Origin of the sequence: Phenylobacterium sp. (assembly GCF_024508875.1) — a bacterium.
Lineage (GTDB): Bacteria > Pseudomonadota > Alphaproteobacteria > Caulobacterales > Caulobacteraceae > Phenylobacterium.
This window is the reverse complement of record NZ_JANINU010000001.1, coordinates 1-55,741: the sequence shown is the minus strand read 5'-3', so window position 1 is coordinate 55,741 and position 55,741 is coordinate 1. Positions and strand designations below refer to the sequence as shown.

The window sequence follows — 55,741 nt, the reverse complement described above, 5'->3', positions numbered from 1 at the left end:
GGCGCGGGAACCCCGCTCGCCCGGACCTATCCCCAGGGCTCGGCGCTGGCGCGGCTGCTGGAGCTGCCGGTGGTGGCGGGCGCGATCCGCAGCCTAGTGGGTGAAGACCCCACCTTCGATCACCACTTCCTGCACGTGACCTTCCCGCCCGCCTACCACGAGGCCGGCGGCGGAGAGAACGTCAGCCAGCACACGCACCAGGACTCGACGATCGACCCACGCCAGGCCTTCGACGTGCAGATCATGTACTACCCGCACGCGGTGACGCGGGAGATGGGCGGCACGCGCTTCGTCCCAGGGACCCACCTGCGCAAGGTCAGCGAGGCGGCGCTCGGCCGCTACCAGAACATCCGCGGCCAGCAGCACATGGTCTGCGAGGCCGGGACGTTGCTCTTCCTCCACTCGGGCGTCTGGCACGGCGGCGGCGTGAACCTTTCGGACCGCACGCGGACGATGTTCAAGATCCGCATGAACCCCAGCCGATCCCAGGTGCGGATGTTCGACGTCTCCACCCTGGAAAGCCCGGCCGGCCAGCGGCCGATCTTCTACCTCAAGGGGCCCCAGCCGCGCAGCGTCGAGCAGATCCTGATGACGCCCGAGCCCTGGTTCGAGGACGACACCGGCCGCCTCGAACTGCTCAACCGCGTGAAGCTCTGGCGCTACCTGACCGGTGACCCGAGCTACGACGCCGACTACTGGCTGACCCGCGTAGAGAACCTGGCCGAGGCTTGACGCCTACTCTGCCGGCTGCTCTCCGCCCTCGGCTTTCAGCGCCTCGCACTCCTGCGGCTTCCACAGGCGGTCCGAGATGAAGCGGCACATGACGTAGAAGGCCGGAGTGAACAACAGGCCGAAAGCTGTCACGCCGATCATCCCGAAGAACACCGCGGTCCCGAGCGCCTGACGCATCTCCGCGCCCGGCCCGCTCGCGATCACCAGGGGCAGCACGCCCAGGATGAAGGCGAACGAGGTCATGAGGATCGGGCGCAGGCGGGTGTGCGCCGCCTCCACCGCCGCGTCCCAGCGGCTGAGCCCCCGCTCCTCCGCCTGCTTGGCGAACTCGACGATCAGGATGGCGTTCTTGGCCGCCAGCCCGATCAGCACCACCAGCCCGATCTGAGTCAGAATGTTGTTGTCGAACCCGCGCAGGTTCACGCCCAGGATCGCCGCCAGCAGGCACATGGGCACGATCAGGATGATCGCCAGCGGCAGGGTCACGCTCTCGTACTGCGCCGCGAGCAGCAGGAAGACGAACACCACGGCCAGGCCGAACGCGATCGCCCCGGTGTTGCCCGCCGTCTTCTGCTGGTAGGCCAGTTCGGTCCACTCGTAGCCGAAGCCCTCGGGCAGCCGCGCCTTCGCCAGGTCCTCGACCCGGTCCAGCGCCTGCCCCGACGAGAACTCGGGCTTCGTGTCGCCCTGCAGTTCGGCCGCGGGATAAAGGTTGTAGCGCACCACCCGATACGGCCCGCTGTCGTCGCGGATCGTCGCTACCGACCCCAGCGGCACCATCTGGCCGGACAGGGAACGGGTCTGCAGCCGCGCGATGTCCGAGGCCTCGTCGCGGTACGGCGCGTCCGCCTGCGCCGTCACCCGATAGGTCCGACCCAGGTAGTTGAAGTCGTTCACGAACGCCGAGCCGAGATAGACGCTCAGCGTCTCGAACACGCGCTCGGGCGGCACGCCGGCCATCTGGGCCTTATCGCGGTCGATCTCGGCCCACAGCCTCGGTGTCGAGGTGTTGAACAGGGTGAAGACCGAGGTCAGCTCCTGCTGCTGGTTGCCCTGCATCATCATGTCGACCGTGGCCTGCTCCAGCGCGCGGTAGCCCTTGCCCTGCCGGTCCTCGATCATCAGCTTCCAGCCGCCGCCGGTGCCGATCCCCGCAACGGGGGGCGGCTGGATCACCAGCACGTTCGCGCCCTGGAGGTGCCCCAGCTTGCCGCGCAGGTCGTCCAGCACCGCCTGGGCCTTGATCCCCGCCTTGCCACGCTCGTGGAAGGGCGTCAGCGGCAGGAAGATCGTCCCCGCGTTGGGGGCGTTGGTGAAGGTCGTGCCGTCCAGGCCGACGAAGGCCGCGGCGTGCTCCACCCCCTTGGTGGCCATGGCGGTGTCCACCACCCTCTTCACCACCGCGTCGGTCCGCGCCAGCGACGAGCCCGGCGGCAGTTGCACCACCGCGATGAAGTAGCCCTGGTCCTGGGCCGGAATGAAGCCGGTCGGCGTGGCCGAGAAGCGCCAGCCCGTGACCGCCAGCAGCACGGCGTAGATGGCCAGCATGATCGCCCCGCGCCGCACGGTGACCGCCGTGAGCCGGCCGTAGCGCTCGCTGAGGACGGCGAACACCTCGTTGAACTTCTGTCCGAAGAGCTGGAACGGCCGCCGCCAGCCCTTGGCCGGCTCGGGGTGCTCGGGATGCCGGCGCAGCACCAGTGCCGCCATAGCCGGCGAGAGCGTCAGCGAGACCAGGCACGAAATCACCGTCGCGCTGGCGATGGTCAGGGCGAACTGCTTGTAGAACTGGCCCGAGATGCCGCTGATGAACGCGGTCGGCACGAACACCGCCACCAGAACGAGGGCGATGGCGATCAGCGCGCCGCCCACCTCCTCCATGGTCCGGTATGCCGCCTCTCTCGGGCTCATGCCCGCCGCGAGGTTCCGCTCGACGTTCTCGACCACGACGATGGCGTCGTCGACCACGATCCCGATGGCCAGCACCAGCCCGAACAGCGACAGGTTGTTCAGCGAGGCGCCGAAGCCCGCCATGACCGCGAAGGCGCCGATCAGCGAGACCGGGATGGCCAGCACCGGGATGATCGCCGCCCGCCAGGTTTGCAGGAAGACGATGACCACCAGCACCACCAGAACCACCGCCTCGAACAGGGTCTTGCGGACCTCCTTGATCGACTCGGCGACGTATTCGGTGGGGTTGTAGATGACCGTGTACTTCAGGCCGGGCGGGAAGTTGGGCCCGAGTTCCTGCATGGTCTTCAGCACGCTGTCGGCGGTCGCCAGCGCATTCGAGCCAGGGCGCTGGCTGATGCCGATGGCCACCGCCTTCTGGCCGCGGTCGAGGTAGGCGTTGACCCGATAGTCCTGCGCGCCCAGCTCCACCCGCGCCACGTCGCTGACCCGCACGATGCGGCCGCCTGCGTCGTTCTTAAGGACGATGTTCGAGAACTGCGCCGGGTCGGTGAGCCGGCCCTGCGTGTTGACGTTGAGCTCGAAGGCCGAGCCGGCGGCGCTGAACGGCGCCTGGCCCACCGCCCCGGCCGCCACCTGCACGTTCTGGGCCCGCAGGGTCGAGACGATCTCGCCCGCGGTAAGCTGGTGGGCCGCCGCCTTGTCGGGGTCGATCCAGATCCGCATCGCATAGTCGCGCGCGCCGAAGATCCGCGCGTCGCCCACCCCCTCAAGGCGCGCGAGCCGGTCGCGCACCTGCAGCAGGGCGTAGTTCGAGATGTAGTCGGGGCTGCGCGAACCGTCCGGCGAATAGAGGTGGATCACCATCAGGAGGTCGGGCGAGGCCTTGCGCGTCACCACGCCCAGGCGGCGCACCTCCTCGGGCAGCCGGGGCTCGGCCGAGGCCACCCGGTTCTGCACCAGCACCTGGGCGTTGTTCAGATCGGTGCCCAGCTTGAAGGTCAGGGTGACCGTCAACAGCCCGTCCGACGTTGACGACGAGGACATGTAGAGCATGTCCTCGACGCCGTTGATCTCCTGCTCCAGCGGCGTGGCCACCGTGTCGGCGATCACCTCGGCCGAGGCGCCGGGATAGGTCGCGGTCACCGTGATCGTCGGCGGCGCGATCTCCGGATACTGCGCGATCGGCAGCGCCGGATAGGCGAAAGCGCCCACCAGGATGATGATGACCGAGATCACCGCCGCGAAGACGGGCCGGTCGATGAAGAAGCGCGAGAACCGCATGGCTACTGCGCGCCGCCGGCGTTCGTGGCCTGGGCCGAGGGCTGCTCCAGCACCCGCGGCTGCGGCGCGGTGGGCGCGGCGCTGACGATGCGGCCGGCCTTGGGCGCGACCTTCATGCCGGGGCGCACGCGCGCCTGGCCGTCGATGATCACCCGGTCGCCCGCCTGCAGGCCCGAGCGCACCACCCGGAGGCCGTCGACGATGGGGCCCAGCGTCACCCGTCGCGGCTGGACCGTGTCGTCCTTGCCGGCGACCAGCACCACCTTGTCCGACTGGTCGGCGAGCACCGCGGCGTCAGGCACGAGGAGGGCCGTGTAGGCTCCCGAGCCCAGCAGCCGCATGCGCCCGTACATCCCGGGCGTCAGCAGCAGGTCCGGATTGGCCACCACCGCCCGGCCGCGGATCGTCCCCGAGCCGATGTCCAGGGCGTTGTCCACGAAGTCCATCCGGCCGTGCCAGTTGTAGCCGGTCTCGTCCTGGAGCTGGATGTCCACGGGGTTCGAGGCGTAGCGCGAGCTGGTCCGAGTGCCGGCCTCGTTGGCCCGCTGATACTTCAGATAGACCGCCTCCGAGCCCGTGAAGGTGAAGTGGATCGGGTCCAAGGAGACCACGGTGGTCAGCAGCGTGGCCTCGGTCCCGGCGGCGGCGACCAGGTTTCCGACGTCGACCCGATGGTCAGAGACCCGGCCCGAGATCGGCGAAGTGATGCGGGTGAAGCCGACATCCAGTTGGCGGGCCTGGACCTGCGCCTTGGCCGCGGTGACGGCGGCGTCGGCCGAGCGCTGCGTGGCCAGCCGCGCGTCATAGGCCGACTTGGAGAGGAACCCCTTGTCGAGCAGCGTCCTGGCCCGCTCCAGCTCAACGCGTGCGTTGGCCGCCTGGGCCTCGGCGCTGGCCTGGTCGGCGCGCGCCTGCGCCAGCGCCGCCTCGTACGGCCGCGGATCGATCACGAAGAGCAACTGGCCCTTCTTCACGAGGTCGCCGTCGCGGAACGCCACCTGCTGGACGTAGCCGGAGACGCGCGGGCGCACCTCGACCTGCTGGATCGCCTCGAAGCGCCCCACGAACTCGTCCCAGTCGATGATCTGGCGCGTCAGGGGCGCCGACACCGTGACCGGCGTCGCCGGCGGCGGCCCATCGGCCGTCTTCGCGCCGCAAGACACCAGCAGGGGAAGAACGAGGGCCCCCACGGCCCACCGGACCGCTCCCGACATGCCCAACTCCTTGTCGCAGATACGGCGCGCAGCCCTCGCGCCGGGCCGCCCCATCAGCGGCCGTCGCGACTTAGCTGGTGACGCTGCGGCAACTTGTCCAGCCCCACGCCCCGCGACGACGGGATCCGAGCCGCATTGTCCACATCTTTGGCGACGACTCAGGCGGTGGGCGCCAAGCCCAGGCGCATCCCACGGCGCAGGTCGTCGTTCGCGCTGGCCGCCGCCGCGGGACGCTCGCCGTTCAGCCGCCGCCAGATGTCGCCGAACAGCGCCCGCACCTCCTGCGCCGCCGCGCCGCCGGAATCGATTTCCAGCACCGAGCGGGCCCGGGCGAACGCCGTCTGGTAGACCAGCCGCGAGCGGATCGCCGTCGGCGCGACAGGCAGGTTCGCGAAACGCAGCGCCTCAAACGCCTTGACGACCGCGGGCGGCTCCACGCCCGCCCGTGTCGGAGGGCACTGGTTCAGCGCGATCAGCCCCTCTCGGCCCAGGCGCTGGATCACCGCCACCGAAAGCACCGCGGCCGCAAGGTCCAGGTAGGTGGGCCGCGCAACGGCGACGCAGAGGTCGGCCACCTTCACGGCCTCGGCCACGTCGGCCTCCGGCGCCGCCGGCGTATCGATCACCAGAAGGTCCACGCCGGAGCGCCGGCACGCCTCGGTCAGGGCGAACAGCTTCGACGCGCTGGTCTCGAACAACAGGCCCGGCGCCTCGTCCCGCCCCTTGAGCACTTCGCAGGCGCTGCGCATCGGGTCGGCGTCTGCCAGGACCGCCCGCACGCCCATGGCCCGCGCGGCAAGCGTCAGGTTGACCGCCACGGTGGTCTTGCCCGCCCCGCCCTTGCGGGACATCACGGCCAGAGTCTTCACGGGCGCCCCCGCGCGATGACGGGCGCGCGGCTCGCCCGCCCTCCAGCCGTCAACTAATGCACAACTTATCCACAGCCGGAAGAGCCGTGCTGTGGACGAAATGCCGCTACTTGGGCGCGGGCATGTTGGTCTGGGCCTTGTCCAGCTCGTCGCGTGCGCTGGTGCGGCGGGCGTCCCAGTCGGCCTGGGTCATGCAGACCCGCTGCTTCATCCGGCTACCCAGAACCGACTCCCGCTTGCAGACCGTGTCGCCAGGCTCCGGCTTCGCCTTCTTCGCGGGCGCCACGGCGACCGCCGGCGCAACGGTGGTCGGTTCGGCGGGCGGCGCCGCCGCGGCCAGGACAGCAGTCGCCAGAAGGTTTGTGGAAAGAAGGGCGGCGATCATGGCAAGGCTCCCCGTCTGCCCCAATCCTTCGCGGCGGGCGCCGGCGACGTCAGTTGCTCTGCAACGGGCGGTTTCGCTGGGCCGCGTCGAGGTCGTCACGGGCCGAAGCCTTGCGCTGGTCCCACTCGGCCTGGGTCATGCAGATGCGCTGCTTCATCCGGCTGCCCAGCACGGGCTCCTTCTTGCAGACCATGCCGTCGGGCGCGGCGCCCGACTTGGCTTCCTTGGCCGGCGGCGCGGCGTTCGTCGCGGCGGGCGCGGCAGGATCGGCGGCGGCGGCCAGCACGGCGACTGCGAACACGGCGGAAATCATTCGGCGCACTCCTTGCGAGCCGTGGAAATCAAGTGACCTATAGTTGTTACGCTACCTCCACCTCCCGGACATTGTCGATGCCCGCTCGTCGCAACGCGGCGACCAGTTCGGCGACGACCGCCGTGAGTTGCTCGGGGTCCCGGCCCCGGATCACCAAGTTCGAGCCGTAGCCGTCCGCGTTGAAGAACGGATAGCTGCCCAGCGACATGTCGGGGTGGGCCTTGGCCACGGCCTCCAGCGGCTCGGCGATCACGCCCTCGCCCGAGCCCTCCACCCGCACCGTCCGCGACACCGTCGGCCGCCCGCCTCGCATCCGCGGCCCGACGTCCTCCAGCATCCCGCGCATGATCTGCGGCACCCCGGCCAGGGTGAAGACGTTGCCGATCGTGAAGCCGGGCGGTCCCTGCACCGGGTTCTTCACCAGGTCGCCGCCCACCGGCACGCGGGCCATCCGGCGGCGCGCGGCGTTGAGCTGGTCGCCCCAGCGGGCCTCCATCATGGCGATGATCTCGGGGTGCTCTCGGATTTCCACCCCGAAGGCGGCGGCCACCGCGTCTGCGGTGATGTCGTCGTGCGTTGGGCCGATCCCGCCCGTGGTGATGACATAGTCGTACCGGCTCCGCAGCGCGTTCAGCGCGTCCACGATCTCCTGCTGCACGTCCGGCACCGTCCGCGCCTCGGCCAGGTCGACGCCAATAACATTGAGGTAGCGGGCGATGTCGCGCAGGTTCGTGTCCTGGGTGCGCCCCGAGAGGATCTCGTCCCCGATGATCAGCACCGCGCAGGTGACCCGATCGTCCTCGCCGCTCGCCATCCGCCGGTCCCTCGCCTACATCAGCCTGCCTTCGCCACCGGACTAAAGCCTTCCATGGACTTCCCGCAACCACTGGAGCGCGGAACGCTCGTCAGCCGCTACAAGCGCTTCTTCGCCGACGTTGTGATGGACGACGGGCGCGAGATCACCGCCCACTGCCCCAATCCGGGCGCGATGCTGGGTTTGAACACGCCCGGGCTGCCGGCCTGGCTGTCGAAGTCGGACGATCCGAAGCGCAAGCTCGCGCACACCCTGGAACTGGTCGAGGCCGACGGCGGCCTCGTCGGCATCAACACCTTGCATCCCAACCGCATCGCCGCAGAGGCGCTGGCCGCCGACGCCATCCCCGAACTCACCGGCTACGCCACCCACCGCCGCGAGGTCCGCTACGGCGAGAACAGCCGGGTCGACTTCCTCCTCGAGCATCCCGACCGCCCGCCCTGCTGGCTTGAGATCAAGAACTGCCACCTGCGCCGCGCCGGGACCCTCGCCGAGTTCCCGGACTGCGTGGCCGCCCGCTCGCTCAAACATCTGCGCGAGCTCTCGGCCATGGTCCGGGCCGGCGAGCGGGCCGTAATGCTGTTCGTGATCCAGCGGACCGACTGTGACGCCTTCTCGGCCTGCGCCGAACTGGACCCCGCCTACGCCCGCGGCCTCGACGACGCGGCCGCCGCGGGGGTCGAGGTCCTGGCCTACCGCTGCGTGATCACGCCCCGGCAGGTCACCTTGGCCGACCGCGTGTCGTGGACCGGAGCGAACCTCGCAACCGCGGCTTGACCACAACCCGGACGGGCGCGACATGCCGTCGCAACCGCTTGCCGCATCTCGGAATTTCAACCGGCCGTAACCCCGTCCGGCACAATCCTGCGGCATGACAGGAGCGCAGGCGATGGCTAGTCTCGCCCCAACTCGGGGTAGTGATTTGTCAGAATTCACGGTTAACGATCCCGCACCCCGCGCGGGGAACTGGCGGTTCGAGCGCCTCTCGCGCGCCGTGAAGGACCTGAGCGCGGCCCGCACCCACGGCGCGATCATCGACATCACCCGCCGGGCGGCCCGCGAGATCGCCGGCTCGCTGGGCGTGGCCATCGTGCTGCGCGATGGCGACCGCTGCCACTACATCGCCGAGGACAGCGAGGTCCCGCTGTGGATGGGCCAGCGCTTCCCGCTGGAATCCTGCGTCTCGGGCTGGGCGATGCTCAACCGCAGCCAGCTCGTGATTCCCGACATCTACGTCGACGACCGCGTCCCGCACGAAGCCTATAGGCCGACCGGCGTGCATAGCCTGATCATGACGCCGGTGGGCGAGCCCGAGCCGTTCGGCGCGCTCGGCGCCTACTGGCGGGAGGTGCGCACGGCGTCGGCCGACGAGATCTCCAGCATGGCGGCACTGGCCAGTTGCATGGCGACGGCGCTGCAGAACATCGACCTGATGGGCTCGCTGCAGGCCGAGCTCGACCACCGCCAACTCCTGGTCAACGAGCTGAACCATCGCGTGAAGAACACGATGGCCATCGTCCAGAGCCTGTCGGCCCAGACGCTGCGCGCCGACCGCGCCACCGCCGACGCGCGCGAGGATTTCGACGGCCGGCTGATGGCCCTGGCCGGCGCCCACGTGCTGATGACCGAGGCGGAATGGCGCTCGGTCGACCTGCGCGAACTGGTCGAGCGCACCATCCGGCCCTTCGCCCAGGGCGCCGGGGCGGCGCGCTTCCGCGTGAGCGGCCCGGCCACGACCATGCCGCCCAAGTCGGCCGTGGCTTTCGCCCTCGCCGTCCACGAACTCTGCACCAACGCCGCCAAGTACGGGGCGCTGAAGGCTGAAACCGGGCATGTGGCGGTCGACTGGACCCTGGAAGCCAGCGCCGAGGGCCCGCGGCTGCGTCTTACCTGGCGCGAAAGCGGTGGCCCGGAGGTGGCCGAGCCCGCCCGGCGCGGCTTCGGCTCGCGCCTGCTGGAACGCGGGCTCTCCGCCGAACTCAAGGGCCAGGTGCGCCTGAGCTTCCCGTCCCAGGGCCTGGTGTGCACGATCGACGCGCCAGCGCCCGTGGACGACCCGGAAGCGCTGTTCCCGTTGCCGAACTAGCTCCGCGCCTGCGGCCGGACGTCCATCGCCATTGAACTTCGTTGCTATGATTGCGACATAGGCGGCCGGAGCATCCCATGACCGACACACTCGACGGCGAATACCGCACCGGCCAGATCAAGCTGCACGACGCCGCGGGCTTCGAAGGCATGCGCAAGGCCGGCCGCCTGGCCGCCGAATGCCTCGACATGCTGACGCCGCACGTCGTCCCGGGCGTGGTCACCGACCACCTCGACACCCTGGCCCGCGAGTTCATCCTCGACAACGGCGCCCTGCCCGCCTGCCTGGGCTATCGCGGCTACACCAAGACGGTCTGCATCAGCCCGAACCACATCGTCTGCCACGGCATCCCCGGCGAGCGCGTCCTGCGCGAGGGCGACATCGTCAATATCGACGTCACCGTCATCGTCGACGGCTGGCACGGGGACACCTCGCGGATGTACGGCGTCGGCGCCGTCGCCCCGCGCGCCAAGCGGCTGGTCGACGTCACCTACGAGGCGCTCGAAAAGGGCTTGGCCCAAGTGAAACCCGGCCAGCGCACCGGCGACATCGGCGCGGCCATCCAACAGTACGTCGAGAGCATGCGCTGCTCGGTCGTCCGCGACTTCTGCGGCCACGGCCTGGGCAAGGTGTTTCACGACGCGCCCAACATCCTGCACTTCGGGCAGAAGGGCTCGGGCGAGGTTCTGAAGCCCGGCATGTTCTTCACGATCGAGCCGATGGTGAACCTCGGGAAGCACCCGGTGAAGCTGCTGTCCGACGGCTGGACGGCGGTCACCCGCGACAAGTCGCTGTCGGCCCAATGCGAGCACTCGTGCGGCGTCACCGAGGACGGCGTGGAGATCTTCACGCTCTCGCCGACCGGCCAGTTCAAGCCCCCGATCCAGAGCGCTTAGAAGCCTCAGCGTCTGGACGTTCGCGACGGGCGGGGCGATGCTCCGCGCCATGAAGCTCGTCCTTGCCCTCAGCACGGCCATGCTGGCCGCCACGCCCTCCGCCATCGGCGGCGACGCCAGCCTGCTGGGGGTGGGCTTCATCTGCGGCGCGGAGACCGCAGCCACACCTACCGCGGGCGCCGCCGCGGGGGTCATGCTGCCGGGCTTCGGTCCGGCCACCTTCAAGGTCGACGGCAATCCCGAGGCCGCAGCCTGGTTCAACCAGGGCCTGCGCCTCTACCACGCCTTCTCGCACGACGAGGCGAAGGCTGCGTTCGCGCGCGCCTGGGCCGCCGACCAGACGTGCAGCCTCTGCGCCTCGGGCGTCGCGCTCTCGCTGGGTCCGACGCTCAACACCGGCATCACGCCGGCAGAGACGGTCGATGCGCTGAAGCTGGCCAAGCGCGCCGAGGAGCTGGCCAAGCCGGGCGACGTCCGCGCCAAGGGCCTCGCCCAGGCCCTGCAGCTCCGCTACGGCCCTGAGGCGCCCAAGGAGGGCCGCGAGCAGGCGTTCGGCCACGCCCTCGACGCAATGGTCCGCGCAGATCCCAGGGACGACATGCTGGCCAACCTGGCCGCCCACGTCCTCATCATCCCGGCCCGCCAGGACGACTATTCCGGCGTGCCGCGATCCATCGAGATCGCGGAGATGGTGCTGGCGCGCAATCCCGACGACAGCGCCGCCATCCACTACTACATCCACGCCACCGAGTTCGCGGGGAAGGCGGGCCTCGCCCTACCCTACGCCGAGCGGCTCGCCGACCTGTCGCCCGGCGCGGGCCATCTCGTCCACATGGGCACCCACACCATGATGCGGGTCGGCCACTACGAGGACGTCGCGCTCAACAACGCCCGCGCGCTGAAGGTCGACGCCGAGACCCAGGTCGGCATGGCCCAGACCGGCGCCCTGGCCCAGCGGTACTACTTGCACAACTACCTGTTCGGCCTCAGCGGCGCCCTGATGGCGGGCGACGGGCCCCTGGCGCTGAAATACGCCGAGCATGCCGAGCGCACCTTCCCCAAGGCCGCGCCCGACCGGAACCGCACGCTGTCCCGGGCCCGCAGCCTGGTGGCCCTCGCCCGCTTCGATCCCGACCGCGCGCTGGCGGTCGGCGCGCTCAAGGACGAGCCGCGCATGCTGGCGATCTATCGCCACTACGCCCGCGGCGAGGCCCTGGCGGCCCGACGCGACGCCACGGGGGTCCGGCGCGAGGCGGCCGCGATCGCGGCGATCCGCGCCGAGGGCGCCATGCCTGCCGACCTGGGCGGGGAGATGGATGTGGCCGAGATCGCGCACGGCGTCCTGCTGGGGCGCGCCGCCATGGCAGAGCGCCGGCCGGCCGAGGCGGCGGCCCACTTCGAGCGCGCCGCCCTGGCCCAAGAGAAGGCCTTCCCGGTCCCGAAGAACTTCGACCCGCCGCCGTGGTGGTACCCGGTCCGGCGCAGCCTGGCCGCCGCCTACCTCAAGGCCGGCAAGCCCACGGAGGCCGTGGCGGCGGCCCGCGCCAGTCTCGCGGAATGGCCGCACGACGCCCTGGCCCTGCGCATCCTGGCCCAGGCCGACAAGGCGAAGGCCGCCGAGTACCGGGCCGAAGCGCGCAAATCCTGGCAGGGCGACTTGGCGAAGGTCCCGCTCGACCTCACTTAGAAGGAATGATCCTGCGCAGATGGACCGGCCGCATCCGTACGGCCGACGAGCCGGGGTACCGCGACTATATCGCGGCCACGGGCGGCGCCGACTATCGCTCTACGCCCGGCAACCTCGGCTGGCAGATGCTGTTCCGCGCGCTCGGCGACGGGACCAGTGAGGTCACGACCTTGTCCTGGTGGCGCGACCTGGAGGTGATCCGGGCCTTTGCCGGCGAGGACTACCAGCGGGCCCGCTACTATCCCGAGGACGACCGGTTCCTGCTGGACCGTCCCGCGAGCGTCGACCATTTCAGCGTCGCTGAGGGCTCGCTGTTCACGGACTAGTCGGCTCTCGTCAGGACGCCCGTGGCGCCGGAATAGGTCGCCGTGTAGGCCAGCGCCCCCTCGGGCGTCTCGCGAAACACCTCGCCCGCGCCCGGCTCACACGCCGCCGCGCTGCCCGGCTTGAAGCGCTCGACGCGGAACTCGGCGCCCTCCGGCCGCACGTCCGCCAGGGTGATCTCGCCGGTGCAGGGGACGTGGGGCACACGGATCGTCCCGCAGGCTTTCCCCTTGGCGCATCCTGGCGTCACGGAGAGCTCGATCCGCCGCCGCTGCCCATCTTCGTCGAAGGCGCCGCTCCATGCCCCCGCCCAGCGAGCCGGGTCGGCCAATCCAGGCGCCGGCGCCGCCTCTGGATCTGTGGCTGCCGCCACCGCCGCGGCCGGACGCGCCTCGGCCTTCGGCGGCGAGCGCTGCCACCAGTTCGTCGTCAGCGTCACCACCGCGCCGATCGCGGCGACGGCGATCGCGCTGATCGCCCCCCAGGCGGCAGGGCTCATGCCGCTGCGCGGCGCATCGGCGGACGGATCGGGCATGGCCAGCCTCCTCGTGGCCGAAGACGACCATGATCCCCGCCGCCCTGCAACGCCAAGTCGCACGGGTGCGCGCGACACGGCGCCTGCGGCCGCCGACGGTCAAACCGGAGTCAGGACCCGTCGCGAACGCGCCGAAATGTTACGTAACCCCGTCACCGCGCTTCGTTACACATCCCTCACTTGCCGCCCGCTCCCGCGCGGGGCAGCTTCGCCTGAGGGACGGGGGTGGAAGTCAGAGGGTCATGCTTTCCATCAAGGGTTTGACGCACGTCTATCCGAACGGGACGCGCGCGCTGGACGGAGTCGATCTGGAGATCGGCAAGGGCATGTTCGGGCTTTTGGGCCCCAACGGCGCCGGCAAGTCGACGCTGATGCGCACCATCGCCACGCTGCAGACGCCCACCGGCGGCGAAATCCGGTTCGGCGACATCGACGTGATTGCCGAGCCAGAGAAGCTGCGCCGCACCCTGGGCTACCTGCCGCAGGATTTCGGCGTCTACCCCCGCGTCTCCGCGCTGGACCTGCTCGACCACATGGCCGTCCTCAAGGGCGTCGCCCACAAGGCCGAGCGCAAGGATACGGTCGAGACCCTGCTGCAGCAGGTGAACCTGTGGGACGTGCGCAAGAAGGCGGTGGCCGGCTATTCGGGCGGCATGCGCCAGCGCTTCGGGATCGCCCAGGCGCTGATTGGCCGCCCCGGCCTCATCATCGTCGACGAGCCCACCGCCGGACTCGACCCCGAGGAGCGGAACCGCTTCCTCAACCTGCTGGCCGAGATCGGCGAGAACGTCGTGGTGATCCTGTCCACCCACATCGTCGACGACGTGGCGGACCTCTGCCCGCGCATGGCCGTCCTCGCGGGCGGGCGGATCCTGCGGGAAGGCGCGCCGGCCGAGCTCATCAAGGGCCTCTCGGGCCGTGTCTGGAAGAAGGTGATCGACCGCGCCGAGCTCGACGAGGAGCGCGCCCGCAACCAGGTGATCTCCACGAGGCTCGCCGGCGGGCGCACCGTGATCCACGTACTGGCCGACACGGCCCCCGGCGCCGGCTTCGAGCCGGTCCAGGGCGGGCTGGAGGACGTCTACTTCTCCACCCTCGCCGCCTCGCGCCGCGCGGCCTGACGGCGAGGACCCGCTCATGTTCGGCCAGATCGCGGCCTTCGAGCTGCGCTACCAGCTTCGCCAGCCGATCTTCTGGATCAGCGCGTTCATCTTCTTCCTGATGCCCTTCGTGGCGGTGGTCACCGACAATCTGAACATCGGGGCGGCCGGCAACATCCATCGCAACTCGCCCGTCGCCATCGCCCAGATGCTGTCGACCATGGCGACGATCTTCATGTTCGCCTCCACGGCCTTCGTCGCCAACGCGATCACCCGCGACGTCGAGACCGGCCTGGGCCCGATCGTCACCGCCACCCGGGTCAACAAGTTCGACTACCTCTTCGGGCGCTTCACCGGCGCCTTCGGCGCCATCGCGCTGCTGTTCCTGGTCTCGCCGCTGGGCATCCTGGTCGGCTCGCAGATGTGGTGGGTGGACGCCGAGAAGCTGGGCCCCACCATGCTGGGCGCCTACGCCTACGGCTACCTATGGGTCGCGCTGCCGTCGATCTTCCTAGTCTCGGCGCTGTTCTTCGCCCTGGCCACCGTCACCCGCTCGATGATGGGCGCCTACCTCGGCGCTATCGCCTTCCTGGCGGCCAACCTGGTCGCCGGCGTCGCTCTGGCCGACCCCGACAAGCTGAGGCTCGCATCGCTGGTCGATCCCTTCGGCGCGGCGGCGTTCCAGCTCGCGACCCGCTACTACACGGCCACCGACGCCAACACCCTGATCCCCTCGCTTGGCGGCCCAATGCTGGTCAACCGGCTGCTGTGGATGCCGGTCGGCCTCACAGCGCTGGCCGTCGCCTACTTCGCCTTCCGCTTCGAGGTCCGGCCCGCCCGCCGGCCGCGGGAGGACGTGGCCGCCCCCGCCGAGGCGCTGTCGCGCCCAGCCCCCCGGCCCCTGCCACGGCCGCAGTTCAACGCCTTCACCGCCGTCACGCAGCTTGTCGTCCGCACGCGGTTCGAGGTGGTCCAGGTCTTCAAGAGCCCGGCGTTCATCGTCCTGCTGCTGCTGGGCGTCTTCAACGCCCTGGGCAACCTGCTTCTGGGCGCCGAACTCCAGGGCGCCGCCCTCTATCCTGTGACCCGCTGGGTGATCGGCGTGCTGCAGGGCAGCTTCGTGATCCTGGTCTGGGTCGTGGCGATCTACTACGCCGGCGACCTCGTCTGGCGCGAGCGGGAGCGGCGCACCCAGGAGATCATCGACGCCACCGCCCTGCCAGACTGGGCGTTCCTCGTCCCCAAGGCCATCGCCATCTGCCTCGTGCTGTTGGCCATGCTCACGGTCGCGGCCCTCACCGGCATGGCGGTCCAGGTGGCGCAGGGCTTCTTCGACCTGCAGCCGCAGCACTACCTCTTCTGGTACATCGTCCCCAGCGCCATCGACTGGTCGCTGCTGGCGATCCTGGCCGTCTTCATCCAGGCGGTGTCCCCCAACAAGTTCGCCGGCTGGGGCGTGCTCATCCTGCTGCTGGTGGCCACGCTGGTGCTCCCGAGGCTGGGTTTCGAGCACAACCTCTACCTCTACAGCGGCCACCCCCGCACGCCGCTGTCCGACATGAACGGCGAAGGGGCCTACGCCGCCATCGCCGGCTGGTTCCGCGCCTACTGGGCCGCCTTCGCGGTGGTCCTGGTCGTGCTGGGCTACGCGCTCTGGCCGCGTGGGACCGACATGCGCCTGGCCGCCCGCCTGCGCCGGCTGCCGCGACGCCTCGCCAGCCCGGCCGGCGTCATCGGCGCGCTCGCCCTGGCCGCCTGGGTTGGGATGGGCGTCCACATCTTCCAGAACACCAACGTCGAGAACGAATACCGGACCCGCATCGCCGACGAGAAGTGGCTGGCCGATCTTGAGAAGGGCTTCCTCAAGTACGAGACGCTGCCACAGCCGTCGGTCACCGACGTCGAGCTCGACCTCGACCTGCACCCCGGCGAACCTAAGCTCGTCACCGAAGGCGTCTTCCACCTAATCAATGACAGCGGCGTGCCCATCCGCGAGTTGCACGTCCGCCTCGACCGCGACACCAAGGCCCTGCAGATGTCGGTGAACGGCGCCTCGAAGGTCCGCGCTTTCGACCGTTTCAACTACCGCATCTTCACCTTCGACCGCCCGCTGATGCCGGGCGACCGCACCGCGCTCTCGTTCCAGACGGTCATGGGCCAGTGGGGCTTCAAGAACTCCGGCAACATGACGCGGATCGTCGAGAACGGCACGTTCGTGAACAACTTCGAGTTCGGCCCGGTGATCGGCATGGACCGCTCCCGCCTGCTCCAGGACCGGGCCAAGCGGCGCAAGTACGGCCTGCCGCCGCAACTGCGTCCACCCAAGCTCGAGGACCGCTCGGCCCAGGCCCGCAACTACCTCGCCAACGCCGACTGGGTGAACGCCGACATCAGCGTCACCACCGACGCCGACCAGACGCCGGTCGCGCCCGGTTACCGCATCTCGGACGTCACCCGGAAGGGCCGGCGCACCATCCGCTTCCGCACTGACGCTCCGGTGTTGAACTTCTTCTCGGTGCAGTCGGCCCGCTACGCCATCAAGCGCGACGTCTACAAAGGCGTGGAACTGGCGATCTATTACGATCCCCAGCACCCCTGGAACGTGGACCGCATGATCGGGTCGCTGAAGACCGGCCTCGACTACTACCAGGCCAATTTCAGCCCGTACCAGTTCCACCAGGCGCGGATCGTCGAGTTCCCCGACTACGAACGGTTCGCCCAGGCCTTCGCGAACACCATGCCCTACTCCGAGGGCATCGGCTTCGTTACCGACAACACCAAGCCCGACAAGATCGACTACGTCACCTACGTCACCGCCCACGAGCTGGCCCACCAGTGGTGGGCGCACCAGATCATCGGCGCCGACATGCAGGGCGCCACGGCGCTGTCCGAGACCCTGGCGCAGTACTCGGCCCTGATCGTCATGGAGAAGACCTACGGCCAGGACGGCATTCGCAAGTTCCTGAAGTACGAGCTGGACCGTTACCTGCGTTCGCGGGGCGGCGAGCTGGTCGAGGAACTGCCGCTCGTCCGCGTCGAGAACCAGCCCTACATCCACTACCGCAAGGGCTCGCTCGTCATGTACCTGCTGCGCGACCGGATGGGCGAGGCCAAGGTCAACGCCGCGCTGCGCCGGCTCCTCGCGCAATACGCCTTCAAAGGCGCCCCATACCCGCGCTCGCAGGACCTCGTCGACGCCCTGCGCGCCGAGGCCGGGGCCGATCCCGCGACCCAGCAGTTGATCACCGACCTCTTCGAGAAGATCACGCTGTACGACCTGTCGACCCGGCGGGCGACCGTGAAGAAGCGCGCCGACGGCCGCTACGACGTCACCCTGACCATCGACGCCAAGAAGGCCTACGCGGCCGGGAACGGGAAGGAGACGCCGGTCGCGATCCCCGCCGGCGAGATCTTCGACGTGGGGGTATTCGACGCCGAACCCGGCAAGCCCGGCTTCGGCCGCCGCAACGTCCTGGCCTTCCGCACCGTGGCGCTGAGGTCCGGGCCCCAGACCGTGACCCTCACGGTCGACAAGCCGCCAAGGTTCGCCGGCGTCGACCCCTACAACAAGCAGATCGACCGCAACTCCGACGACAACGCCATCGGCGTCACCGACTGATCGGCGGGAAAAAGAAGGGGCCCGGCGCCTGGGGACGCCGGGCCCCGGACCGCGACAGGGGGTGCGGGTGTCAGGTCGCGGTCATGCCCTCGTGGCCGGCGCGCAGCACGACGCCCAGGCCCATCAACCCAGCCAGCGTCAGTAGCCAAGCGGACGGTTCGGGACGGGCGGGACGCGGGGCCGCCGGCTGCGCGGCGGGCGCCTCGACGACGATGGCGGCGCGCGGCGGCTCACGGTCGGCCGCGCGGGCCGGCGCCGAGATCATGATCGCGGCCACGGCCGCCGCCGCGCCCAGCACGCCGATGATGGTGCCCAGTTTCATCGGAACAGCCCCGCTCCTCACCCTGACCCCGATCGTGCCTTCCGGGCCGCGACCTGCCCTCCCCCGATTGGGGGCGCCATAGCTTGGCCTTGCCAGATCGGAACAATTAATGAACATTGCCATCTCATGGCCCGATCCTTTGCCGTCGAAGACGTCTCCGCCCAGCCCGACCTGTGGCGCGCCAAGCCGGCCCCGGCGCCCAAGCCGCACTACGCCGGCCATCGCGAGCGCCTGCGCGAGCGCGCCGCGGCCGGCGGTCTTCCCCCCCTGCCCGATTACGAGGTGCTGGAGCTCTTCCTGTTCCGCTCGGTCCCGCGCGGCGACGTCAAGCCGTTGGCCAAGCAGCTCCTCGCCCGCTTCGGATCGCTGGGCGGCGTGCTGGGCGCCACGACCGACGAGCTGAGGACTGTGGCCGGCGTCGGCGAGGCGGTGGCCCTGGACCTCAAGCTGCTGCACGAGGCCAGCCTGCGCGTCGCGAAGGAACAGGTCGCCCGCCGCCCGGTGATCTCTTCCTGGAACGCCCTGCTCGCCTATGTGAAGACCGCTATGGCGCACGAGGCGCGCGAGCAGTTCCGCGTCCTTTTCCTCGACAAGAAGAACCAGTTGATCGCCGACGAGGTGATGAACCGCGGCACCGTCGACCACGCGCCGGTCTATCCCCGCGAGGTCGTCCGCCGCGCCCTCGAACTGTCGTCCAGCGCCGTCATCCTCGTGCACAACCACCCCTCGGGCGATCCGACGCCCTCGTCCGCCGACGTCGACATGACCCGCCAGATCGTCGAGGCCGCCCGCCCCATGCGCATCGCCGTCCACGACCACCTCGTCGTCGGCCGCGACGGCACGGCCAGCTTCAAGGCCCTCGGCCTGATGTGAGGCGGCAGGAGGGCGACGAAACCTCCCCCATTTATGGGGGAGGGGGACCACGAAGTGGTGGAGGGGGCGGCGATACACCATGAGAGCCGACGGCAACATCACCATCCGCGCACGGCGGCTTCGGAAGCACATGTCACTGCCGGAGGTGATGCTGTGGCGCTGCCTGCGCGGCCGGGGAGACGGAAAGCCGGTGTTCCGGCGACAGCATCCTTTCGGCCCCTACGTCCTGGACTTCTTCTGCCCCAGCGCGGCCCTGTGCATCGAGGTGGACAGCGAGGTTCACAGCCTGGGCAATCACCCCCTGCGCGACGCGCGACGGGATGCGTATCTGAGGCGTCACGGCATTGATACGATGCGGCTCTCAGCGTCGGAAGTCATCACCGATGCTCAATTCATCGCCGATGGCTTAATTGCTGAAGCGCGCGCGCGAGCCCACCGCCCCCTCCACCCTTCGGGTCCCCCTCCCCCGTGAACGGGGGAGGTTTTCCAATCCTCCACGCGCCCCGTTTCATCGTCACAAGCTGGCCCCTTCTCCCGACCCCACACTTGCGCAGAGCCTCCCCTTGGGTTGACCCTTCCCCAAAAGCAGGAGCGCCGCCGATGACCTCGACGCCGATCACCGCCGCCGCCTGCGACCGGGTGCTGGTGCTGCAGGGCGGCGGTGCGCTGGGGTCCTACCAGGCTGGGGTGGCCCAGGGCTTGGCCGAGGCCGACCTGCGGCCCGGCTGGGTGGCGGGCATCTCCATCGGGGCGATCAACGCCGCCATCATCGCCGGCAACCCGCCCGGACTTCGCCAGCAGAAGCTCCGCGCCTTCTGGGACCTGGCGTCCTCGGCCGCGCCGGTCGCCCACGCGCCCTCCAACGACCAGCTCCGGGCCTGGTGGAACGAGCTGGCCGCCGGCTGGATCGCCGCATTCGGCGTGCCCGGCTTCTTCACGCCACGCGTGCCGCCCGCCTTCCTCTATCCGCCGGGCGCGCCCCAGGCCATCAGCCTCTACGACACCGCCCCGCTGCGAAGGACGCTGGAGGAACTGGTCGACTTCGAGCGCCTGAACTCCGGTGAGATACGCTTCAGCGTCGGCGCCGTGAACGTGCGCACCGGCAACTTCGCCTATTTCGACAACACCAAGCAGACCATCCGCCCCGAGCACATCATGGCCTCCGGCGCCCTGCCGCCGGGCTTCCCGCCGGTGGAAATCGACGGCGAGACCTACTGGGACGGCGGCATCGTCTCGAACACGCCGCTGCAATACGTCCTGGACGAGGCGGGCGAGCGCAACCTGCTGATCTTCCAGGTGGACCTGTTCAGCGCCCGCGGCGATCTCCCCAAAACCCTGCTGGAAGCGGCCGAGCGCGAAAAGGACATCCGCTTCTCCAGCCGCACGCGTCTCAACACCGACGTCTACAAGCGGCTGCAGGACGCCCGCGCCGCCCTGCAGGCGGTGATCGCGCGCCTGCCGGCCGACTTCGACGGCGGGGAAGATCTACAGGTCCTGCGCCAGTTCGCCGAGGAGAGCTCGATCGCCATCGTCCAGCTCATCTACCGGGCCAAGCTCTACGAGGGGAACTCCAAGGACTACGAGTTCTCCCGCGTCACCATGGAGGAGCACTGGAAGGCGGGCCTCTCCGACGTGCGCCGCACGCTGCGCCACCGCGAATGGCTGACCCTGCCGATGAAGCCCGGCGTGACCACCTACGACCTGACCGGAGATGGACGGATCGACGTAAATCCGCCATGAGGCGATGGTGCACTGCACAATAGCATCACCGGAGCTTCCCCCATGTCCCTGAAAGGCAAGACCGCCGTCGTCACCGGCTCGACCAGCGGCATCGGCCTGGCCATCGCACGGGCCCTCGCCGAGCAGGGTGCGAACGTGGTCATCAATGGCTTCGGCGACGCCGCCGCCATCGAGGCCGAACGGGCGAAGATCGAGGCCGACTTCGGGGTCAAGGCCGCCTACGACGGCGCCGACATGACCGACGGCGACGCCATCGCCGCGATGATCGCCAAGGCCGAGAAGGCGTTCGGCTCGGTCGATATCCTGGTCAACAACGCCGGCATCCAGCACGTCTCGCCGATCGACGAGTTCCCCGTCGAGAAGTGGAACCAGATCCTGGCCATCAACCTCTCGTCAGCGTTCCATGGGATGCGGGCGGCGATCCCCGGCATGAAGGCCCGCAAGTGGGGCCGGATCATCTCCACCGCCTCGGCCCACAGCCTGGTCGCCTCGCCCTTCAAGTCGGCCTATGTGGCCGCCAAGCACGGGATCGCCGGCCTGACCAAGACCGCCGCGCTGGAAGTCGCCACCCACGGCGTCACCGTGAACTGCATCAGCCCGGGCTACGTCTGGACGCCCCTGGTCGAGAAGCAGATCCCGGACACCATGGCGGCCCGCGGGCTGACCAAGGAGCAAGTGATCAGCGACGTTCTGCTGGAGGCCCAGCCGACCAAGCAGTTCGTCACCGTCGACCAGGTGGCCTCGCTGGCGGTCTATCTCTGCTCGGACGCCGCCAGCCAGATCACCGGCGCCAACCTCTCCATCGACGGCGGCTGGACGGCGGAGTAGCCGCCTACTCCACCGTGAACGTCAGCCCTGCGTGGCCCTGCAGCCGGTCGACCAGCCGGCCCTGCAGCGCCGCGCCCGGCGTCCAGATCCCGCCCTTCACGTCCGGCGCGTTTACCAGCGCGATCGCCGTCTCGGCCAGCATCTTCGACGTCGAGCCGTAGCCGGGATCCTTGTCGCCCTTCACAGAGGTGCGCACCTTCCGCCCGTCGGCGGCGATCCCCACGAATAGGACGTCGTAGTAGCCGTTCTCGCGCTCTTCCTTGGTCGGCCCCTCGCCCGGCTTCGGCCCGCCGCCCGGCAGGCTGCCGAGGTCGGTGAAGCCCGGCCCGCCCGAGCCCGGCGCGCCCATCACCATCTCGTCGTAGACGAAGTCCTTGCCATAGGCGTGGCCCATCAGGGCGTTCGAGCGGTGGACGTTCTTGGTGTTGATCACCGCCATCATGAACGGCGCCACGGGCCCGACGTCGGGGTCTTCCTCCGCCACCTGACCGGTCGGCTGGGCGGGGCCCTCGAAGCCCGGGGTCAGGCCGAACGGGCTCATCATGATCGCCAGGATCGATGGGTCCTTCTGGATCGCCGCCATGGTGGCCGCGCCGCTGGCCGCCGTGCCGCCCGACAGGCCGCCGCGCATGTCGCGCACCCGGCCCTTCACCCGCGGGACCGGCCCGCCCAGCTTCGCCTTGGCGGTCTCCTGATTGAAGTACACCCCCAGCTCGAACGGGATCGAATCGAAGCCGCAGGAGAACAGGATGCGCGCGCCCGACGCCTTGGCCGCCGCGTCGTGCGCGTCGATCATCTGCCGCATCCAGTTCGGCTCGCCGCACAGGTCCAGGTAGTCGGTCCCCGCCGCCGCGCAGGCCGCGACCAGGTCCGAGCCGTAGAGCTGGTAGGGCCCGACCGTCGTGATGATCGCCTTCGCGCGCCCCACCATCGCCTTGAGCTGCGCCGGGTCGCTCGCGTCGGCCACCACCAGCGGGGTGTCCCTCGGCGCGCCGATCTCGTCGCGCACCGCGGCCAGCTTGTCCGCCGACCGCCCGGCCATGGCCCACTTCACCGCGCCGCCGACGCCATAGGTCTTGGCCAGGTGCTCGGCCACCAGCCGGCCGGTGTAGCCGGTGGCGCCATAGACGATGATGTCGAACTCGGCGTTGGGGTTCATCTGGGCGTCCTCGATTTCGTTGCGGCGGACCTTTACGAATTTACATCGTTATCGCAACCCACCGGGTTTATCAGGAGACCATGACACCCGAGCTCGGCATCATCGAGGGCTTCTTCGGCCGCCCCTATTCCTGGGACGAGCGGGCCGACATGGTCCGCGCCTTGGCCCCCGCCGGCTATGGCTTCTACCTCTATGCGCCCAAGGCCGACGGCCACCTGCGCCGCCGCTGGCGCGAGCCCTATTCCGACGCCGACCTCCAGGCCTTGGCCGGCTTCGCCCAGAGCTGCCGCGACGCGGGCGTGCGGTTCGGCGTCGGCCTTTCGCCCTACGAGCTCTTCCTGGGCTTCGACGCGCCGGCCAGGGACGCGCTCGCGGCCAAGCTGGCGCAGTTGGACTCCCTGGGCCTCGACGACCTCGGCGTGTTCTTCGACGACATGAAGGGCGACCTGCCCGAGCTCGCCGAACGCCAGGTGGAGATCGTCCACTGGATCGCCGGGCGCACCTCGGCCAGCCGCCTGATCGCCTGCCCCAGCTACTACACCGACGATCCTGTGCTGGACCGCGTCTTCGGCCAGCGCCCCGCAAACTACCTCGAAGACCTGGGCGCGGGCCTGGACCCGAAGATCGAGCTGATGTGGACCGGCGAGGAGGTCTGCGCGCGCGAGTTCTCGCCCGGACACCTGGCCCGCGTGGCCGAACAGATGCGCCGCAAACCGTTCCTCTGGGACAACTACCCGGTCAACGACGGCCCGCGCATGAGCCGCCACCTGCACCTTCGCGCCTTCACCGGCCGCCCGGCCTCCATAGCCCCGCACATCGCCGCGCACGGCATCAACACCGCCTCGCAGGCCGTACTCTCGCGCATCCCGGCGCTCAGCCTCGCGGAAAGCTATCGCGACGGGGAGGCCTACCAGTACCTCGCCGCCTTCCGCCGCGCGGCCCGGACCGTCCTGGGCCCCGATCTCGCCGACGGGGTCGAGCGCACCCTGCTCCTGCTCGAAGACACCGGCCGCGACGGCCTCAGCAACGAGCAGAAGGCGCGCCTGCGCACCCGCTTCGAAGCCTTCGACCATCCGGGGGCCCGCGAGATCCTCGCTTGGCTGGACGGCCTCTTCGCCACCGGCGAGGAGCTCCAGACCCAGTGACAACCCGCCGTGCGCTGCTGGTGCGTCTGGGCCTGCTGGCGACGGCCGGCGGGGCGCTCTTCATGGTTCGCGACCGCCTGCCCTGGCCTCCGGTCGAGCCCCGGTTCGCCGACGGCCGTCAGACCCCATGGCTGCCCCTGCCCGAGCATGGAGGCCTGATCGACGTCGCCGCGTCGGTGAACGGTGTTGCGATCCGGGCGGTGGTGGATTCGGGTGCGCAGTTCTCCGCCATCGACCGCGACCTGGCCCAGCGGCTCGAACTGCCGCGCACGGTCGCCGCCCCGATCCTCGCTTACGGCGTCAGCGGTCGGCCCAGCCTTACCCATACGGTCCGCCTCGACCTGGCCCTGCCCGGCCTTGCCGTCCAGGGCCTGAGGGCCGCCGCCCTTGGCCTCTCGGCCATCTCCTCCGCCGCGGGGCGCGACTTCCAGCTTCTGATCGGCCGCGACGTGCTGCGCCAGGTGGTGCTCGAGGCGGACTTCCCCCGCGCTCGCGCCCGCTTCCTCGCCCGCGAGGCCTTCCGCCCCTCGCGCGACGCCCTGCACATTCCGCTCAAGCGCAAGGGCGGCGCGCCCATGGTCCCGGTGCAGGTGGAAGGCGCTCCGCCGCTGGACGTGCTGGTCGACACCGGCGCGAGCGGCCTCCTCGCCCTGTCCCAGACTGCCGCGCGGGAGGCGGGCCTGCTATCGCCCGGCCGGCGGGTCGACTCCGCCCATTCCGTCAGCCTGGGCGGCCTCAGCCTCAACCGCATCGTCCGCGCCAGCTCGGTCCAGGTGGGCGGCCTGACGCTGCGCGATGCCGAGGTCCAAGTCTACGCGCCGGCGGCAAACGCGCCCGCCCCGTCCGGCCTGCTCGGCGCCGGCCTCTTCCACCGTTACCGCATCGCCCTCGACCTCGGCGGGGATCGGCTCTTCCTCACGCGGTCGGGCCTTATCATTGTGCCCATGTCGGAACTCTCCCGCTGACAGGCCGTTAGGCCGCCCACAGCCTCAGGGAGAGCCCCATGAAACGCGCCTCTATGTTCGCCGCGGCCGCCGTCGCCGCCCTTTCGATGGCCGCCTGCCAGAAGAAGGACGAGGTCGCCAACTCGGCCGATCCGGGCACGACGAACTCCGCCGTCAACGCGGCGCAGGATGCCACCTCGGCCGCCGTCGGCGCCACCTCGGCGGCCACGATGGGCCAGATGTCCACCGAGGACTTCGTCACCAACGCGGCCATCAGCGACATGTACGAGATCCAGGCCGGCCAGATCGCTCAGAAGAAGGGTCAGTCCCAGGGCGTGAAGGACTTCGGCAAGATGATGGTCACCGACCACACGGCCCTGTCCAACGAGATGAAGCCGCTGATCACGGCCGCCGGCAAGACGGCCCCCACCGGTCTCGACGAGCGCCGCAAGGGGATGATCGACAACCTCAACGCCGCCGCGCCGGCCGACTTCGACAAGACCTACCTCGCGCAGCAGGAAGCCGCGCACAATGAGGCGCTCACCCTCATGCAGGGCTACGCCGACAAGGGCGACGACGCGGGCCTGAAGGCCGCCGCCGCCAAGGCCGCGCCCAAGGTGCAGGCCCACCTCGACCACGTGAAGCAACTGCAGTCGGCGCCCGCGGCTGCTCCGGCCAAGAAGTAGCAGCTCGGCCTGAAGCGTGAAGGAACGCCCGCCCTCGGTGGCGGGCGTTCTGCTTTTCGGCGCAGCCCTCGTCTCCGCGCTTTCACGAAGAAGGACAGCCGGTCTCGCAGAGGTCGACGCGGCCGCGATTTGGCGCCTATCCTCGGCAGCCAGAGTTCGAAGAACCGGTTTGCTGGAGGAAACGACGATGACCCGCACCCTCGCGGCTGCGCTCGCCTGCACGGCGCTCACCGCCTTCGCGGCCCTGCCGGTCGCCGTCCAGGCCCAGACCAGCGCGGCGGCCATCGCCAAGGGCTACAAGGCTCCGCGCAACCACTGGGGCCAGCCCGACCTCTCCGGTGCCTGGACCAACGCCACCATCACGCCCTTCGAACGCGACCCGAAGCTGGGCGACCGTCTGGTCCTCACGCCGCAGGAGGCGGCAGCTCTCGAAGGCGCGAACGCCCAGCTCAACGCCGAGGGCGCCAAGCCCACCGACCCGAGCCTCAAAGTCACCGACCTGCCATACGAGTGCGGCCGCGGCTTCAAGGGCGTCGACTGCGGCTACAACAACTTCTGGGTCGACCCCGGGACCAAGATCATCCGCATGAACGGCGAACCGCGCGCGTCGGTGATCGTCGAGCCGAAGAACGGGCGCATGCCGCCGCTTACGGCGGAGGCGATGAAGGCGATCCGGGCCCGGGCCGGCAACGCCCGCGTCGGCAACTTCGACGGCCCCGAGCGCCGGCCGCTGGGTGAGCGCTGCATTATGTCGTTCGGCTCGTCCGCGGGCCCGCCGATGCTGCCCAGCCTCTACAACAACAACTACGCGATCATGCAGACCGGCGACACGGTGATGATCCAGGTCGAAATGGTGCACGACACGCGCCTGATCCGCCTGAACGCCGAGCACGACAGGTCCGGCGTCCGGAGATGGATGGGCGACAGTGTCGGCCACTGGGAGGGCGAGACCCTGGTCGTCGACACGATCAACATGCGGCCGGAACAGACCCTGCGCGGCGGCGGCTCGGCGGCCGGCTTGCATGTGGTGGAGCGGTTCACGCGGATCTCACCGCAGCAGATCCTCTACCAGTTCGAACTGGACGACCCGGCGACCTATACAGCCCCCATCAAGGGCGAGGTGGCGTTCAACACCACCAAGGGGCCGATCTACGAATACGCCTGCCACGAGGGCAACTACGCCCTCCCCGGCATCCTCGCCGGCGCGCGCGCTGAGGAGAAGGCGGGCCGCGAGATGGAAGGCAACCGCGGCGAGATCAAAGAAGAGGGCGAGGAAGCCGCCAAGCCCGCGCCCTGAGCGGACGCAGGCCTGGGGGCCTCGGCTCACGTTATTGAGCTCAGTGCGCCGGGCGGCCTTCTAGCTCGTCCTTGACGGTCTTGGCGCCGGCTTCGGCGATTGCCGAGGCCTTGTCCCGCAGGCTGGCGCCCTCGCCCTCCGGCCCGGTCTGGCGGTGCAGTTCGTCCTTCACTTGGCCATAAGCGCGCTGGGCCACGTCCTTGACGTCTTCCAGCGAGGCCTTGGCCTTGTCGGCCACCTTCGAGCGCGCCGGCCCGAAGTAGCGCCGCTCCACCGGCGTAGAGGGGAGCGCCGCACCGATCGCCGCGCCCACCGCCAGGCCGATTGCGCCGATCACTAGCGGCTCGCTGTCGAGGGTGTCGTCGAAGCGCTGCCGGGCCGCTCGCCCGTATTCGCCAGCCTTCTCCTGCGCCACATGAGCATATTCGCCGGCCTTGCCGCGCAGGCCGCTGACGCCGTCGGCCGCCTGGTGCTGAGCATCGGCGAGCTTGGCCTTGGCCTTCTCGGCGGTATCCGCCAGCTTGGTCTTCGCCGCCTCGGCCTTGGCCTTCACCTTGGCCCGCAGCGTCTCCTCCTCGTCGTAGCCTTCGTAGGTCGGGTAGTAGCCGCCGCCGGCGTAGGCGCCTCCCCCGTTGCGACGCGTCTGGCCGATCGCCAGCCACGCCACGCCCAGCCCGATCAGGGCGATCGGGATCGGATTCTCGCGGAGTTGCTCCACTGCCGTCGTCAGAACCTTGTTGCTCGCGCCGCCCATCATCCTCGTCGCCTCGTCGAACATTTCCTGGGGTTGCATCCTGTCCTTGAGCGCCTCGACCGTCCGATCGATCCGCCCGCGGGTCTCTTCCACTTCGCGCTCAAGTTCCGCAGAGCTCTTGGTCATCTCGGCTTTCCCTTCATGAGTTCGGCGTTCTTGCGCAGTTGTCGGCTCGACCGGTCGGGCTTCAGGCCGTCCAGCGAGATCGCCTTCATGCCGGCCCGCACCAGCAGGTAGCCCACGGCCGCGACGCCCAGGCCGACGATGAGCGCCGCCCAGATGGGGTCCATCAACTTCGACAGCGCGAGCACCAGCGCCTGAAGAAGCACCAGGAGCGCCGCTATCAGCAGCAGCCCGCCGGCCGCGATGTCGCCGACGGCCTTGCCGGCCGCGTTCAGTTTCTCGGCGAACTCGGCGCGGGCCAGTTCCACCTCCTTGCGGACCAGGTCGGCGAGATCTCCCCCGAGTTGTCCGATGAGGTCGGTGAGGCTGCGGGCCTCCCTTGGTGACTGCGCCCCGTCCATGGCTCAGCGGCCCCCGGCGTGGGGCGAGTCGGCGGGGGGCGCGTCGGTGAGGCCGCCCGTCGCGTCGGTCTCGCCGGTCCCGGACACGCCCTCGTCCTCCAGGCCTACCGGCGAGGCGCTGCTGGGAGTCGCCTCCAACGCGCCCAGGTTGGCCGCGATCGGCGCCTCGATGCCCCCGGCTTCGGTCCCGAACGTCGGCGGCGTGTCATCCTGGGCGGGCGCGAAGCTCATCGGCTCGCCGAGCCCCGTCGTGTCGTCCGGCTCGCTGGCGCGGGCGAAGCGGCCCAGGGCCAGTCCCACCAACACCGCGCCGCCGATGAACGCCGCCGGATTGCGACGCCCGAAGCCACGCACGGCGTTCAGCAGGTCGCCCGGCTCCTTGTCGGCAAGGTTGCGCGAAAGGCTCTCCAGGCCGTCGGCGGCCTGCTGGACGAGGCGCGAGGCCGGGCTCTGGTCGGCGCCGGCAAGTTCGTCGCCCGCACGGCGCACCGCATTGGCGAAGTCGCCCAGCGTCTTGGCGCCGGCCTGCGCGCCCTTCTGCGCCTCGGCCCGGACCCGGTCCTGCGCGACGCTGGCGAAGGACTGCGCCTCGGCCTTCAGCGCCTGCCCCGCCTGGCCCACCAGTTCCTTGGCCTGGGTCTTCCGGCTGGGGGTCCCGGCAGCGCCGGTGTCGAGGTCGCTCATGGTTCTCTCCGCGTGCAGGCAGCGGCGATCCGCCCGGACCGCCCAATCGGGGGCCTAAACGCAGGAGCGGCCGTTCGGTGGCGTGCCGACGGCGTAAAAGTTCAGCTTTTCAATAGGAACGTCGGGCGCCCGACATTGTGGTCGTTAGCGGCGGCGGCGCCAGACGATAGCCGCGCCGATGGCGACGCCCACAGCTAGGCCAAGAACCCCGGCGGTGATCGCCTCGCGGTCCAGCGCGGCGGCCAGTTGCGCGCGCGTCCGGCGCGAAAGCGTTCGCAGACGGCCGAGGCCGTCGTCGTCATAGCCTTCGTAGACCGCATAGTGGCCGGCCAGCCGCTCGGGCTTCACGTGCCGGCTCCAGAGGTCGCCCTCGGCCAGCTTGCGCGTGGAATCGTCGAACACACCCATCCGTCGCACCCTAATACTTCCGCAGCGTCTTAGGCGCCGCGTGTCGTCCTTGTCACCCGCCCTTCGTGTCAAACCTTGGGCGGAGGCTGGAAATCCACTCTATACCGTCATGTATGACGCGTCCCTTTACCGGCCTAGCCCCCACCCTTTCGCTTCTCGCCCTCTCGGCCCTTCCCGGCGTCGCCCAGGCCCAGGACATCTCCGCCCAGCGGCTCTCCGACATGACGCGCGAACTGGCCTCGCCCGCCTACTTCGGGCGCGGCCCCGGCGGCCCGGGCGAGCGCAAGACGATCGAGTTCATCGTCAGCCAGTTCAAGGCGCTCGGCCTCACGCCCGCCGGCGACGACGGCGGCTGGACGCAGGACGTCCCGCTCTACCGCTACCAGACCCAGCCGGGCGGGACCTACACGCTCACCGCCGCCGGCCAGTCGAAGGCGCTGCACGAACAGACCGACCTGCGCATCGAGACCCAGCGGCCGGTCGAGCACGTCGAGATCACGGCCGCGCCGCTCGTCTTCATCGGCTACGGCGTCACTGCCCCCGAGCGCGGCTGGGACGACTTCAAGGGCGTCGACCTCAAGGGCAAGATCGCCCTGGTCCTCATCAACGACCCCGACTTCGAAGCGGCGTCCACCGACGCGGTCTCCGGCAAGTTCGGCGGCAAGGCGGCCACCTTCTACGCCCGCTGGGTCTACAAGTACGAAGAGGCGGTCCGGCGCGGCGCGCTGGGCATGCTGATCGTTCACGAGACGGCCGGCGCGGCCTACGGCTGGAACACGGTCGTCGCCTCGAACGGCGAGAGCTACGATGTCGTCCGCCCGGATCCCGCCAAGGACAAGCTCCTGCTGCAGGGCTGGATCCAGCGCGACCTGACCGTCCAGCTCTTCAAGGACGCTGGCCTCGACTTCGAGGCGGAGAAGGCCCGAGCGAAGACCGCCGCGTTCCAGCCCGTGGAGCTGAAGGGCGCCACGTTCTCGGCCGACTACCAGAACCGCTTCACGCGTCTGAAGAGCCAGAATGTCCTGGCCAAGATCCCCGGCGCGAAGCGACCGGGCGAAAGCATCCTCTACGCCGCGCACTGGGACGCTTATGGCGTCGATCCGGCCGATCCGACGGGCAAGGTGATCCGCCCGGGCGCCATCGACGACGCCGTCGGCGTGGCCGGGGTGATCGAGACCGCCCGCGCCTTCAAGGCCGGCCCGGCGCCCGCCCGCACCGTGATTTTCGCCGCCTGGACCGGCGAGGAGCGCGGCTTGCTGGGCAGCGAATACTACGCCCAGCGGCACGAGGCCGACCTCGCCAGGATGGCCGCCAACTACACCTTCGACGTCCTGCAGCCGGCCGGTCCCGCCAGGGACGTGGTGCTGGTGGGCTCGGGCCAGAACGAGCTGGAGGCCCACCTCGCCCAGGTGGCGGCAAAGCACGGCCGCACCATCACGCCCGATCCAAAGCCGGAGCGCGCCCTCTTCTACCGCGCCGACCACTTCTCGGTCGCCAAGCGCGGCGTGCCCACCGTCCTCTTCATGGGCATGAGCGGCGGCGCCGACCTGATCCAGGGCGGCCGCGCGGCCGGCGAGAAGTGGGTCGAGGACTACACCGCCCGCTGCTACCACCAGACCTGCGACGTCTGGTCGGCCGACCAGAACTACCAGGGCGCCGCCGACGACGTGGCCCTGGCCTACGAGGCCGGGCGCGACCTCGCCAACTCCACTCGCTGGCCGGACTGGAACGCCACGTCCGAGTTCAAGCCGATCCGCGCGAAGACCAAGAGCCAGCGCAAGTAGTCCCCGCAAACCTGAAGCCTCCGTTCAGGCACGGTTCAGCCCCCGAGGCGTTGAATCGACCCGAATGGAGGCCTCAATGCGTAAGTTCCTGACCACCGCCCTCGCCGCCGTGACCGCCGCGGGCGCCGTGCTGGCGACCGCCGCCCCGGCCGAGGCCCAGCGCTATCGCCACTACCGCCACCACAAGGACAACGACGACGCCGTCGCGGCCGCCGTCCTGGGCGGCGTCGCGGGCCTCGCGCTGGGCGCGGCGCTGTCCAGCAAGAACAACAGCCGCGGCTACTACAGCGGCTATTCGTACGATCCCCGCTACGACAGCTACCGCGGCGGCTACTACCGCGATGGCTATTATCGGGACGGTGGCTACCGCGACGGCTACTACGGCCGCCCCTACGCCTACAACGATCGCCCCTACCGCACCTGCATCAGCCGCGACCGGGTCTGGGATCCCTACATCGGCCGTCGCGTGACCATCGAGCGCCGCTACGCCTGCTAGTCCGGCGACCTAACCTACGACCACATGCTCCTCGCCCCACCATAGGGGCGAGCGTGGCAGGTCGATGAACCGCTTCTCGTCTTCGAGCAGCAACGCACCGGCGGCCTGGGCTTCGGGCCGCCGGCCGTTTTCGATCACGGCTTCAAGACTGTCGAACCACAGTTCAGCGACGCCGTCGTACTCCGCCGGCGCATCGCGGCTCGCCCGCAGTCCCTCGCTGGCCGCGGACGCCAAGCTATGGCTCTGCACATAGCGCCGGATTCCGAGCGTCTGCGCGACGCTCGCCACCAGCGGCGCATGCGTGCCGCGCCAGTAGGCCTGGAAGCTCTCGCGCGTGAACGACGGCAGCCGCACGAGACAGAACGTCAACTTGATCATGGTCATATGCCCTTTCCTGAAACCATAGCAGGCGAACGCCGCTCGCCAGAACGATGACCCCACGCTAGGGTCTCGACGCACGGGGAGCGTTGGCTGGAGGCCGGGGGCGCGGACCATGTCCGAGGAGCTCGAGAGGGAGAACGCTCGCCTGGCGGCGCGCGTGGCGGAGCTGGAGGCCCAGTTGGCCGCCAAGCCGCCCATCGACCGGGCCACGCTCTATCGCACCACCGACAACGCACCCTGGGGCGTCATCTCCTTCAACATCGACGGACGGATGGACTACGCGAATCCCAGCTCGCAACGCTGGCTGACGCGCAAGGCTCCGGCGATCGGCGTACCGCGCTCCGAGTCGATCGCACCGGAACTTCTCGCCGTCCTGGAGCCCCTGCTCGTCGCCGCTTTTTCCGGACAGGCGTCGGAGTCGGATCTGACCGTACGCGATGTGGGGGGCGAGCAGCGCGATATTCGCGTCCACATCGTGCCCCGTGGCGGGGGCGAGACACCGATCAACGGCGCCGTCGTGACCCTCTACGACGTCACCGAAAGCCAGGCGCTCGACCGCTCTGTGCGCGAGAACGAAGCGCGCCTGCGCCACATCAACGCCGTCTCCCCCACCGCCAACTACATCTTCGACTTCGAGGCCGGCGCCGCGGTCTGGGTCGCGGGGCGGACCGAGCGTGTCTACGGCTACGCGGCCGACGAGCTGGTCGTGGGCGGCGGCAGGCTGATCCGCCAGCTCATCCATCCCGAGGACTTCCCGAGGGTCGCCGAGCGCCTGAAGAAGCTCACCCTCGCCCCCGACGGCGACGTGGAGGAGTTCGAGGTGCGGATCGCGCGCCGGGAGGGCGGATGGCGGTGGGTGCTCGACCGCGCCGTCGCCTTCGACCGCAACGCCGACGGCCGGGTCACCAAGACCCTGAGCGCCGCCCTCGACATCGACGAGCGCAAGCGGGCCGAGGAACGGCGCACCCTGCTCATCAACGAACTGAACCATCGGGTGAAGAACACCTTGGCCTCGGTCCAGTCGATCGCCCGCCAGACCCTCGGCTCGGGCCGCCCGGCCGACGAGATCGCCGACATCTTCACCGGCCGCCTGATCGCCCTGGCCGGCGCGCACGACGTCCTGACGCGCGAGAACTGGGCCGGCGCGGGCCTGCGCAACATCGTCGACGTCGCCCTGGCGCCCTTCGACGAGCGCCGTGTGGCCCGGGGCGGCCCCGACGCCCGGCTCGACGCGCGGACGGCGCTCGCCCTCAGCATGGCCCTGCACGAGCTCGCCACGAATGCGTCGAAGTATGGGGCGCTGTCCAACACCGACGGACGCGTCGAGCTGAGGTGGGACATCGACGAGACCCGACCCACCCCGATCCTGGGCCTGACCTGGCGGGAGATCGACGGCCCGCCGGTCGTCACGCCTAGCCGACGAGGCTTCGGCTCCCGCCTGCTCACCCAGGGCGTCCGCGGCGAACTCAACGGCTCGGCCGAACTGGAATTCGCCGCCGACGGCGTCGTCTGCCGGATCACAACGCCGCTCGAACCTGTCCCGGTCGTCCACTTCGGCTGAGCGCGTGTTGCTGCGGCAGAGATCGAAGGGTTGACGGCGCAGAATCCAGTAATTACTAAACATACAACAACTGGATTCACGAGACCTCGCCACCCGGAGGGCCCGGCGGCCGCCCCAGCCGTCTTCCGCCTCTTCCGCGACCCCAACCTCCCCCTGAGTGCGGAGATCCGGGTGGCGAGCCCCCCAGCCCGAAAGGCGCCGATGCGTGTCCGCTATGCCATCCGCTGGTCCCGTCTCACCGAGACCCTGGCGATGGCGGCCTCTGCGGCGGCGGTGATCGCAGCCATCGCCGGTCTCGTCTAGAGACTCGCAAGAATTCGCCGGGTCCGGCGACGGCCCTTAACTATCGAAAACTTGCCGCGCATCGCAGAATCGCGAAGATGAATTTACGGAAACGCGCAACCTGCGCGTCCATTTCGGATGGGCCGCATGTCCGAACCTGGTTAATGCGGGATTCAGGACGTCTATCAGTCTTACCTTAAACCCCGACGCGGCATTTTGAGGCTGAAACGGGCGCGTCACTCCCCGCGCCGTCCCGTGGAGCCAGACAACGTGCCGGAGAGCTCGGGCGAAATCGGCAGGCCGCTTAAAGTCCTGCACGTCGACGACGACCCCATGAACCTGCGCGTCGTGCAGGAGATCCTGGGCGCGTTCGGTCATCAGGCTGTCATGGCCTGCTCCGGTCAGGATGCCCTCGAGCGCCTGGCGGTGGAGGCCTTCGACCTCGTCCTCCTCGACATCCACATGCCGGGCATGACCGGGATCGAGGTGATCGAGAAGCTGCGCGCATCGCCGGGCCCCGAGCGGAACATTCCCGTCATTGCCCTGACCGCCGACGTCTATTCGCGCCGGCCGGCCGAATACGTCGCCATGGGCTTCAACGACTTCGTCTCCAAGCCGATCCTGGTGTCGGGCCTGATGGCGACGATCAAGCGGTGCGCAGGCCCCGCTCCGGCCCCCGCCCTCAGCCGCGCCAGCTAAGGCGCGCCGCTCAGTCGGCGTCCGCTTCCAGCGGCAGCGCCGCCACCGCGCCCGACGGCCCGCTGAGGGCCGCCGCCAGCTTCGCCCTGTCGAGCTGGCCTTCCCAGCGCGAGACCACCAGCGTCGCGACGGCGTTCCCAACGAAGTTGGTCAGCGCGCGGCACTCGCTCATGAACCGGTCCACACCCAGGATCAGCGCCATGCCGGCCACCGGCACGCTGGGCACCACCTGCAACGTCGCCGCCAGGGTGATGAAGCCCGCCCCGGTCACGCCAGCCGCGCCCTTCGAGCTCAGCATCGCCACGCCCAGCAGCAGGAGCTGTTCCTCCAGCGACAGGCGGATCCCCAGCGCCTGGGCGATGAACAGCGCCGCCAGGGTCATGTAGATGTTCGTGCCGTCGAGGTTGAAGGAATAGCCCGTCGGCACCACCAGCCCGACGACCGACTTGGCCGCCCCCGCCCGCTCCATCTTTTCAAGCAGCGACGGCAGCGCCGCCTCGGAAGACGAGGTGCCCAGCACCAGCAGCAGTTCTTCCTTGAGGTAGCGGATCAGCTTCAGGATCGAGAAGCCGTTCAGCGCCGCCACCGCCCCCAGCACCACCAGCACGAATAGGATCGACGTCCCGTAGAAGGTCGCCACCAGCGCCGCCAAGCTGGCGATGCTGGCGATCCCGTACTTGCCCACGGTGAAGGCGAACGCCCCGAACGCGCCGATCGGCGCGGCGCGCATGAAGATCGCCACCAGCCGGAAGAACGCCTCGGCCGCCGACTCCAGCACCGTCAGCACCGGCTGTCCCCGATCCCCGATCATCGCCAGCGCCAGGCCGAACGGGATGGAGAAGAACAGCACCTGCAGGATGTTGCCGCCGACGAAAGCCCCGGCCACGGTCTCGGGGATGATGTCCATCAGGAAGCCCACGACGGTCATGTCGTGCGACTTGGCCGCATAGCTCTTCACCGCCTCGGCATCGAGGCTCGCCGGGTCGATGTGCATGCCGGCGCCGGGCTGCACCACGTTGGCGACCGTCAGGCCCACCACCAGCGCGAAGCTCGACACCGTGAAGAAGTAGGCGAACGCCTTCAGCGCGACGCCGCCCACCTTGCCGATGTCGCGCATCCCGGCGATGCCGGTCACCACGGTCAGGAAGATCACCGGGGCGATGATCATCTTCACCAGCTTGATGAAGGCGTCGCCCAGCGGCTTCAGCGCCTCGCCGGTCTGCGGCCAGAAGTGACCGATCAGCGCCCCCAGCGTGATGGCGAACAGCACCTGCACATAGAGCTGCGTCCACAGCGGCCGCTTCGCCGGCGCCTCGATCGTCCTGATGCCGGCCACCCGACTCCCCCCTGTCTTCCCCGCCAACCTACCTTGCGGCAGCCGTCGAAACATCCCCGCAATACAGGTAGCCCAGCTTTCGAAAACAGGGGATGCTGATCCCCGAAAGAGCCCGCACCAGACGGGCCAGGATTGGGGAGGACCACCATGATCGTGCTCGATCGGCGCCGCCTGCTGCTCGGAGGCGCCGCGGCGCTGACCGCCCTGCCCGCCGCGGCCGGGATCGCCGTGCAGCCGCCGGCCAGCGCCGGCTTCACCGCCGCCGGCGTCGCCGACCTCAACGCGCGGATGCACGCCCTGGTCGACCAGCAGAAGCTGGCCGGCGTCGTCACCCTGCTGGCGCGCAACGGCAAGGTCGTGAACCTGGACGCCTACGGCAAGCAGGACGCCTCCGCGTCCGCGCCGATGGCCACCGACTCGATCTTCCGCATCGCGTCCATGACCAAGCCCGTGACCGGCGTCGCGATGATGCAGCTCTGGGAAGAGGGCCGGTGGAAGCTGGACGACCCCGTCGCGAAGCACATCCCCGAGTTCGCCGGCCTGAAGGTGAAGACCGCCGCCGGCCTCGCCGACCAGACTCGGCCCATGACCATGGCCCAGTTCATGAGCCACACCGCCGGCTTCGGGACGAGCGGCGTCTACGAGGCGGGCGGCGTCAACCTGCGCGAGACCGACCTTCAGGGCATGGTGGACAAGCTCGCCAAGCTGCCGCTGGAAAGCCAGCCGGGCACGGACTGGGCCTATGGCCCTTGCGTCGACCTGCAGGGCTATGTGATCCAGAAGCTGTCGGGCAAGTCACTGGACCGCTACTTCCAGGACCACATCCTGACGCCGCTGAAGATGCCCGACACCCAGTTCTGGGTGGACCCGTCCAAGACGGCGCGCGTGGTGCGTATCCACACCTACGACCCGGCGGGCAGGATCGTCCCGGCCGAGAGCCGCGTGGCCACCGCCCCGCCCCGCTTCCTGGCCGGCGGCGGCGGCCTCTACTCCACGGCCCCCGACTACTACCGGTTCTGCCAGTCCCTGCTGCAAGGCGGCGAACTCGAGGGCGCCCGCGTCCTAAAGCCAGAGACCGTCAAGCTGATGCGCAAGTCCGTCCTGCAGCCCGGCGTCGGCGTCGACCTCTACGGCCCGGTGCAGAAGGGCCTGGGCTTCGGCATGGACTTCGCTGTGCACGAACGCCTGGCTGAAAGCGGACTGCCCCACGGCCAGGACAGTTACTGGTGGGGCGGCGCGTTCGGCACCTGGTTCTGGATCGACCCGACCAACGACATCGTCTTCGTGGGCATGATCCAGAACGTGCGCGGGTCGGTCCCCGGCGGCGGCACGCCCGACGTCCGCTCGATCTCGCCCCAGGCGGTCTACGCCGCCCTGGCGCGGAAGGCGTGATCCCCATGCGCCGCCGCCTCACCGCCCTCGCCCTCTCCGTTCTCGCCTCGTCCGCCTTTGCTGCGTCAGGCGCCGTCGCCGCCGACGCCTGGAAGACGCCCCGCAACGCCTTCGGCCAGCCCGACCTCGAAGGCGTCTGGACCAACGCCTCGCTCACCGGCCTGGAACGCGGCCCGCAGTTCAAGGACCTCGTCATCACCGAGGAACAGGCCCGCAAGGTCGAGGCGATGCGGGCCAGGATGATGGACGCCCAGAGCCGCCCCACCGATCCCAATGCGCCCGCCCCCAAGGCCGGCGAGGATCCGGGCGGCTACAACGCCTTCTGGACCGACGCCGGCAGCCGCATGGGCCGCATCCGCGGCGAGGTCCGCACCTCGTGGCTGGTCGATCCCGCCGACGGCAAGCTGCCCTATCGTCCCGAGGGGTGGAAGCTCTACCAGGACACCCTCAACAAGGCCCGCAACACCTTCGACGGACCCGAGGCGCGGCCGCTGGGCGAGCGCTGCATCCTGGGCTTCGGCTCCACCGCCGGACCGCCCATGCTGAACGTCCTCTACAACAACAATTACCAGGTCCAGCAGGCCCGCGATCACGTGGTCATCGTCGTCGAGATGAACCACGACGCCCGGATCATCCGGCTGGCCGATGCGCACCGGCCGCCGCCTTCGGTCCGCACCTGGATGGGCGATTCCGTCGGGCGCTGGGAGGGCGAAACCCTCGTCGTCGAGACCATGGGCTTCAACCCCGGCGAATCCCTCCGCCCCTACTTCGGCGCCAGCCTCTACATCTCGCCCGAGGCCAAGGTGACAGAGCGCTTCACCCGCATCTCGAAGGACCAGATCCTCTACGCGTTCGAGGTGGACGATCCGAAGGTCTACACCCGGACCTGGAAGGCGGAGATGGCGCTGAACGCGGCGCCGGGCCCGGTCTATGAGTACGCCTGCCACGAGGGCAACTACGCCCTGCCCGGCATCCTCGCCGGCGCCCGGAAGACCGAGTCCGAGGGCCGCGCGCCCGAGGCGGTGGACCTCTCCGAACGCTGAGCAGGCGATCTCAGTCCTTGCGGCCGTGTCCGCCGCCGGGGCCATGCTCCCGCGCTGAAGCCGGCTGACCCCGCTGCTCGGCCGCCCGAGCCTGCGGGCGGGCCTGCGCGGCCTGTTGCTGCTGGGCCATCTGCTGCCGCTGGGCCTGCTGCTGTTGGCGAGCTTGCGCCATCCGCTGCTGCTCGCCCTGCCGCCGCATCTGTTCGCGCCGCGCCTGTTGCTGCTGGGACTGTTGCTGCTGGGCCGCCTGCTGCCGCTGGGCCTGCTGCTGTTGGCGAGCTTGCGCCATCCGCTGCTGCTCGCCCTGCCGCCGCATCTGTTCGCGCCGCGCCTGTTGCTGCTGGGACTGTTGCTGCTGGGCCGCCTGCTGCCGCTGGGCCTGCTGCTGTTGGCGAGCTTGCGCCATCCGTTGCTGCTCGCCCTCGCGCCGCGTCTGCTCACGCTGCGCCTGCTGCTGTTGCCGGACCTCCGCCTGTCTCAGCGCCTGCCGCTCGCCCTGTCGGCGCAGTTCCTCGCGCAGCGGCGGCTCCCGCCGCAGGTCCCCCTGTCGCTGCTGCGACGCGAACACCGTACGCTGCGGCGCCTGAAGCTCAGCCTGCTGGCGTTGCCAGTTGCGGCCCTCCTCCCGCCGCCATTCGTCCTGCTGCCGGCGCGGGGACCAGCCTTCGTAGGCCGATAGGCCGGCGACCCGCTCGACGCCATCCGGCTGACGCCAGCCCCGCGCCGCGTGCTCACGACGCTCGGTCTCGCGTGCGAAACGGCGCAGCTCGCGCTCCTGGTCGTGCGCGCGCCACGCCTGCCAACGGCGGTCCTCGCGCGCGGCGCGCATCCACGGATCGGCGGTCTGGATGAACTGCGGCGCCCGTTGCCGCCAGGCCTGCTCGCTCACGCGCACTCGACGGGCCGACGCGCCGCGCAGCTCGTGACCCCGCACCCAGTAGCGACCCGCGACCGGCGCGAACCGGCGCACGTCGTCCCGCGCCAGATAGCGGCCGCCGGCGTCGAAGACCGCCACCAGAATCCCGCCGGCGTCATAGGCGTAGCCGTAGTCCGCGTCGCGGACGAAGTACGGGTACTCCACGCCCGGCTCGTAATAGTAATAGCGGTATCCGTCGTCCCACGGCTCGGCATACATCGCCCAGTCGTCTTCGGTCTCCCAGGCCAGGGGGACGGCCCCGTCGTATTCGAAACCGTAGTCTGGCGGCGTGTCGTAGACGGCGCGCTGCAGCCCGTAGGCCCGCTCCGCCCAGGCATAGCCCTGCGCAGGCTCGCGATAATCCACGCGCGCCGGCTCCGCGTACGGCAGGTCGCTCATCGCCGCCATATCGGCCAACGAGGGCGGCTCGGGCGCATCGACCCGCCCCCCGCGGTCGTCGCAGGCCTGCAGTATCAGCGCCAGCGCGGCCGCCGCCGCCAGCCGGGCCTTCAATCCGAAGCGGGTCATGGTTCACCTCGTCGTTCCTCGGGAGTCGCCAGCCTGTCCCTCGGCGGCTGAACGGGGCGATGAGCGGAAACGTCAGAGGCGGTTCAGGGTTGCGGCAGCCCTGTGGCGCACCTGCGCCATGGCGCGCCGGCATACCGCGTTCTCCAAACCGTTGCTTCAGAAAGACACCCGGATCGAAAACCGGCGGTATACGGCGCGGTCTTATTGACGTGGCGTCCGCCATGCCGGACATTCGAATCCAAGCGCCACTAAGGCGCTGCTTAAAACGGGCTTGGGGGAAACAGGAAATGCCTTCCAGAAAGAGCATGTTGCTGTCGTGCGCCTGCGCACTGACGGTCATTGGCGGCGCGGCCGTCTCTACGGCGGCGTACGCACAGGTCGCCGAAATCGAAGAACTGGTGGTCACCGCGGAAAAGCGCGAGCAGTCCCTGCAGGACGTGCCGGTCGCCGTGTCGGCCTTCACCGACGAGAAGCGCGAACTGGTCGGCATCAATTCGGTGGCCGACCTGACGAACTTCACGCCGGGCCTCGCCTATTCGACCAACAACGACCGCATCAACATGCGCGGCATCGGTCGTTTCACGAACAACCGCTCCTCCGAGGGCGGCGTGGCCATGTACAACGACGGCTTCTACACCTCGTCGGTGACGGCCTTCGCCCAGTCCTCGCTCTTCATCGAGCGGACCGAGGCGCTGCGCGGCCCGCAGGGCACGCTGTACGGCCGCAACGCCATCGGCGGCGCCCTGAACATCGTGTCGAAGCGCCCGACCGACGACCTCTACGCCGAGGTCCGCGCCGGCTACGGCAACTACGACAACACGCTCGGCGAAGCGGCCATCTCCGGCCCGCTGTTCGGCACGGTCCGCGGCCGCCTGGCCGGCTCGTACAGCCACATCGGCAAGGGGACCTTCGAGAACCTCAACCCGAACGGCAAGAACGAGGGCAACCGCGGCGCCCAATGGACCGTGGAAGGCCAGCTCGACGGCAGCCTCGCCGACGAGAAGCTGGAGTGGTGGCTGAAGGCCTCGACCACCGAGTGGCACACCCTCGGCCGCGGCCCCGGCGGCCGCACCACGGCCATCTACGGCCTGCGCGACGTGACCACGCCCTTCCAGGCCAGCCTCACGCCCAACGCCGCTGCCTTCGGCCTCAGCCCGCAGGTGCCCGGCAACACCTGCCAGTTCTGCTTCGACAACGACGACGGCAACTACATCAGCCTCGAGAGCAACACCTACACGCTCGAAACGGTGCTCCACCTCGACAGCGTCGACGTGAAGTACATCGGCGGCATGACCTACTACGACTACCGTCTCCAGACCGACCTTGACGGCACGTCGCGGCAGGCGCCGTTCTTCCTGCCGGGCGTCACCAGCCAGCTCTACTATCCGCGCCGCAACAACCAGTACCAGGAAGAGGTCTGGTGGTTCTCGAACGAGCTGAACTTCACCTCCACCGGCGACGGCCCGGTGCAGTGGCTGATCGGCCTCTACCAGTTCCGCGAAGGCTCGAACTACACGCTCTCCGACGCGCGCTATGCCGACAACGCCGGCTTCGAGAACCCGACGCTGTTCTCGACGAACCCGGCCACCCAGTTGCTGCCGGCGGCGCCGAACCCGGAGCGCCGCTACGCCTACGGCTCGTCCGAAAACGTGAGCGAATCCTACGCCACCTTCGGCCAGGTCGATTGGCAGGCGACGGACGAGATCAAGCTGACCGCCGGCCTGCGCTACACCTACGACAAGAAGCGGTCCTTCGAGAGCGCCCGCCTTCTCTGCCTCTACACCTCGACCTGCCCGATCTCGCGGGTGACCGGCCGTGCGGTCGACGTCACCGCCGTGGCCGCGCCGGGCACGAGCACCGACCCGGCGGTCTACCTGGCGGCCTACACCGACCCCACCACCGGTCTGCGCCATCGCGGCCTGCGGGAGAGCTGGAGCGCCGTCTCGGGCACCCTGGGCGTCGACTGGAAGCCGGACACCGACACCCTGGTCTACGCCAAGTACACGCGGGGCTATAAGGCCGGCGGCTTCAACTCGGGCACCACGACGCTGCAGGCCAACGTCAGCACCGACAAGGAGACCATCGACGCCTACGAAGTCGGCGCCAAGCGCACCTTCGGCGGCCGCTTCCAGGCCAACGCCTCGGCGTTCTACTACGACTACCAGGACATCCAGATCCCGATCTCGGGCCTGAACCCGGTGACGAACACCAACGTCTCGTCGTTCTTCAACCTGCCCAAGGCCCGCGTCATCGGCTTCGAGCTGGAGACGATCTGGCAGCCGATCGACAACCTGCAGATCCTGGCCAACTACTCCTACCTGAACGCAGAGCTGCGCAAGGCGTGCTGCTTCAGCGACTCGGAGGACCCGCGCGGCATCCAGCCGGGCTCGGTGCTGTCCGGCAACACTGCCGCGGCGCTCGCCAACCCAACCGCCTCGCTGAACCAGGACTTGAAGGGCGCCAAGCTGCCCTCCTCCACGCCGCACCGCTTCACGGTCAACGGCAACTACACCTGGCAGCTCGAACCGGGGAACCTGTCGGCCTCGCTGACCTACGTCTGGCGGGACGCGACCTACTACTCGATCTTCAACCGCTACTATAACCGCGTGAAGGCCTACGATCAGGTCGACGCCCGCCTGTTGTTCAACGACAAGGACGATAAGTGGACGCTGATCGGCTACGTGAAGAACGTGTTCGACTCCCGCGGCTCCGCCGGGGTGAGCGCGACCCGGATCACCACGGGCCCCAACACCGGCTTCGTGAACCAGACGGTGTCCTACATCGCCCCGCGCACCTACGGCGTGGAACTGCAGCACCGCTTCTGATCCGTCGCTTAAGGCCAGAACCAGCGCACGCCCCGGCCTCACCGCCGGGGCGTTTTGCTGTGGCGGTCGGCTGAAACAGTCACGTAACAGCGCTGCAACATGACCGCCCCGCCGGGCGCCTACGCGTCCCTCATCGCATCGCAGCAATCGAGGGACGCATGCACGACGACGATCACGACCGGGGCCTTGTCTTCGACCTGGAGGCGCTGGAGCGCCAGATGCTCGCGCGTCGGCGGATGCTGGGCCTGATGGCGGTCGGCGGCGGCGCGATGCTCCTCAACGCCTGCGGCGGCGGCCGCGATTCCGGCACGTCCTCGACGACCTCGTCGGGCACGGCGACGACCACCGCCACGACCGGCACGGGAACCACCGGCACGGGTACGACCGGGACCGGCACGAGTGGCAGCTCGGCCTGCGTGAACGCCCCCACCGAGACCAACGGCCCCTACCCCGCCGATGGCTCCAACATGGCCAACGGCGTCCTCTCCAACATCCTCAACACCAGCGGCGTGGTGCGCAGCGACATCCGGTCCAGCTTCGCCGGCCTCTCGGGCGCGGCGGCGGGCGTGCCGCTGGCCCTGACCATCAACCTGCAGAACAGCAACGCCTCGTGCGCGGCGCTCGCCGACTACGCCATCTACATCTGGCACTGCGACGCGAGCGGACTCTATTCGATCTACGACCTGCCGCAGCAGAACTACCTGCGCGGCGTGCAGGCGACCAATACCAACGGCCAGGCCACCTTCACCACGATCTTCCCGGGCTGCTACGCCGGCCGCTACCCGCACATCCACTTCGAGGTCTACCGCTCGCTGAGTACGGCGACGAACTATTCCAACCGACTGCTGGTCTCGCAGTTCGCCATGCCCGCAGCGGCCTGCACCGCCGTCTACGCGGCCGGGGGCTATGGTCAGAGCGCCTCGCGCTTCACCCAGACCAGCACGTCCAGCGACAACGTCTTCGGCGACAACACCTCGGCCCAGGTCGCGGCCATGACGCCGGCGCTCACGGGCAGTCCCTCGGCCGGCTACACGGGCACGGTGACCGTAGGCATCGCGGTCTAGCGGCAGCCCGCCACCACCCGCTCCAGGTCCTCCAGCCGTTCCTGGCGCAGGATCCGCCCGGCCGCCATCAACTGGTAGCGGTCGGCGGCGCCGGGCGCGTTGCGCAACGCCGCGTCGCTGTCGGGATACCGCGGCGGCGGGCCGAGCGAACGCGGTACGCAGCTCTTCGCCGGCGGCGGGGGCGGCGGCGGCGGAGGTGGTGGCGGCTTCGGCAGCACGATCACCGGCGGGGGGACTGGCGGCGGGACCGGCTTCGGCTTTTCCCGGCGCAGCGTCTGGCATCCCGCCAGGGCCATCGCCACGGCGCCCGCGGCCAGCACGGCCCCTCTTCGTCTCATCCGGCTCATTTCTTCAGGTTCGACAGCACGGCCTGGTCCGCGCTCTCCATGCGGGCGCACGCGTCGATGCCCTCCGGCCCCTGCTCCAGCAGCCGGCGCGCGCCGGGGGGCGCGTCCGCGGCGGCGACGCGCTGCTCTGGCGTCTGCCGCGCGGCGCCCGCCGCCTGGCAGGACGCCAGTTCCATGCGGAAGCTGGCCTCGGCCTTCTCGGACGCGTGTGTCAGTTCGGCGATACGCGCTTCGTAGCGCGCCCGCTCGGCGTTCCACCCATTCGACAGGACGCCCAGCGCGACGGCCAGGGCGATGGTCGACGCGAGGGCGACCGCCGCGATCAGCGGGTTGAAGAGGATCTGTCTCAGTCCTGCCAGCATGCTCCGTCCTCAAGCTCGGCAGCCCCCACCACTTGGGCAGCCTCGCTGTGGCCATTTCACGGCTGATAGGACCCGAGCCGCGTCCCCGCGTGGCCGGATCGTCCAAATACTATAGCACAGCCTTTCGTGAGTAATTCATGACTTGATGAGGCTGTTTCAAGGCAGGACTGGAACATCCCGCCGCGCCGTCCATTGTGAAGCTCATGGGAAAGTGGATCGCCATCCTGCTGGCCGCGATGATCGGCCTCGCCGTCCTGGGCTTCCTGGTAGACGCCGCCCGCTTCATCGCGGGCGTGCTGTTTGCAGGCTGCCTGCTGGTGCTGGTCGTACGCCTGCTGACCGGCCGGCGCGCCTAGAGCGCGGCGCGCCGAAGTCGGGCGCCGGCGGGGCAAAGAGGTACAAGACCAGAGAGATAGAGTCTCCCTGTCGCCCTTGATCGCCCCCATTCGGAGGGGAAAGGCGCCAAGGGATCAGCCGGTGCGCGCGGGCCGCACGAAACAGGCGCGCCCCGCCGCCTTCAGGTCGGCGCAGAACCGGGACGCCTCGCCGCCGTCGGTGAAGCCGCCCACCAGCACGCGCCGCCAGGTCTTGCCGCCCACCTGCGCGGTCTCGATCCAGGCTCGACGCCCGCCCAGCTTCGGCCGCAGCGACGCCAAAAGGCTGCTCGCCTCCGCCTCCGACGGCGTCGCCCCGACCTGCACCGCCAGGGCCCCTGCGGCGGGTCCCGCCGGGGTGGCCCTGGGCGTGGGCGACGGTGCGGGCTTGGACGGAACCGGCTTGGCCGCCGCGGCCTTCGCGTCCACCGGCCGGGGCGGCGGCGGCTCGCGCACCGGGGCGACGGGGGCCTGAGGCGTCCCCACCGCCGGCTGCGCATCGGCTGCCTGGAACGGCCCGCGGAAGTCCGCGCGGCAGGCCGCCCGCCACGCCGCCTCCAGCGCCGTCCCGTCGTCGGGCGTGCGCCAGTCGTTCTCGGCCGCGCGCAGCAGCTTGCGCTCGCCCAGCAGGTTCCGCTCGGCATAGCCCGTGGTCTCGCCCAGCCGCACCTTGTGGCTCTCGCAGTCGGCGTTCATCGACACGTGCCACGACAGCGCGCCGGTATGGGCGACCGTCTCCGGACTTAGGGCCTCGGCCCGGATCACCACGCGGGGACTCTGCCCCGGCGCGGCGGGAAAGGTCGACATCACCGACGTCACGGCCTGGGGCGTCACCGCCACCACCTTGTCCGGTTGGATGTCGGTCTCGCGCTGCAGCCAGGTCAGCAGCGGCTCCCGGTCCATCGACGGCGGATAGGTCGTGGGCGGCGCGTTCTGGCCCCAGGACACGCCGGCGCCCGCCAGCCACACGCCCGCCGCCAAGGCCCAAACGCCCCCGACCTGCATCGCCCTCGATCCCCGCAACACGACTGGAGGCAAACTGTTCGCGAACCATGGCGCGCGCAAGGCCGGCGCGTGTCGCAACCGATAGATAACGACGGTACGTCAAACAGGTGCGCGAAGCGGCGTCCGAGGCCCGAGACCCCCAAAATGGGTAGGCGATTCTCGCCTGCGCGCGCGGAGACTAAGGCCGCGGCTGGAATCATCTGAGGCTGGTTAACAGTTGCACAGCACGATCTAGCTCTCGCGACGAAGCGGCCCTCCCCGTCCTGCCGCTTCACGCATCGGGATTTGGGAACGTGGGCAAGGGCTCAGACCGCACCTATCGCAGCCTCCGCGGCCTGGAGAAGACCGCGTCGACCAGCCGCGTCCTGAACCTGGCCGCCCTCGCCGCGCGCAACGCGAGCAACCCCGAGCACGAGGCCTCGCCGTTCTTCGTCGCCTCCAGCCTCAACGGCGCGGTGATCGTCCGCCACCGGCTGCGCGACCAGGAGCGCGAGGCGTTCGACCGCATCCGCTACACCGCCACCAAGCTGATCATCCCGTTCGAGCGCTCCGACCTCGGCCTCGGCGGCCGCTCGGTCTTCGTGTCCGAACGAGGCTGGCTGGACGCTTTCGAGGAACTGCGCGGCGAGGCGCCCGACTTCCCGCGCGACGTCGCGGTCCTGGAGGCCATCGACGAGCTGCCGTCGCTCGACCCATTCCTGCTGCGCGAGCACATGAAGCGCCGCGGCTTCGACATCAGCCCCAGCCACTTCGAGATCTCGGCGCCCGACCTCGCCCGCATGCAGCGCTTCGTGGGCTCCGAGATCGCCAAGCTGATCGAGCTCGCCTATCGCGACGCCGAAGGGCAGGAGAACAACATCACCCGCCTGGTCGAGGCCCTGCTGTCGGCCAAGACCGACGAACGCCTCGAGCCGCTGCGCCTTACGCTGAGGCTGGAGAAGGAGAACTACAAGGAGGGGATCTTCGCCTGGAAGGGCTTCCTCTACTACAAATGGGTGCTCAACACGCTGTGGGGAAACCTCCGCGATGTGTTCAACGAACTGGGAAAGGTGCGCGTCATCGGTCCCATCGATTCCGAGACCGCGCACGAGCTCGAAGCACTCAAGAACCGACTGCGCGGCAAGATGGAGCGTCAGGTCAAGTCGGTGATGAACCACCTCGGCGTCTACGACGAGGTGTTCCAGCAGCTCACCGTCGAGGGCAACGCCCTGGCCTTCCGCGACTTCCTGCTGAAGTCGCCGGAGATGTTCCTATCGCTCGGCGACGGCTGCGGCCTCGTCAGCCACATCGCCACCTACTGGCGCTACCAGTTCCCGCGCGGCAAGCCGTTGGCGGCGAATGTGGTGCAGCTCGTCGACACCCTGCAGGACTTCGAGGTCAGCCTCGGGTCCGACACCCACGACGCCCAGGCCGCCTAACTCTCCAGCGCCGCCTCGACGACGCAGACGAGGCCCTCGGGCCGGAAATCCAGCCGCACGGCGCCCCCCAGTTCCTCCGCCAGGCCCTGCTCCAGCAGCCGCGCGCCGAAGCCCCGGCGGGCCGGCCTGGCCACCGGTGGCCCGCCCGTCTCGCGCCAGGTCAGCTCCAGGCGCGCCCCGTCGATGGCCCACCGCACCTCGATCCGCCCCTCCGGCGTCGACAGCGCGCCGTACTTCACCGCGTTCGTCGCCAGCTCATGCATGGCCAGGCCCAGGGCCACGGCGCTCTTCGGCTCCAGGTCCACGGGCGGCCCGTCGACGCTGAGCCGGCCGTCGCCCGCATGGTGCGGCGCGAGGGCCCGGGCCACGATCTGGCCGATGGGCGCCGCCTCCCAGCTTTGCTGCGTCAGCACGTCGTGGGCGGCCGACAGGGCGGCCAGGCGTCCCTCGAACGCCTCCACCGCCTCCCGCGCCACCTCGCTGGGCCGGAACGACTGCCAGGCGATGCCCTGCACGATCGCCAGGGTGTTCTTCACGCGGTGGTTCAGCTCATTGATCAACAACCGCTGATGCTGGTCGGCGGTCTTGCGGGCCGTGACGTCCATGTTGGTGCCCACCATCCGGTGCGGCGTCCCGTCGGGCAGGTAGAGGAACCGCGCGGCCCCCTCGACCCAACGTATCGCCCCGTCCGGACGGCGGATGCGGAACCCGAAGTTCATGGTCTCCTGCCGCGCCGCCATGGCCGCCGACATCTCGGCCTCCATCCGGCCGAGATCCTCCTCCAGCACCTGCTTGCGCCAGTCGGAGATGTCGCCGCCGAAGCCCCCTTCCGGCAGGCCGAACAGCGCCTCCTCCTCGCGGTTCCAGACGATCTTCCCGCTCGGGATGTGCCAGTCGAAGATGCCGATGCCGTGGGCCTCGACGGCCATGTCCAGCCGCTGCTGGCTGCGCCGCATCGCCCGCTCGGCCTGGGCGCGCTCGGTGATGTCGTCGATCGAGACGCCGACACCCTCGTCGGCCAGCGGCGCGACCCGCACCTCCACGGTGCGTCCGGGGCGCAGCGCGGACGGGGCCGTCAGCCGCCCGGCGCGCCGCTCGTCCATCGCCGCCTTCAGCAGGCGCCCGAACTCGCCCTCGCGGTCGGGGTACAGCTCCCAGAACTCCCGGCCCAGGATCGCATCGCGTTCCAGGCCGAAGAACTCCTCCGCCGAGCGGTTGAACAGCACGATCCGCCAGTCGCGGTCGACGGCGTAATAGACGTCGCTGATGCTCTCCAGGACCGCGGCCAGCCGCGCGTCCGCCCGGAGATTTGGCGGAACCTTGCTCAAGTTGCGTCTACGCCCGTTCGAACCACGGGCGGATCAAGCCATAGCCCACGCCCCGCGTCACGGCGGAACACGCCGCCGGGCTTGTGGACTTCCCCCGGCTGCGCCCATGATCGCGTGAAAAATCGCCAGGTTGGGAGCAGGCGTCATTCCGGAGTCCCCCGCGCGGCGGCAGGCAGCCCAGTACCGCCAGATGGCCGAACTGCTGGACAGCATCGGCGACGGCTTCATGACGTTCGACTTCGATTGGCGCCTCGCCTACTGCAACCGCGCGGCCGAGGCTCACTATGGGCTCCGCCGTGACGAGGCCATCGGCAACGTGGCCTGGAGCCTGCCCCAGCTCGGCGCCGACGGCGAGATGCGGACCTTCCTCGAGCGCGCCATGACCTCGCGCACCGAGGTCGAGGCCGAGGCCGACTCCGAGCTGCGCCCCGGCGTCTGGTTCCACCTGCGCGCCTTCCCCATCGAGGACGGCTTGGCCGTCACGTTCCGTGACATCACCGAGCGCCGCGCCCGGGCCCGCCGCGAGCGGGAGCAGGCCGCTCGCCTGGAACTGGCCCTGGCCACTTCGGGCTACGGCGACTGGCGCTGGGACGTGGCCAGCGACACCGTCGACATGTCGGCCCGGGCCGCGGAGTTGGTGGGCATCTCTCAGGGCGCGGCCCCGGGTCGGATGGCCCTTCTGCAGAATGTCCACGTCGATGATCGCGACGGTGCCCTGCAGGCCACCGAACGGGCGCTGCAGGACCACACGCCCTACGAGGCCGAGTACCGTATCATCCGCCCCAGCGACGGCGCCGAGCGCTGGATCCGGGTGCTGGCCCGGATCGAGTTCGGCGACGACGAGCGGCCCGTCGGCATGCTGGGCGTCCTCGCCGACATCACCGAGGCCAAGTTGGAGGACGCCCGCATCCGCGCCGACCGCACGCGGCTGGCGCAGAGCGAGTCCCGCCAACGCCTGCTCATCAACGAGCTGAACCACCGGGTGAAGAACACGCTGGCCACCATCCAGTCGCTGGCCCGCCAGACCCTGCGCGACGGCGTGCCCGCCATTGAGGCGCGCGAGCGGCTCACCGACCGCCTGCTGGCCCTTTCCACGGCGCACAACGTGCTCACCCGCGAGAACTGGGAGAGCGCCGATCTGGACGACATCGCCCGTGAGGCCGTGCGCCCCTACGACGATCCCGAGGCGCCTCGCATCCGCATCGAAGGCCCGCGCGCGCGCCTGGCGCCCCACGTGGCGCTGGCCGTGTCCATGGCCCTGCACGAGCTCGCCACCAACGCCCAGAAGTACGGCGCGCTCTCGGCGCCGCGGGGCCACGTGGCGCTCCACTGGACCACGAGCCCGACGCCCGGAGCGGTCGACCTGGAATGGCGCGAGAGCGGCGGCCCGCCGGTGGCGACGCCGAGTTCCCGCGGCTTCGGCAGCCGGCTGATCTCGGGACTGACGGCCGAGCTCGGCGCGCCCGCCGCGATCGACTACGCGCGCGGCGGGGTGGTCTGCCGCCTGCGGGCCCCGGTGGCCTGAGACCGTCCCGGGCCGGACGCCGCCCCACGCGCCGCGGCGGCGATGGCGGCGTACATGTCCAGCGGCTCGATCGGCTTACGCACCAGGCCGTCGAAGCCCTCCAGCTCGCCCTCGCCCTCCACGTCGGCGTCTGCCGTAAAGGCCAGCACGGGCGCCCGCTGGTTGGGGCCGGCCGCCGCGCGCAGCGACCGCAGCGCCGAGCGGCCGTCCAGCACCGGCATCCGCAGGTCCATCAGCACCACGTCCACCGGCATGGCCGCCAGTTGCGCCAGGGCGGCGGCGCCGTCGGGCGCGTCGGTCACCTCGGCGCCGCCCGCTTCCAGGATGCGCCGGCTGAGCTCACGGTTCACCGGGTTGTCGTCGACGATCAGGACGCGGGCGCCCTCGATCGAGATCGCGTCGCGGTCGTCGTCCGCGGCGTCCTCGGCCTCGGCCGCGCCCGCCGGCAGCTCCACCCGGAAGACCGCCCCGGCGCCGGGCGCGCTGGTCACGCCGATGCGCCCACCCATGGCCTCGGCGATGCCCCGGCTGATCGCCAGGCCCAGCCCGGTGCCGCCGTGGCGGCGGGTCGTCCCGTCGTCCACCTGGCTGAAGCGCTGGAAGAGTCGGGCCTGGCTCGCCTCGTCGAGGCCGGGCCCCGTGTCGGCCACCTCGAACACGACGGTCGAACGGTCCTCGCCGGCCCCCGCGCGCAGCGTGACGCCTCCTGCCTCCGTGAACTTGATGGCGTTGCCGATCAGGTTGATCAGCAGTTGGCGCAGGCGGTCGGCGTCCAGCATCGCCACGGCCGGCAGGTCCGCCGCGGCTTCCAGCGTCAGCGACAGCCCCTTCCCCTCCGCCTGGGTGGAGAACAGGTGCAGCGTCTCCTCGCAGACCTCGCCCAGCCGCGTCGGCCGCGGGCGGATCTCGAACTTGCCCGCCTCCAGCTTGGAGAAGTCGAGGATGTCGTTGACGATCGCCAGCAGCGCGTTGCCGGCCCCCGCGATCCGCCGCACGTAGCCGGCCGCCGACTCGGGCAGCTCCATGTCGCGCAGCAGGTTGGTGAAGCCCAGCACGGCCGTCAGGGGCGTTCGGATCTCGTGGCTCATGTTGGCCAGGAACTGCGACTTGGCCGCCGCCGCCTCTTCGGCCTGCGCCCGCGCTTCCGCCACGGCCTCCTCCTGCGCCACCTGCAGGCTGACGTTGCGGACGATATCGAGGAAGCCGGTCGTCTCGCCCGATTTCGGGTCGCGGATAAGGCTGGGGTTCGACTCCAGCCATACCCAGTCGCCCGTGCCGGCGTCCATGCCCCGCCACCGCAGGCGCGTCGCCTCGCCGCCGTTCGCCAGCAGGTCGACGAAGGTCTTGCGGATCGCCCGCGAGTCGTCGGGGTGGACGCTGAAGACGAACGACTTGCCTTCGAGCTGCTCGGGACGCCAGCCGATCTGCCGCACGCTCGGGCTCGCGTAGATCGTCCGGCCTTCCAGGTCGGTCATGGTGATGATGTCGGACGTGTGCTCGGCGATCAGGCGATAGCGCGCCTCGCTCTGGCGCAGGGCCTCCTCGGCGGCCCGTCGCTCGGACTGGTCCTCGACCTGGGCGACGTAGTGCTGCGGCGCCCCGTCCGCGTTGCGCACCAGCGACACCGCGAGCCTGACCCAGACCTCCTCGCCGTCGGCGCGCAGATAGCGCTTGTCCAGGCGATAGCTGGAGATTTCGCCCGCCGTCAGCCGCCCCAGCAACTCCAGGTCCGCGTCCAGGTGTTCGGGGTGGGTGATCGTCTGGAAGTCCAGCTCGCGCAGCGTCGGCTCGTCGTAGCCCAGCAGCCGGCAGAAGGCGTCGTTCACCCGCAGGAACCGGCCGTCCAGGGCCACCAGCGCCATCCCGATCGCCGCGTCGCGGAAGGCGGCCTCGAACTGCTCGGCCTGCGACTTGGCCTCGGCCTCCAGCGCGATGCGGTGGGTCACGTCCCGGAAGATGTTGATCAGCTCGACGACCTGCCCTTCGTCGTCGAACACGATTTGCGGATTGCCCTCGAACCAGACCCAGCTCCCGTCCGCCGAGCGGAACCGGTGCTGCCGGTGCGCGGCCGCATCCTTGCGCCCGGCGAACAGGTCCGCGTTGTTGCGGAGCAGGTTGTCCACGTCGTCGGGGTGAACCAGGGAGCCGGCGTTTAGCCCCATGAGCTCGCCAGGCTCGTAGCCGTAGCGCCGCACGGCGGGCGAGACATAGGTCAACACCCCCTGCGCGTTCGTGCGCATGATCACGTCGCTCGTGTTCTCGGCGATGAAGGCGAACGCCCCCTCGGCGCCCGAGGTCTCGCGTCTGGTCACAAGCCCGGTCCCCAAGCCACGCATACAGGGCAGCAGCGTTAACGGCGCGCCGCTTTCGAGGCCGTGAACAGGACTCGCGAAACGCTCAATTGATAGGGGCCAAGCCTGTGGCCGTTTGACGCATTCGAAGTCGGCGGGCCCCTATTTCGGAGCCTCCGTCACGGGCGGGGTGGCCGGCGCCGTGGCGGGCTGGTCCGCCGGCGTTTCCGCGCGCGGCGTGGGCGAGCCATCGGCCGGCACGGCGCCGGTCGCCCCGGCGTCGGGGACCGTCATCGCCGCGTTGGGGTCGCGGGGCTGGGTCGTGTCGGGCATGGCCGCGCCGACCTTCGAGCCCTCGGCGCCCGATCCGGTCTTGCGGCCGCAGGCGGCCAGGTTCAGCGACGAGACGGCGAGCACGGTGACGGCCGCGGCGGTGATCAGGCGTTTCAAGGGACGTCCCTCCGTTTCCGGGAAATGCCGTCCCCAAACGCATCGGGCCGGGGATCGCTCCCCGGCCCGCGCGACACTCGATGAAGTGGGACTATTCGCCCGCCTTCGCCGAACCCTTCTTGCCCGTCGCCTTGGCCGCCGCGGCCTTGTCGGCCTCGGCCTTCTCGGCGGCGAGCTTGGCCGCTTCGGCCTTCTGCTGCTCCTCGGCGCGGGCGCCGGCCAGGATGCCCGGCAGCGCGTAGTTGCCCTCGTGGCAGGCGTATTCGTAGATCCGGCCGTCCAGCGGCGAGAACTCGTATTCCCCGCCCCACGGCTTGTCCCAGGTGTCCGGGTCGTCGACCGTGAACTGGTACAGCACCCGGTGCTGCCCCACGCGGGTGAACTTCTCGGTGATCTTCAGGTTCTTCCACGAGCCCATGAAGTGCTGGGCCTGGGGTAGGTTTGTGGTCTCCACCACCAGGGTGTCGCCGTCGTACCAGCCGATGGAATCGCCCATCCACGGCCGCACGCCGTCGGTGCGGTGCTTGGCGTTCAGCGGGACGATCCGCAGGTCGTGGATCATCTCCACCTCGATCAGCACCGCGTCCTTGGTCTGAATGAACTGGTAGTTGTTGTTGTAGAAGCCGTTCGGGAACATCGGCGGCCCGGCGTTGCGGCCGAACGACAGGATGCAGCGCTCGCCCAGCGACCGGCTCTCGTAGCTGTCGAACGAGCCCATGCCGCCGCCGAAGCGCGGCCCCGGCGCGGCGCCCGCCTTGCGGGGCGGAACCTGGCCGTTCGGCGTGGTGATCAGCGAAGTGCGCGGCTCGCCGTTCACCCGCATCACATGGCTGCCCGGGTCGAGCCAGCCGCGGTTGTAGCCGCCCACGTCGCCGCCGGCCGCCGCGAACTCGGGGCGGATGTTGGCGCTGCTGGCGGGCTTGGCCTCGGCCGGCGCGTTCGGGTCGGTGTCCTGGTTGCCCTCCTCCACCTCGGCGGCGGCGCTGGACTCCATCTCCTTCACCTGCTCGGGCGTGTAGACGGCCTGGTCCTTGAACTGCGGCCGGCGCGTCAGCGGCGTCAGCGTGGCGTTGCTCCAGAAGCCGGCCAGGTCCGGCTGGCCGAACGCGTTCCGCGGCGCCTTGTAAGGCGCGCCCTTGGCGGCGGGCGCGGCCTTCGCGTCCGCGGCGGCGGCCGTGATCGGCGCGGCGGCGACGCTGGCCAGCAGAAGGGTCCCAAGCGCTGCGATGACCACCTTTTGCATGGCCTCAACTCCCCATCTTCCTGCCGGGCTCTGGCGGCGCGGCGTTCTTGTGTCTTCTTACGGGCGCGCCGCCGGTTCCGGCAATGCGCACGGCAGGCCCCCTCGGCCGCAGGATCGCCCTACCCCGCCTGCATTGCAGCCCTGTTTCAAAAATTGAAGATTTGGTACGGCCAGCGCCGCCGGCGCCCCCTCTTCACCCCACCGCGCGCCGGTAGAGGTGCCAGGTTGCGTGACCGAGGACGGGCACTGCCACGATCAGGCCCACCAGGGCCGGGATCGAGGCCAGCACCAGCGAGCCCGCCACGATCAGGCCCCAGGCCGCCATCGTCCCCGGGTTGGCCGCCACCACCTTCAGCGAGGTGCGGATGGCCACGTCCAGGTCCACGTGCTTGTCCAGCAGCAGCGGGAACGACACCACGCTGATCGCCAGCGCGACCACGGCGAAAAGGAAGCCCACGCCGATGCCGATCACCGCCATCGCCTGGCCGCCGCCCGTGGCGAGCACCTGGTTGACGAAGATCTCCGCCGTCGGCGGCGCGCCGTTTCCGAACGCTAGGAGGCTGATCTCGTAGGCCGTGGCCATCCACAGCGCGAACAGCGCGATCAGGATCAGGCCCATCTCCACGATCGAGCCGATGGCGGGCGAGCGGAACACCCGCACCGCGTCCATCCAGCTCACGTCCTCGCCCGCCTCGCGCCGGCGGCTGATCTCATAGAGCCCGACCGCCGCCAGCGGCCCGATGAGGGCGAAGCCCGACAGCAGCGGGAACACCATCGGCAGCAACTCGTAGCGCATGGCCACCGCCGCCAGCACCAGGCCGGCCAGCGGATAGACGATGGCGATGAACACGACGTCGTCGCGCGCCGCGCCGAAGTCGCCGAAGCCCTTCCTCAGCGACGCGGTCAGGTCGGCGAGCCCGATCTTGCGGATCTCGGGCTCGGCCCGCGCCGCCGCCCGCTCGGCCGCCGTCTTGCGATGGTGCGCGCCCGAGAACGCGCCGACCACGTTCTTCAGGGCGTATTCGAGGGGATTCTCGACGTGATTGCCGACCGCCATGCGTTTCCTCCGGCCTGTTGGGGTCGGTGGTCCACGCTGGGCTCCCGCCGGTGTGCAGCGGGCGTCCGGCGATGACCGCCGCCCGGTAAACACGAGCCCTCAGCCTATCACGCCCCGCCCCGACCGGCCACTCGGCCCGGCGCGTGCGTCCTCAGCCGTACAGCGCCGCCAGCCGCGCCTGTTCCTCGCGCGCCGCCGCCTTGAACTGCGGCGTCGACCACAGCCGCTGTTCGCCGCGCACGAAGGCCTCGGCGTTCTTCAGGTACATCCAGGCATTGAAGGCGTTCGCCACCGCGTTGTCGCGCACCTTCACCGCCTTGCCCGGCGCGCCCATCACGATCGAGTTGGGCGGGATCACGGTCCCTTCCTTCAGGAACGCGTGGCCGGCGATGATCGTGTTGTCGCCGATCTCGCAGCCGTCCATCACGGTCGAGCCGATGCCCACCAGCACCCGGTCGCCGATCCGGCAGCCGTGCAGCGTGCAATGGTGGGTGATCGAGCAGTCCTCGCCGATGATCGTCGGCGTCCCGCCGCCGATGTGGATCATCACGAAGTCCTGCACGTTGGTCCGCGCGCCGACGACCACCTCGTGCGACTCGGCCCGCACCACCACGTTCGGCCAGACCGAGGCGCCGGCCGCCACGCTGACCTTGCCGTAGAGCTGCGCCGTCGGATGGACGAAGGCGGCCGCATCCACCGTCACGTCCCGCCCGAAATCCCGGTCCCCGCCCCGTTCCATCTCCGCCCTCCGATCGCTCGCCGCGATAGCCAGCCGCCAGGACCGTCGCCGTCAACCCTGCCGTTGCGTCAGGTCGAGGAAGCGGCCTTTACAGCAAAGCTGCGCCCGAAAACGGCCTAGATCGGGCCTGATTGAAAGGTTGTTCAAAGCTTAACGACGGTC

Annotated in this window: 52 protein-coding genes (1 of these 52 cut by a window edge); 27 read left to right on the top strand and 25 right to left on the bottom strand. The window is 69.8% G+C overall.

The window, feature by feature from the left end; translation table 11 throughout:
• A protein-coding gene (locus Q0L11_RS00260; RefSeq protein ID WP_296594832.1) for a phytanoyl-CoA dioxygenase family protein crosses the window boundary here: on the top strand, positions 1-732 show its 3' portion. It extends 201 nt beyond the left edge of the window; the window shows 732 of its 933 coding nt (coding positions 202-933); its start codon lies off the left edge, out of view; its stop codon occupies positions 730-732.
• A 3-nt stretch (positions 733-735) separates the two neighbouring features.
• Here the strand turns inward: Q0L11_RS00260 and Q0L11_RS00255 are convergent, their stop codons facing one another.
• From Q0L11_RS00255 to Q0L11_RS00230, 6 genes are all read right to left on the bottom strand, one after another.
• Positions 736-3,927, bottom strand: a complete 3,192-nt coding sequence (locus tag Q0L11_RS00255; RefSeq protein ID WP_296594831.1) for an efflux RND transporter permease subunit — start codon at positions 3,925-3,927, stop codon at positions 736-738.
• 2 nt (positions 3,928-3,929) lie between these two features.
• Complete coding sequence (locus Q0L11_RS00250) at positions 3,930-5,141, bottom strand: efflux RND transporter periplasmic adaptor subunit (RefSeq protein WP_296594830.1); 1,212 nt, start codon at positions 5,139-5,141, stop codon at positions 3,930-3,932.
• A gap of 158 nt (positions 5,142-5,299) precedes the next feature.
• A complete protein-coding gene (locus tag Q0L11_RS00245; protein WP_296594829.1) occupies positions 5,300-6,010 on the bottom strand; it encodes a ParA family protein in 711 nt (236 codons plus the stop codon).
• A gap of 106 nt (positions 6,011-6,116) precedes the next feature.
• Positions 6,117-6,395, bottom strand: coding sequence for a hypothetical protein (locus Q0L11_RS00240; protein WP_296594828.1), 279 nt, complete (start codon positions 6,393-6,395; stop codon positions 6,117-6,119).
• 49 nt (positions 6,396-6,444) lie between these two features.
• Positions 6,445-6,708, bottom strand: coding sequence for a hypothetical protein (locus Q0L11_RS00235; protein ID WP_296594827.1), 264 nt, complete (start codon positions 6,706-6,708; stop codon positions 6,445-6,447).
• A gap of 46 nt (positions 6,709-6,754) precedes the next feature.
• Positions 6,755-7,522 (bottom strand): competence/damage-inducible protein A, encoded by a 768-nt coding sequence (locus Q0L11_RS00230; protein WP_296594826.1) that lies wholly within the window; start codon positions 7,520-7,522, stop codon positions 6,755-6,757.
• 54 nt (positions 7,523-7,576) lie between these two features.
• Here Q0L11_RS00230 and sfsA point away from each other — a divergent pair, with 54 nt between their 5' ends.
• From sfsA to Q0L11_RS00205, 5 genes are all read left to right on the top strand, one after another.
• The gene (sfsA, locus tag Q0L11_RS00225; RefSeq protein ID WP_296594825.1) at positions 7,577-8,299 is read left to right on the top strand and encodes a DNA/RNA nuclease SfsA; all 723 of its coding nucleotides are present in this window, start codon (positions 7,577-7,579) and stop codon (positions 8,297-8,299) included.
• 145 nt (positions 8,300-8,444) lie between these two features.
• Positions 8,445-9,608, top strand: a complete 1,164-nt coding sequence (locus Q0L11_RS00220) for an HWE histidine kinase domain-containing protein (protein WP_296594824.1) — start codon at positions 8,445-8,447, stop codon at positions 9,606-9,608.
• A gap of 77 nt (positions 9,609-9,685) precedes the next feature.
• A complete protein-coding gene (gene map / locus Q0L11_RS00215) occupies positions 9,686-10,504 on the top strand; it encodes a type I methionyl aminopeptidase (RefSeq protein WP_296594823.1) in 819 nt (272 codons plus the stop codon).
• Between the two features lie 49 nt (positions 10,505-10,553).
• Positions 10,554-12,191 (top strand): hypothetical protein, encoded by a 1,638-nt coding sequence (locus Q0L11_RS00210; RefSeq protein WP_296594822.1) that lies wholly within the window; start codon positions 10,554-10,556, stop codon positions 12,189-12,191.
• 5 nt (positions 12,192-12,196) lie between these two features.
• Positions 12,197-12,517: a hypothetical protein gene (locus Q0L11_RS00205; RefSeq protein ID WP_296594821.1), complete on the top strand. Its 321-nt coding sequence runs from the start codon at positions 12,197-12,199 to the stop codon at positions 12,515-12,517.
• Here Q0L11_RS00205 and Q0L11_RS00200 read toward each other — a convergent pair.
• Positions 12,514-13,050, bottom strand: a complete 537-nt coding sequence (locus Q0L11_RS00200; protein WP_296594820.1) for a hypothetical protein — start codon at positions 13,048-13,050, stop codon at positions 12,514-12,516. The two genes, Q0L11_RS00205 and Q0L11_RS00200, sit on opposite strands and share 4 nt — an antisense overlap.
• 242 nt (positions 13,051-13,292) lie before the next feature.
• On the opposite strand from Q0L11_RS00200, the gene Q0L11_RS00195 reads away from it, so the two are divergent.
• Both Q0L11_RS00195 and Q0L11_RS00190 read left to right on the top strand, forming a co-directional pair.
• Complete coding sequence (locus tag Q0L11_RS00195) at positions 13,293-14,171, top strand: ABC transporter ATP-binding protein (protein WP_296594819.1); 879 nt, start codon at positions 13,293-13,295, stop codon at positions 14,169-14,171.
• A 16-nt stretch (positions 14,172-14,187) separates the two neighbouring features.
• A complete protein-coding gene (locus Q0L11_RS00190; protein WP_296594818.1) occupies positions 14,188-17,769 on the top strand; it encodes a M1 family aminopeptidase in 3,582 nt (1,193 codons plus the stop codon).
• Positions 17,770-17,839: 70 nt separating this feature from the next.
• Here Q0L11_RS00190 and Q0L11_RS00185 read toward each other — a convergent pair whose 3' ends face one another.
• Positions 17,840-18,091, bottom strand: coding sequence for a hypothetical protein (locus tag Q0L11_RS00185; protein WP_296594817.1), 252 nt, complete (start codon positions 18,089-18,091; stop codon positions 17,840-17,842).
• Positions 18,092-18,217: 126 nt separating this feature from the next.
• On the opposite strand from Q0L11_RS00185, the gene radC reads away from it, so the two are divergent.
• The 4 genes from radC (at position 18,218) to Q0L11_RS00165 (ending at position 21,532) form a co-directional block, all read left to right on the top strand.
• Positions 18,218-18,964 carry a DNA repair protein RadC gene (gene radC, locus Q0L11_RS00180; protein ID WP_296594816.1) on the top strand — a complete coding sequence of 249 codons (747 nt, stop codon included), beginning with the start codon at positions 18,218-18,220 and terminating at the stop codon, positions 18,962-18,964.
• 79 nt (positions 18,965-19,043) lie between these two features.
• Positions 19,044-19,436 (top strand): endonuclease domain-containing protein, encoded by a 393-nt coding sequence (locus Q0L11_RS00175; protein ID WP_296594815.1) that lies wholly within the window; start codon positions 19,044-19,046, stop codon positions 19,434-19,436.
• Between the two features lie 128 nt (positions 19,437-19,564).
• Positions 19,565-20,704 (top strand): patatin-like phospholipase family protein, encoded by a 1,140-nt coding sequence (locus tag Q0L11_RS00170; RefSeq protein WP_296594814.1) that lies wholly within the window; start codon positions 19,565-19,567, stop codon positions 20,702-20,704.
• Between the two features lie 42 nt (positions 20,705-20,746).
• Positions 20,747-21,532, top strand: a complete 786-nt coding sequence (locus Q0L11_RS00165; RefSeq protein ID WP_296594813.1) for a 3-hydroxybutyrate dehydrogenase — start codon at positions 20,747-20,749, stop codon at positions 21,530-21,532.
• 4 nt (positions 21,533-21,536) lie between these two features.
• On the opposite strand, the gene Q0L11_RS00160 is transcribed toward Q0L11_RS00165, so the two are convergent.
• Entirely contained in the window at positions 21,537-22,691 is a 1,155-nt protein-coding gene (locus Q0L11_RS00160) for a saccharopine dehydrogenase NADP-binding domain-containing protein (protein WP_296594812.1), read from the bottom strand.
• 80 nt (positions 22,692-22,771) lie between these two features.
• Between Q0L11_RS00160 and Q0L11_RS00155 the strand changes: the two genes are divergently transcribed.
• The 4 genes from Q0L11_RS00155 (at position 22,772) to Q0L11_RS00140 (ending at position 26,763) form a co-directional block, all read left to right on the top strand.
• Positions 22,772-23,836, top strand: coding sequence for a beta-N-acetylglucosaminidase domain-containing protein (locus tag Q0L11_RS00155; protein WP_296594811.1), 1,065 nt, complete (start codon positions 22,772-22,774; stop codon positions 23,834-23,836).
• The gene (locus Q0L11_RS00150; RefSeq protein ID WP_296594810.1) at positions 23,833-24,801 is read left to right on the top strand and encodes an aspartyl protease family protein; all 969 of its coding nucleotides are present in this window, start codon (positions 23,833-23,835) and stop codon (positions 24,799-24,801) included. Before Q0L11_RS00155 ends, Q0L11_RS00150 begins: the two co-directional genes overlap by 4 nt.
• Positions 24,802-24,839: 38 nt before the next feature.
• Positions 24,840-25,466, top strand: coding sequence for a DUF4142 domain-containing protein (locus tag Q0L11_RS00145; RefSeq protein WP_296594809.1), 627 nt, complete (start codon positions 24,840-24,842; stop codon positions 25,464-25,466).
• A gap of 187 nt (positions 25,467-25,653) precedes the next feature.
• Positions 25,654-26,763, top strand: a complete 1,110-nt coding sequence (locus tag Q0L11_RS00140; protein ID WP_296594808.1) for a hypothetical protein — start codon at positions 25,654-25,656, stop codon at positions 26,761-26,763.
• Positions 26,764-26,803: 40 nt separating this feature from the next.
• On the opposite strand, the gene Q0L11_RS00135 is transcribed toward Q0L11_RS00140, so the two are convergent.
• The 4 genes from Q0L11_RS00135 to Q0L11_RS00120 all read right to left on the bottom strand — a co-directional run bounded on the left by Q0L11_RS00135 (position 26,804) and on the right by Q0L11_RS00120 (position 29,133).
• Positions 26,804-27,643 (bottom strand): DUF3618 domain-containing protein, encoded by an 840-nt coding sequence (locus Q0L11_RS00135; protein WP_296594807.1) that lies wholly within the window; start codon positions 27,641-27,643, stop codon positions 26,804-26,806.
• Positions 27,640-28,041: a phage holin family protein gene (locus Q0L11_RS00130; protein WP_296594806.1), complete on the bottom strand. Its 402-nt coding sequence runs from the start codon at positions 28,039-28,041 to the stop codon at positions 27,640-27,642. The genes Q0L11_RS00135 and Q0L11_RS00130 overlap by 4 nt, the downstream gene beginning before the upstream one ends.
• A gap of 3 nt (positions 28,042-28,044) precedes the next feature.
• A complete protein-coding gene (locus tag Q0L11_RS00125; protein WP_296594805.1) occupies positions 28,045-28,725 on the bottom strand; it encodes a hypothetical protein in 681 nt (226 codons plus the stop codon).
• Between the two features lie 144 nt (positions 28,726-28,869).
• On the bottom strand, positions 28,870-29,133 hold the full coding sequence (locus Q0L11_RS00120; protein ID WP_296594804.1) for a hypothetical protein: 264 nt from the start codon (positions 29,131-29,133) through the stop codon (positions 28,870-28,872).
• Between the two features lie 113 nt (positions 29,134-29,246).
• Here Q0L11_RS00120 and Q0L11_RS00115 point away from each other — a divergent pair, with 113 nt between their 5' ends.
• Positions 29,247-30,917 (top strand): M20/M25/M40 family metallo-hydrolase, encoded by a 1,671-nt coding sequence (locus Q0L11_RS00115; protein WP_296594803.1) that lies wholly within the window; start codon positions 29,247-29,249, stop codon positions 30,915-30,917.
• A gap of 76 nt (positions 30,918-30,993) precedes the next feature.
• Complete coding sequence (locus Q0L11_RS00110) at positions 30,994-31,413, top strand: hypothetical protein (protein ID WP_296594802.1); 420 nt, start codon at positions 30,994-30,996, stop codon at positions 31,411-31,413.
• 9 nt (positions 31,414-31,422) lie between these two features.
• On the opposite strand, the gene Q0L11_RS00105 is transcribed toward Q0L11_RS00110, so the two are convergent.
• The gene (locus tag Q0L11_RS00105) at positions 31,423-31,797 is read right to left on the bottom strand and encodes an EthD domain-containing protein (protein ID WP_296594801.1); all 375 of its coding nucleotides are present in this window, start codon (positions 31,795-31,797) and stop codon (positions 31,423-31,425) included.
• Positions 31,798-31,906: 109 nt separating this feature from the next.
• Between Q0L11_RS00105 and Q0L11_RS00100 the strand changes: the two genes are divergently transcribed.
• Positions 31,907-33,355 (top strand): HWE histidine kinase domain-containing protein, encoded by a 1,449-nt coding sequence (locus Q0L11_RS00100; RefSeq protein ID WP_296594800.1) that lies wholly within the window; start codon positions 31,907-31,909, stop codon positions 33,353-33,355.
• A 552-nt stretch (positions 33,356-33,907) separates the two neighbouring features.
• Complete coding sequence (locus Q0L11_RS00095) at positions 33,908-34,336, top strand: response regulator (protein WP_296594799.1); 429 nt, start codon at positions 33,908-33,910, stop codon at positions 34,334-34,336.
• A 10-nt stretch (positions 34,337-34,346) separates the two neighbouring features.
• Here Q0L11_RS00095 and Q0L11_RS00090 read toward each other — a convergent pair whose 3' ends face one another.
• Positions 34,347-35,663, bottom strand: coding sequence for a dicarboxylate/amino acid:cation symporter (locus Q0L11_RS00090; RefSeq protein ID WP_296594848.1), 1,317 nt, complete (start codon positions 35,661-35,663; stop codon positions 34,347-34,349).
• 156 nt (positions 35,664-35,819) lie between these two features.
• Between Q0L11_RS00090 and Q0L11_RS00085 the strand changes: the two genes are divergently transcribed.
• Together Q0L11_RS00085 and Q0L11_RS00080 are read left to right on the top strand one after the other, a co-directional pair.
• Positions 35,820-37,064 (top strand): serine hydrolase, encoded by a 1,245-nt coding sequence (locus Q0L11_RS00085; RefSeq protein WP_296594798.1) that lies wholly within the window; start codon positions 35,820-35,822, stop codon positions 37,062-37,064.
• A gap of 5 nt (positions 37,065-37,069) precedes the next feature.
• Complete coding sequence (locus tag Q0L11_RS00080; protein ID WP_296594797.1) at positions 37,070-38,107, top strand: hypothetical protein; 1,038 nt, start codon at positions 37,070-37,072, stop codon at positions 38,105-38,107.
• Positions 38,108-38,117: 10 nt separating this feature from the next.
• Here Q0L11_RS00080 and Q0L11_RS00075 read toward each other — a convergent pair whose 3' ends face one another.
• The gene (locus tag Q0L11_RS00075; RefSeq protein ID WP_296594796.1) at positions 38,118-39,551 is read right to left on the bottom strand and encodes a hypothetical protein; all 1,434 of its coding nucleotides are present in this window, start codon (positions 39,549-39,551) and stop codon (positions 38,118-38,120) included.
• Between the two features lie 287 nt (positions 39,552-39,838).
• Between Q0L11_RS00075 and Q0L11_RS00070 the strand changes: the two genes are divergently transcribed.
• Both Q0L11_RS00070 and Q0L11_RS00065 read left to right on the top strand, forming a co-directional pair.
• A complete protein-coding gene (locus Q0L11_RS00070) occupies positions 39,839-42,376 on the top strand; it encodes a TonB-dependent receptor (protein ID WP_296594795.1) in 2,538 nt (845 codons plus the stop codon).
• A gap of 158 nt (positions 42,377-42,534) precedes the next feature.
• Positions 42,535-43,440 (top strand): intradiol ring-cleavage dioxygenase, encoded by a 906-nt coding sequence (locus Q0L11_RS00065; protein ID WP_296594794.1) that lies wholly within the window; start codon positions 42,535-42,537, stop codon positions 43,438-43,440.
• On the opposite strand, the gene Q0L11_RS00060 is transcribed toward Q0L11_RS00065, so the two are convergent.
• Positions 43,437-43,778 carry a hypothetical protein gene (locus Q0L11_RS00060; RefSeq protein WP_296594793.1) on the bottom strand — a complete coding sequence of 114 codons (342 nt, stop codon included), beginning with the start codon at positions 43,776-43,778 and terminating at the stop codon, positions 43,437-43,439. The two genes, Q0L11_RS00065 and Q0L11_RS00060, sit on opposite strands and share 4 nt — an antisense overlap.
• Positions 43,779-43,783: 5 nt before the next feature.
• The gene (locus Q0L11_RS00055) at positions 43,784-44,149 is read right to left on the bottom strand and encodes a hypothetical protein (protein ID WP_296594792.1); all 366 of its coding nucleotides are present in this window, start codon (positions 44,147-44,149) and stop codon (positions 43,784-43,786) included.
• Positions 44,150-44,352: 203 nt separating this feature from the next.
• Between Q0L11_RS00055 and Q0L11_RS00050 the strand changes: the two genes are divergently transcribed.
• Positions 44,353-44,505 (top strand): hypothetical protein, encoded by a 153-nt coding sequence (locus Q0L11_RS00050; protein ID WP_296594791.1) that lies wholly within the window; start codon positions 44,353-44,355, stop codon positions 44,503-44,505.
• Positions 44,506-44,619: 114 nt separating this feature from the next.
• Here the strand turns inward: Q0L11_RS00050 and Q0L11_RS00045 are convergent, their stop codons facing one another.
• Positions 44,620-45,528: an SPOR domain-containing protein gene (locus tag Q0L11_RS00045; RefSeq protein WP_296594790.1), complete on the bottom strand. Its 909-nt coding sequence runs from the start codon at positions 45,526-45,528 to the stop codon at positions 44,620-44,622.
• Between the two features lie 293 nt (positions 45,529-45,821).
• Between Q0L11_RS00045 and Q0L11_RS00040 the strand changes: the two genes are divergently transcribed.
• Complete coding sequence (locus Q0L11_RS00040) at positions 45,822-46,946, top strand: hypothetical protein (protein ID WP_296594789.1); 1,125 nt, start codon at positions 45,822-45,824, stop codon at positions 46,944-46,946.
• Here Q0L11_RS00040 and Q0L11_RS00035 read toward each other — a convergent pair.
• Positions 46,943-48,274 (bottom strand): HWE histidine kinase domain-containing protein, encoded by a 1,332-nt coding sequence (locus Q0L11_RS00035; protein ID WP_296594788.1) that lies wholly within the window; start codon positions 48,272-48,274, stop codon positions 46,943-46,945. The two genes, Q0L11_RS00040 and Q0L11_RS00035, sit on opposite strands and share 4 nt — an antisense overlap.
• Before the next feature lie 130 nt (positions 48,275-48,404).
• On the opposite strand from Q0L11_RS00035, the gene Q0L11_RS00030 reads away from it, so the two are divergent.
• Positions 48,405-49,799, top strand: a complete 1,395-nt coding sequence (locus Q0L11_RS00030) for an HWE histidine kinase domain-containing protein (RefSeq protein WP_296594787.1) — start codon at positions 48,405-48,407, stop codon at positions 49,797-49,799.
• Here the strand turns inward: Q0L11_RS00030 and Q0L11_RS00025 are convergent.
• From Q0L11_RS00025 to Q0L11_RS00005, 5 genes are all read right to left on the bottom strand, one after another.
• Complete coding sequence (locus Q0L11_RS00025) at positions 49,751-52,111, bottom strand: PAS domain S-box protein (protein WP_296594786.1); 2,361 nt, start codon at positions 52,109-52,111, stop codon at positions 49,751-49,753. The two genes, Q0L11_RS00030 and Q0L11_RS00025, sit on opposite strands and share 49 nt — an antisense overlap.
• A gap of 141 nt (positions 52,112-52,252) precedes the next feature.
• Positions 52,253-52,540, bottom strand: coding sequence for a hypothetical protein (locus Q0L11_RS00020; protein ID WP_296594785.1), 288 nt, complete (start codon positions 52,538-52,540; stop codon positions 52,253-52,255).
• Positions 52,541-52,631: 91 nt separating this feature from the next.
• Positions 52,632-53,783: a hypothetical protein gene (locus Q0L11_RS00015; RefSeq protein ID WP_296594784.1), complete on the bottom strand. Its 1,152-nt coding sequence runs from the start codon at positions 53,781-53,783 to the stop codon at positions 52,632-52,634.
• 193 nt (positions 53,784-53,976) lie between these two features.
• On the bottom strand, positions 53,977-54,840 hold the full coding sequence (locus tag Q0L11_RS00010) for a DUF2189 domain-containing protein (RefSeq protein WP_296594783.1): 864 nt from the start codon (positions 54,838-54,840) through the stop codon (positions 53,977-53,979).
• A gap of 151 nt (positions 54,841-54,991) precedes the next feature.
• Positions 54,992-55,579: a gamma carbonic anhydrase family protein gene (locus tag Q0L11_RS00005; RefSeq protein ID WP_296594782.1), complete on the bottom strand. Its 588-nt coding sequence runs from the start codon at positions 55,577-55,579 to the stop codon at positions 54,992-54,994.
• Between the last annotated feature and the right edge of the window lie 162 nt (positions 55,580-55,741).

Bases quoted from the DNA above. Each gene is read 5' to 3' on its own strand.
- Q0L11_RS00255 (WP_296594831.1), bottom strand. From the start codon at position 3,927: ATGCGGTTCTCGCGCTTCTTCATCGACCGGCCCGTCTTCGCGGCGGTG.
- Q0L11_RS00250 (WP_296594830.1), bottom strand. From the start codon at position 5,141: ATGTCGGGAGCGGTCCGGTGGGCCGTGGGGGCCCTCGTTCTTCCCCTG.
- Q0L11_RS00240 (WP_296594828.1), bottom strand. From the start codon at position 6,395: ATGATCGCCGCCCTTCTTTCCACAAACCTTCTGGCGACTGCTGTCCTG.
- Q0L11_RS00235 (WP_296594827.1), bottom strand. From the start codon at position 6,708: ATGATTTCCGCCGTGTTCGCAGTCGCCGTGCTGGCCGCCGCCGCCGAT.
- Q0L11_RS00230 (WP_296594826.1), bottom strand. From the start codon at position 7,522: ATGGCGAGCGGCGAGGACGATCGGGTCACCTGCGCGGTGCTGATCATC.
- sfsA (WP_296594825.1), top strand. From the start codon at position 7,577: ATGGACTTCCCGCAACCACTGGAGCGCGGAACGCTCGTCAGCCGCTAC.
- map (WP_296594823.1), top strand. From the start codon at position 9,686: ATGACCGACACACTCGACGGCGAATACCGCACCGGCCAGATCAAGCTG.
- Q0L11_RS00210 (WP_296594822.1), top strand. From the start codon at position 10,554: ATGAAGCTCGTCCTTGCCCTCAGCACGGCCATGCTGGCCGCCACGCCC.
- Q0L11_RS00205 (WP_296594821.1), top strand. From the start codon at position 12,197: ATGATCCTGCGCAGATGGACCGGCCGCATCCGTACGGCCGACGAGCCG.
- Q0L11_RS00200 (WP_296594820.1), bottom strand. From the start codon at position 13,050: ATGCCCGATCCGTCCGCCGATGCGCCGCGCAGCGGCATGAGCCCTGCC.
- Q0L11_RS00195 (WP_296594819.1), top strand. From the start codon at position 13,293: ATGCTTTCCATCAAGGGTTTGACGCACGTCTATCCGAACGGGACGCGC.
- Q0L11_RS00190 (WP_296594818.1), top strand. From the start codon at position 14,188: ATGTTCGGCCAGATCGCGGCCTTCGAGCTGCGCTACCAGCTTCGCCAG.
- Q0L11_RS00185 (WP_296594817.1), bottom strand. From the start codon at position 18,091: ATGAAACTGGGCACCATCATCGGCGTGCTGGGCGCGGCGGCGGCCGTG.
- radC (WP_296594816.1), top strand. From the start codon at position 18,218: ATGGCCCGATCCTTTGCCGTCGAAGACGTCTCCGCCCAGCCCGACCTG.
- Q0L11_RS00175 (WP_296594815.1), top strand. From the start codon at position 19,044: ATGAGAGCCGACGGCAACATCACCATCCGCGCACGGCGGCTTCGGAAG.
- Q0L11_RS00170 (WP_296594814.1), top strand. From the start codon at position 19,565: ATGACCTCGACGCCGATCACCGCCGCCGCCTGCGACCGGGTGCTGGTG.
- Q0L11_RS00165 (WP_296594813.1), top strand. From the start codon at position 20,747: ATGTCCCTGAAAGGCAAGACCGCCGTCGTCACCGGCTCGACCAGCGGC.
- Q0L11_RS00160 (WP_296594812.1), bottom strand. From the start codon at position 22,691: ATGAACCCCAACGCCGAGTTCGACATCATCGTCTATGGCGCCACCGGC.
- Q0L11_RS00155 (WP_296594811.1), top strand. From the start codon at position 22,772: ATGACACCCGAGCTCGGCATCATCGAGGGCTTCTTCGGCCGCCCCTAT.
- Q0L11_RS00145 (WP_296594809.1), top strand. From the start codon at position 24,840: ATGAAACGCGCCTCTATGTTCGCCGCGGCCGCCGTCGCCGCCCTTTCG.
- Q0L11_RS00140 (WP_296594808.1), top strand. From the start codon at position 25,654: ATGACCCGCACCCTCGCGGCTGCGCTCGCCTGCACGGCGCTCACCGCC.
- Q0L11_RS00135 (WP_296594807.1), bottom strand. From the start codon at position 27,643: ATGACCAAGAGCTCTGCGGAACTTGAGCGCGAAGTGGAAGAGACCCGC.
- Q0L11_RS00130 (WP_296594806.1), bottom strand. From the start codon at position 28,041: ATGGACGGGGCGCAGTCACCAAGGGAGGCCCGCAGCCTCACCGACCTC.
- Q0L11_RS00125 (WP_296594805.1), bottom strand. From the start codon at position 28,725: ATGAGCGACCTCGACACCGGCGCTGCCGGGACCCCCAGCCGGAAGACC.
- Q0L11_RS00120 (WP_296594804.1), bottom strand. From the start codon at position 29,133: ATGGGTGTGTTCGACGATTCCACGCGCAAGCTGGCCGAGGGCGACCTC.
- Q0L11_RS00115 (WP_296594803.1), top strand. From the start codon at position 29,247: ATGACGCGTCCCTTTACCGGCCTAGCCCCCACCCTTTCGCTTCTCGCC.
- Q0L11_RS00110 (WP_296594802.1), top strand. From the start codon at position 30,994: ATGCGTAAGTTCCTGACCACCGCCCTCGCCGCCGTGACCGCCGCGGGC.
- Q0L11_RS00105 (WP_296594801.1), bottom strand. From the start codon at position 31,797: ATGACCATGATCAAGTTGACGTTCTGTCTCGTGCGGCTGCCGTCGTTC.
- Q0L11_RS00100 (WP_296594800.1), top strand. From the start codon at position 31,907: ATGTCCGAGGAGCTCGAGAGGGAGAACGCTCGCCTGGCGGCGCGCGTG.
- Q0L11_RS00085 (WP_296594798.1), top strand. From the start codon at position 35,820: ATGATCGTGCTCGATCGGCGCCGCCTGCTGCTCGGAGGCGCCGCGGCG.
- Q0L11_RS00080 (WP_296594797.1), top strand. From the start codon at position 37,070: ATGCGCCGCCGCCTCACCGCCCTCGCCCTCTCCGTTCTCGCCTCGTCC.
- Q0L11_RS00075 (WP_296594796.1), bottom strand. From the start codon at position 39,551: ATGACCCGCTTCGGATTGAAGGCCCGGCTGGCGGCGGCGGCCGCGCTG.
- Q0L11_RS00070 (WP_296594795.1), top strand. From the start codon at position 39,839: ATGCCTTCCAGAAAGAGCATGTTGCTGTCGTGCGCCTGCGCACTGACG.
- Q0L11_RS00065 (WP_296594794.1), top strand. From the start codon at position 42,535: ATGCACGACGACGATCACGACCGGGGCCTTGTCTTCGACCTGGAGGCG.
- Q0L11_RS00060 (WP_296594793.1), bottom strand. From the start codon at position 43,778: ATGAGACGAAGAGGGGCCGTGCTGGCCGCGGGCGCCGTGGCGATGGCC.
- Q0L11_RS00055 (WP_296594792.1), bottom strand. From the start codon at position 44,149: ATGCTGGCAGGACTGAGACAGATCCTCTTCAACCCGCTGATCGCGGCG.
- Q0L11_RS00050 (WP_296594791.1), top strand. From the start codon at position 44,353: ATGGGAAAGTGGATCGCCATCCTGCTGGCCGCGATGATCGGCCTCGCC.
- Q0L11_RS00045 (WP_296594790.1), bottom strand. From the start codon at position 45,528: ATGCAGGTCGGGGGCGTTTGGGCCTTGGCGGCGGGCGTGTGGCTGGCG.
- Q0L11_RS00015 (WP_296594784.1), bottom strand. From the start codon at position 53,783: ATGCAAAAGGTGGTCATCGCAGCGCTTGGGACCCTTCTGCTGGCCAGC.
- Q0L11_RS00010 (WP_296594783.1), bottom strand. From the start codon at position 54,840: ATGGCGGTCGGCAATCACGTCGAGAATCCCCTCGAATACGCCCTGAAG.
- Q0L11_RS00005 (WP_296594782.1), bottom strand. From the start codon at position 55,579: ATGGAACGGGGCGGGGACCGGGATTTCGGGCGGGACGTGACGGTGGAT.